This is a genomic window from Spirosoma litoris, assembly GCF_054776755.1.
Window position 1 is genome coordinate 115,343 of sequence record NZ_BAAHBI010000039.1, and the last position, 41,240, is coordinate 156,582.

39 protein-coding genes are annotated in these 41,240 nt (G+C 46.2%); 23 read left to right on the top strand and 16 right to left on the bottom strand.

Annotated elements, in window-relative coordinates; translation table 11 throughout:
• Window positions 1-194: 194 nt before the first annotated feature.
• Window positions 195-1,391 carry a class I SAM-dependent rRNA methyltransferase gene (locus ACYVGR_RS24390; protein ID WP_460961658.1) on the bottom strand — a complete coding sequence of 399 codons (1,197 nt, stop codon included), beginning with the start codon at window positions 1,389-1,391 and terminating at the stop codon, window positions 195-197.
• A gap of 128 nt (window positions 1,392-1,519) precedes the next feature.
• Between ACYVGR_RS24390 and ACYVGR_RS24395 the strand changes: the two genes are divergently transcribed.
• The gene (locus tag ACYVGR_RS24395; RefSeq protein ID WP_460961660.1) at window positions 1,520-2,389 is read left to right on the top strand and encodes a sugar phosphate isomerase/epimerase family protein; all 870 of its coding nucleotides are present in this window, start codon (window positions 1,520-1,522) and stop codon (window positions 2,387-2,389) included.
• 106 nt (window positions 2,390-2,495) lie between these two features.
• Here the strand turns inward: ACYVGR_RS24395 and ACYVGR_RS24400 are convergent, their stop codons facing one another.
• A complete protein-coding gene (locus tag ACYVGR_RS24400; protein ID WP_460961662.1) occupies window positions 2,496-3,539 on the bottom strand; it encodes a zinc dependent phospholipase C family protein in 1,044 nt (347 codons plus the stop codon).
• A 103-nt stretch (window positions 3,540-3,642) separates the two neighbouring features.
• Here ACYVGR_RS24400 and ACYVGR_RS24405 point away from each other — a divergent pair, with 103 nt between their 5' ends.
• The 3 genes from ACYVGR_RS24405 to radC all read left to right on the top strand — a co-directional run bounded on the left by ACYVGR_RS24405 (window position 3,643) and on the right by radC (window position 5,281).
• Window positions 3,643-4,041, top strand: a complete 399-nt coding sequence (locus tag ACYVGR_RS24405) for a Dabb family protein (RefSeq protein ID WP_460961664.1) — start codon at window positions 3,643-3,645, stop codon at window positions 4,039-4,041.
• A 103-nt stretch (window positions 4,042-4,144) separates the two neighbouring features.
• Window positions 4,145-4,411: a 30S ribosomal protein S20 gene (gene rpsT / locus ACYVGR_RS24410; RefSeq protein WP_182461032.1), complete on the top strand. Its 267-nt coding sequence runs from the start codon at window positions 4,145-4,147 to the stop codon at window positions 4,409-4,411.
• Window positions 4,412-4,585: 174 nt separating this feature from the next.
• Window positions 4,586-5,281, top strand: a complete 696-nt coding sequence (radC, locus tag ACYVGR_RS24415) for a RadC family protein (protein ID WP_460961667.1) — start codon at window positions 4,586-4,588, stop codon at window positions 5,279-5,281.
• A gap of 99 nt (window positions 5,282-5,380) precedes the next feature.
• Here the strand turns inward: radC and ACYVGR_RS24420 are convergent, their stop codons facing one another.
• The 4 genes from ACYVGR_RS24420 to ACYVGR_RS24435 form a co-directional block, all read right to left on the bottom strand.
• Window positions 5,381-5,959 (bottom strand): pseudouridine synthase, encoded by a 579-nt coding sequence (locus ACYVGR_RS24420; protein ID WP_460961669.1) that lies wholly within the window; start codon window positions 5,957-5,959, stop codon window positions 5,381-5,383.
• A gap of 48 nt (window positions 5,960-6,007) precedes the next feature.
• Window positions 6,008-6,799 carry an exodeoxyribonuclease III gene (locus ACYVGR_RS24425; protein ID WP_460961671.1) on the bottom strand — a complete coding sequence of 264 codons (792 nt, stop codon included), beginning with the start codon at window positions 6,797-6,799 and terminating at the stop codon, window positions 6,008-6,010.
• Window positions 6,800-7,300: a DUF6036 family nucleotidyltransferase gene (locus ACYVGR_RS24430; protein WP_460961673.1), complete on the bottom strand. Its 501-nt coding sequence runs from the start codon at window positions 7,298-7,300 to the stop codon at window positions 6,800-6,802.
• A gap of 251 nt (window positions 7,301-7,551) precedes the next feature.
• Window positions 7,552-8,775 carry a nucleoside permease gene (locus ACYVGR_RS24435; RefSeq protein WP_460961675.1) on the bottom strand — a complete coding sequence of 408 codons (1,224 nt, stop codon included), beginning with the start codon at window positions 8,773-8,775 and terminating at the stop codon, window positions 7,552-7,554.
• Window positions 8,776-8,990: 215 nt separating this feature from the next.
• On the opposite strand from ACYVGR_RS24435, the gene ACYVGR_RS24440 reads away from it, so the two are divergent.
• The 3 genes from ACYVGR_RS24440 to ACYVGR_RS24450 all read left to right on the top strand — a co-directional run bounded on the left by ACYVGR_RS24440 (window position 8,991) and on the right by ACYVGR_RS24450 (window position 13,667).
• Window positions 8,991-9,710 carry a DUF4292 domain-containing protein gene (locus ACYVGR_RS24440; RefSeq protein WP_460961677.1) on the top strand — a complete coding sequence of 240 codons (720 nt, stop codon included), beginning with the start codon at window positions 8,991-8,993 and terminating at the stop codon, window positions 9,708-9,710.
• Window positions 9,711-9,845: 135 nt separating this feature from the next.
• Window positions 9,846-12,050 (top strand): M28 family peptidase, encoded by a 2,205-nt coding sequence (locus tag ACYVGR_RS24445; protein WP_460961679.1) that lies wholly within the window; start codon window positions 9,846-9,848, stop codon window positions 12,048-12,050.
• 198 nt (window positions 12,051-12,248) lie between these two features.
• Window positions 12,249-13,667, top strand: a complete 1,419-nt coding sequence (locus ACYVGR_RS24450; RefSeq protein ID WP_460961681.1) for a vanadium-dependent haloperoxidase — start codon at window positions 12,249-12,251, stop codon at window positions 13,665-13,667.
• Window positions 13,668-13,755: 88 nt separating this feature from the next.
• Here the strand turns inward: ACYVGR_RS24450 and ACYVGR_RS24455 are convergent, their stop codons facing one another.
• Both ACYVGR_RS24455 and mutS read right to left on the bottom strand, forming a co-directional pair.
• Window positions 13,756-14,259: a Rad52/Rad22 family DNA repair protein gene (locus ACYVGR_RS24455; RefSeq protein ID WP_460961683.1), complete on the bottom strand. Its 504-nt coding sequence runs from the start codon at window positions 14,257-14,259 to the stop codon at window positions 13,756-13,758.
• Window positions 14,260-14,282: 23 nt separating this feature from the next.
• Window positions 14,283-16,928 (bottom strand): DNA mismatch repair protein MutS, encoded by a 2,646-nt coding sequence (mutS, locus tag ACYVGR_RS24460; protein WP_460961735.1) that lies wholly within the window; start codon window positions 16,926-16,928, stop codon window positions 14,283-14,285.
• Window positions 16,929-17,031: 103 nt separating this feature from the next.
• Here mutS and ACYVGR_RS24465 point away from each other — a divergent pair, with 103 nt between their 5' ends.
• Together ACYVGR_RS24465 and ACYVGR_RS24470 are read left to right on the top strand one after the other, a co-directional pair.
• Entirely contained in the window at window positions 17,032-17,586 is a 555-nt protein-coding gene (locus ACYVGR_RS24465) for a PH domain-containing protein (RefSeq protein WP_460961685.1), read from the top strand.
• A 100-nt stretch (window positions 17,587-17,686) separates the two neighbouring features.
• Window positions 17,687-18,442, top strand: a complete 756-nt coding sequence (locus ACYVGR_RS24470) for a DUF7003 family protein (protein ID WP_460961687.1) — start codon at window positions 17,687-17,689, stop codon at window positions 18,440-18,442.
• Between the two features lie 53 nt (window positions 18,443-18,495).
• Here the strand turns inward: ACYVGR_RS24470 and ACYVGR_RS24475 are convergent, their stop codons facing one another.
• On the bottom strand, window positions 18,496-18,684 hold the full coding sequence (locus ACYVGR_RS24475; RefSeq protein WP_460961689.1) for a hypothetical protein: 189 nt from the start codon (window positions 18,682-18,684) through the stop codon (window positions 18,496-18,498).
• A gap of 67 nt (window positions 18,685-18,751) precedes the next feature.
• Between ACYVGR_RS24475 and ACYVGR_RS24480 the strand changes: the two genes are divergently transcribed.
• The 3 genes from ACYVGR_RS24480 (at window position 18,752) to ACYVGR_RS24490 (ending at window position 20,892) form a co-directional block, all read left to right on the top strand.
• Window positions 18,752-19,282 (top strand): RNA methyltransferase, encoded by a 531-nt coding sequence (locus ACYVGR_RS24480; RefSeq protein ID WP_460961691.1) that lies wholly within the window; start codon window positions 18,752-18,754, stop codon window positions 19,280-19,282.
• A gap of 74 nt (window positions 19,283-19,356) precedes the next feature.
• A complete protein-coding gene (locus tag ACYVGR_RS24485) occupies window positions 19,357-19,830 on the top strand; it encodes a hypothetical protein (protein WP_460961693.1) in 474 nt (157 codons plus the stop codon).
• Between the two features lie 153 nt (window positions 19,831-19,983).
• Window positions 19,984-20,892 (top strand): sensor histidine kinase, encoded by a 909-nt coding sequence (locus tag ACYVGR_RS24490; protein WP_460961695.1) that lies wholly within the window; start codon window positions 19,984-19,986, stop codon window positions 20,890-20,892.
• Window positions 20,893-21,200: 308 nt separating this feature from the next.
• Here the strand turns inward: ACYVGR_RS24490 and ACYVGR_RS24495 are convergent, their stop codons facing one another.
• The 3 genes from ACYVGR_RS24495 to ACYVGR_RS24505 all read right to left on the bottom strand — a co-directional run bounded on the left by ACYVGR_RS24495 (window position 21,201) and on the right by ACYVGR_RS24505 (window position 27,137).
• Window positions 21,201-24,998 carry a PVC-type heme-binding CxxCH protein gene (locus tag ACYVGR_RS24495; RefSeq protein ID WP_460961697.1) on the bottom strand — a complete coding sequence of 1,266 codons (3,798 nt, stop codon included), beginning with the start codon at window positions 24,996-24,998 and terminating at the stop codon, window positions 21,201-21,203.
• Between the two features lie 89 nt (window positions 24,999-25,087).
• Window positions 25,088-26,203: a Gfo/Idh/MocA family protein gene (locus tag ACYVGR_RS24500; RefSeq protein ID WP_460961699.1), complete on the bottom strand. Its 1,116-nt coding sequence runs from the start codon at window positions 26,201-26,203 to the stop codon at window positions 25,088-25,090.
• Between the two features lie 55 nt (window positions 26,204-26,258).
• Window positions 26,259-27,137 carry a sugar phosphate isomerase/epimerase family protein gene (locus tag ACYVGR_RS24505; protein WP_460961701.1) on the bottom strand — a complete coding sequence of 293 codons (879 nt, stop codon included), beginning with the start codon at window positions 27,135-27,137 and terminating at the stop codon, window positions 26,259-26,261.
• A 136-nt stretch (window positions 27,138-27,273) separates the two neighbouring features.
• Here ACYVGR_RS24505 and ACYVGR_RS24510 point away from each other — a divergent pair, with 136 nt between their 5' ends.
• Window positions 27,274-28,146 (top strand): AraC family transcriptional regulator, encoded by an 873-nt coding sequence (locus ACYVGR_RS24510; protein ID WP_460961703.1) that lies wholly within the window; start codon window positions 27,274-27,276, stop codon window positions 28,144-28,146.
• Between the two features lie 44 nt (window positions 28,147-28,190).
• Window positions 28,191-29,039 (top strand): RpnC/YadD family protein, encoded by an 849-nt coding sequence (locus ACYVGR_RS24515; protein ID WP_460961705.1) that lies wholly within the window; start codon window positions 28,191-28,193, stop codon window positions 29,037-29,039.
• Between the two features lie 42 nt (window positions 29,040-29,081).
• On the opposite strand, the gene ACYVGR_RS24520 is transcribed toward ACYVGR_RS24515, so the two are convergent.
• Window positions 29,082-29,960, bottom strand: coding sequence for an alpha/beta fold hydrolase (locus ACYVGR_RS24520; protein WP_460961707.1), 879 nt, complete (start codon window positions 29,958-29,960; stop codon window positions 29,082-29,084).
• A gap of 215 nt (window positions 29,961-30,175) precedes the next feature.
• Between ACYVGR_RS24520 and ACYVGR_RS24525 the strand changes: the two genes are divergently transcribed.
• Window positions 30,176-30,370, top strand: a complete 195-nt coding sequence (locus ACYVGR_RS24525; protein WP_460961709.1) for a DUF1572 family protein — start codon at window positions 30,176-30,178, stop codon at window positions 30,368-30,370.
• 82 nt (window positions 30,371-30,452) lie between these two features.
• Here ACYVGR_RS24525 and radA read toward each other — a convergent pair whose 3' ends face one another.
• Window positions 30,453-31,838, bottom strand: a complete 1,386-nt coding sequence (radA, locus tag ACYVGR_RS24530) for a DNA repair protein RadA (RefSeq protein WP_460961711.1) — start codon at window positions 31,836-31,838, stop codon at window positions 30,453-30,455.
• A gap of 227 nt (window positions 31,839-32,065) precedes the next feature.
• On the opposite strand from radA, the gene ACYVGR_RS24535 reads away from it, so the two are divergent.
• Window positions 32,066-32,737 (top strand): porin family protein, encoded by a 672-nt coding sequence (locus tag ACYVGR_RS24535; protein ID WP_460961713.1) that lies wholly within the window; start codon window positions 32,066-32,068, stop codon window positions 32,735-32,737.
• A 128-nt stretch (window positions 32,738-32,865) separates the two neighbouring features.
• Here ACYVGR_RS24535 and ACYVGR_RS24540 read toward each other — a convergent pair whose 3' ends face one another.
• The gene (locus ACYVGR_RS24540; protein WP_182461007.1) at window positions 32,866-33,285 is read right to left on the bottom strand and encodes a LytR/AlgR family response regulator transcription factor; all 420 of its coding nucleotides are present in this window, start codon (window positions 33,283-33,285) and stop codon (window positions 32,866-32,868) included.
• A 252-nt stretch (window positions 33,286-33,537) separates the two neighbouring features.
• On the bottom strand, window positions 33,538-33,969 hold the full coding sequence (locus ACYVGR_RS24545; protein WP_182461006.1) for a LytR/AlgR family response regulator transcription factor: 432 nt from the start codon (window positions 33,967-33,969) through the stop codon (window positions 33,538-33,540).
• 356 nt (window positions 33,970-34,325) lie between these two features.
• On the opposite strand from ACYVGR_RS24545, the gene pheS reads away from it, so the two are divergent.
• The 7 genes from pheS to tnpA form a co-directional block, all read left to right on the top strand.
• Entirely contained in the window at window positions 34,326-35,369 is a 1,044-nt protein-coding gene (pheS, locus tag ACYVGR_RS24550) for a phenylalanine--tRNA ligase subunit alpha (protein WP_460961716.1), read from the top strand.
• Between the two features lie 92 nt (window positions 35,370-35,461).
• Complete coding sequence (locus ACYVGR_RS24555) at window positions 35,462-36,664, top strand: exodeoxyribonuclease VII large subunit (RefSeq protein WP_460961718.1); 1,203 nt, start codon at window positions 35,462-35,464, stop codon at window positions 36,662-36,664.
• A gap of 81 nt (window positions 36,665-36,745) precedes the next feature.
• Entirely contained in the window at window positions 36,746-36,934 is a 189-nt protein-coding gene (gene xseB, locus ACYVGR_RS24560; RefSeq protein ID WP_182461003.1) for an exodeoxyribonuclease VII small subunit, read from the top strand.
• A gap of 153 nt (window positions 36,935-37,087) precedes the next feature.
• Window positions 37,088-38,413: a DUF937 domain-containing protein gene (locus ACYVGR_RS24565; RefSeq protein ID WP_460961720.1), complete on the top strand. Its 1,326-nt coding sequence runs from the start codon at window positions 37,088-37,090 to the stop codon at window positions 38,411-38,413.
• Window positions 38,414-38,594: 181 nt separating this feature from the next.
• Window positions 38,595-39,677, top strand: coding sequence for an SDR family NAD(P)-dependent oxidoreductase (locus tag ACYVGR_RS24570; RefSeq protein ID WP_460961722.1), 1,083 nt, complete (start codon window positions 38,595-38,597; stop codon window positions 39,675-39,677).
• Between the two features lie 13 nt (window positions 39,678-39,690).
• Entirely contained in the window at window positions 39,691-40,641 is a 951-nt protein-coding gene (locus tag ACYVGR_RS24575; RefSeq protein ID WP_460961724.1) for a tryptophan-rich sensory protein, read from the top strand.
• Between the two features lie 309 nt (window positions 40,642-40,950).
• The coding region (tnpA, locus tag ACYVGR_RS24580; RefSeq protein ID WP_460961726.1) for an IS200/IS605 family transposase at window positions 40,951-41,240 on the top strand (290 nt) is incomplete at its 3' end.

Sequence of the window (41,240 nt, forward strand, 5' to 3'; positions counted from 1 at the left end):
TCGGGTTATACGAAAGGACTGACCGGGTCACCAAAGTATCAGACCGTCGAGGTGCCAGACCGGTTGAGACCCAAAATTAGCGGAAAGCAATTAATGTTAATCTATCAGACCAATAAAGGTTGCACTTTAATTGCTTCTACAGATTAACAGCAAACCTATCTATTTCGTTAAGCTACCACCAACAAACCTAAAAATTACTCTACCCAAAGTACTAGCCCTTTCAGGTAGCCACCTTCTGGATGGAATAAACTAACAGGGTGGTCGGCAGGTTGACTTAAATGATGTAGCACACGAACCTGGCGTCCGGCCTCAATCGCTGCGGCTACAATTGTATTATAAAACAACTCCCGGTCTACCACCTGCGAGCACGAAAAGGTAAATAAAATTCCCCCCTTCGCTACCCGGCGAAACCCTTCGGCATTCAATCGTTTGTATCCTTGCACAGCCCGGTGCCGCGCCGAAAGGCTTTTGGCAAAAGCAGGTGGATCTAGCACAACCACATCATAGTTATGATCGTGGGCTTTAAGGTAATGCATCACATCTTCTGCATAAGCCTCATGGCGCGTGTCCTCCTCCCCAAAGTTAGCTTCGATATTCTGATTCGTCAGGCCAATTGCCTTCTGAGAAACATCGACCGAATGAACCAGATTTGCGCCCGCTTTGAGGGCATACACCGAAAACCCACCCGAATAACAGAACGCATTCAGGACATCCTTGCCCTGAGCGTACTGAGCCAAGAGTGCCCGATTATCGCGTTGATCGAGAAAAAATCCGGTTTTCTGTCCCGTAATCCAGTCAACCAGAAACGTATTGCCATTTTCCTGGACTGGATGTGGCACGGGTGTACGGCCAAACAGGTAGCCATTGGTAACAGTCGCTCCGTATTCGTCGGGCAATGTATCGGCACTTTTGTCGTAAACGGCAATCAGTTCATTCCCGAAAACGGCTTTGAGGGCATCGGCAATAATGTCTCGTTCGCGGTGCATCCCTATGGAGTGCGCCTGCACAACCGCCACCCCATTATACATGTCTATAATAAGGCCTGTGCAGCCGTCGCCCTCACCGTGCACGAGTCGGTAACAGTTTGTTTCACCGGTAACGATCACTTGCCGAATGCTGCGAATATGGGCTAGTTTCTTCGTCCAATAGGCTAAATCGGGAATAACAGGCCCGCCTGCCGTTGCTCCGAACGAGAAAATACGCACGGCAATACTCCCGTCGTGATAGTGCCCAGTAGCGAGATATCGGTTTTTATTGTCAAAGACCTCTACTACATCACCATCGCTCAGGTTACCCTCGTAGCGGCTGATGGCTCTGGAAAACACCCAGGGATGGAAACGCCGAACAGCTTCGTCGCGTCCTGCCTGCAGATATAATTTGGAAAATGTCATTCGTATTCAATAAAGCGTACAAAAGTAGTGAAGAGTGTAGAATGAAAAATGAAGAATACGCTAGAGAAAATATTCTTCACTCTTCATTCTGCACTCTTCACTACTTTTACACAAACTTTTTTCTACATATGCAACGACGTAGTTTTCTTAAACAATCCGGTCTGCTCACAGCCGGAGCCTTTGCCCTGAGTCAGTCGGATTTATTAGCGAATGCTTTTGCGAAGCCTATCAATCCATTTGGCGCTCAGTTGTACAGTGTTCGGGATGTGATTCCCAAAGATCCTAAGGGTGTTATGACCCAATTGGCCCAGATGGGGTATAAGCAATTTGAGAGTTACGGTGGTCCACAAGGTTTTTTGTGGGGTATGGAACCAAAGGAAATCAAATCATTCCTCGATGGCCTGGGCGTGAAGATGGTTAGTACGCACTTCAATTATCGGGGTGAAGTCGATAAGCCGGATCAACTCAAGAAAAGTATCGAAATGGCGCATGATGCGGGTTTAACTTACCTACTCTGCCCTTACTACGGTGCACAAAAAACGTTAGATGATTGGAAGAAAGTGGCCGATCAATTCAACAAAGTTGGTGAAGAGGTTAAGAAGGCCGGGCTGAAGTTTGGTTATCACAACCACGACTATTCGTTCCGTCTCCTCGATGGCAAGCTGCCTCAGGAAGTCCTGCTAGAGAACACGGATCCTAAGTATGTCATGTTTGAGCTAGATCTATGCTGGATTGATGTGGCGGGTGTAAACACCGAAGAACACCTCAAAAAATACGGCAAACGCTACGAGCTTTGCCACGTAAAAGACTATACCGTGAAAGATGGCAAACCCGTTCAGAACGACCTTGGTAAAGGTAACGTGGACTTCAAAAAGACGTTACGCATAGCTAAGGACAGCGGTATCAAGTATTTTCTGGTAGAGCAGGAACAATATCCTGAGTCATCACTGATCAGCATGAAAAACGATGCTGAGTACATGAAGGTATTGTCGGTATAATTCAGAACCGGGATTTTTATGATTTGATTGACCGACTATGATTGTACTTCCAGGGGAAGTGAAAAAAGAAAATCATAGTCGGTCAATCAAATCATAAAAATCCCGGTTACTCTTCCCGCGCCGAAAACAATCGCTTCAACCAACTCTTCTTTTCTTCGGCTTCTTCTTTTTGCTCTTCTTCCGTAAGCTGATATTTCGCCAAGGCCCGCAAATCGGGTTGACCGGCATCTACCCAACAGGTATACCAAAAATCACCGACCATTTTTACTGAAGCCCGCATCTGGCGCTCGACTTGCCCTTTCAATTGATCGTGATAGCGTTGTGAGAAATCGGCCGAATAAACTTTGGTTGTAATCCCATTACGCTCCTCAAAGCCGAACTTCCGCGTCTCTCCCACCTCTTCTGTCAGTTTCTGTTCAAAACGCAAGACCGAGTCAAGTGCTGCATTTGCCTTAAATACTGCTTGCCAGGCTACTTTCTGGGGCGAATAAATATATTCGGCCTGCCCGGTCAGAAAATCATAGTCTGTACTGAATAACTCCGGCAACCTCGACTCCCAAAAACCGTGAATTCCCTGTTGGCCGGTCAACTGACCATTGTAATTGCGTGTTGTGTGTAGTGGTACGTTGGCATCAGCAATATAATGGCCTAAATCAGCAGCCACACGCAGGATACGCCGGACGTTTCGCTGCTTAAACGCTTCGGTCAATTGATACTTTGTCAGCTGAATTTGCCAGGGAACCAGCCCATGCAAGGCTAATGTATCGGCCCCATACCGGTCGGTGGCCTCTTTATAGTAACGAGGTAGCGTAGTTGTCAGGGTATCCGGATAGGCATCAAGGTCAATGAAATGCCGTGGTGCCTCGCCCACAACAGCATACCGCCGTTTGTCGGGATTAACAGCATTATCGGCTAAAAAACCAATGTGCTTTTTGAAAAAAGGCATCATCTCCACGGGTAATGTAAAGACGGCTAACCGATTAATTTGCTGGTGTGCATAAAACCCCCAGACAGGGCGCCCACACTTCGCTAAAAAGCGCCAATGTTGAGGTTTTTCTAATCGATTTTCAGCTATAGAAGAGGTGCCGCTCGCTAAACTTCCGAAAAAAATAGCAGTCGAAACGATCAACCAAATAAAACAATTGTACATTTAACAAAACATGGTACTTTAAGCGGAAAATAATTAACTATTCAATTAAACAACCATGTTATTCAGAATAATATTTCGATAAACGATTCAAACTCAAATAATCATGAATGCCAAGTCAAAAGGATATACCCTTGTTATTGTGTTAATGTGCTCTTTTGCTTTAACAATCTACGGCGCCTACTCACCCGCTAGAAAAGCTCAGAAACAGCAAGTTGTGTGTATTAAATTCAAAAAAGGGGTCGAAAGTGCAGCAGTTGAGCAGCATATGAACGGTTTTGCGTCACTAAAGCACGAAATTCCACAGGTCGTCAATTACACCTCTGGCAAGACAATTTTGCCAAATCAGGCTGTTGCTGACTATGACGTAGTACATTACCTGACGTTTCAGAGTGAAGCCGATATAAAAACTTTTGAGAACAGTGCAGCTTACAAGCAATTCGTTGCACAGAACAAAGGAATCTGGGAAAAAACTCTGATTGTCAACGCTGATATCCGTCCTTAAGATGGGCTAGCAGAAAGAATTTCGGTTGGAACTATTTGTTATTCCAACCGAAATTCGTATTTTTGCGCCCTCATATCGCGACAACGATCTCATTTATATACCAATGGCAAATCATAAGTCATCAAAAAAAGCAATTCGGTCGAGTGCCAAAAAGCGTCTGTTGAACCGTTACCAGCATGTTACAACTCGGAACATGGTGAAAAAACTTCGTACCACTACCGATCACGCAATGGCAGTTGAACTGTTCAAGACTGTTTCGTCGGCATTGGACAAACTTGCTAAACGCAACATTATTCACAAGAACAAAGCATCGAATAACAAATCGAAACTGGCTCGTTTGGTGAATAGCCTTAAAGTTGCTACTGCTTAAGCAGTTAGTCATTTGTTATTGGTTTATAAGTTATTGATGGTCATGCCGCGAATAGTAACTTGCTAATCAATAACTGATTTTCACTGACAATACATATAGAACCTTACCTGTTTGCGGGTAAGGTTTTTTTGTGCATTTTGTCAACGAAAATTACGCCGTAACTTACTTAAGCAAATGTCTTATCAGAACTCAGGCACGATTCAGAGTTGGGCCGAAGAAGATCGCCCACGCGAAAAACTTATACTTAAGGGGAAAGCCGCCCTATCTGAAGCTGAGCTAATTGCGATCTTGATTAACTCGGGCACTGTCGACCTGACAGCTGTTGATGTGGCCAAAATTATTCTTAAAAGCGTCAATAATAACCTCAACGACCTGGCCAAACTGAGCATAAAAGACCTTTCAAAATTTCGAGGTATTGGCGAGGCAAAGGCGATAAGTGTCATAGCGGCTCTGGAGTTAGGTCGAAGACGGAAAGAGCAGGATCGACCGCAACGCGCTAAAGTAACCTGCTCGCGCGATGCTTATAACGAAATGATTCCGCATCTGATCGACAAGCCACACGAAGAGTTCTGGATTTTATTGATGAACCGAGCCAACGAAATTTTACGGCCGGTTCAAATCAGTACGGGTGGCGTTTCGGGAACCGTAGCCGACCCTAAGCTTATCTTCAAGCAGGCTATTGAGCATTTGGCCTCGTCGATGATCTTATTCCATAATCATCCGTCGGGTAATCTCCTGCCATCACAAGCGGATAAAGATTTGACAAAGAAGCTCAAAGATGCCGGACGACTTCTCGATATTCCGGTACTTGATCACCTGATTTTTACGGATAAAGCCTATTACAGCTTTGCTGATGAGGGGATTTTGTAAGAAGTCAGATAATTTTTTTCGACAGGATTTATCGAAAATTTAAAATCCTGTCTAATCCTGTAATCCTGTCGAAAAAAATTATCGGTGACATAGCCTAACTCAAAGTCTTAACCCTCGCACCACCTCTGCCCTACTCAACTCACGAACCTGCCCCGGAACCATGCCTTCCGCAGTGAGGCTTTCAATGGCCCAGCGTACCAATCGGAGAGTTGGGAAACCGACAGCGGCAGTCATTTTACGCACCTGGCGATTTTTACCTTCGTGCAGTGAAATGGACAGCCAGGACGTTGGAATGGTAGCCCGGTATCGAATCGGCGGATTCCGTTCGGGCAAACCCGGTTCGGCTATAATTCGGGCATCGGCGGGTAATGTCCGATAGGCTTTACCATCTACTGAAATAGTAACCCCTTGCCTTAGTTGTTGGCAGGCCACTTCCGTCAATGCGCCATCCACCTGAACATAATACGTGCGATTATGCCGAAACTTCGGGTTGAGCAGGCGATGATTTAATTGCTTATCGTTCGTTAGTAGTAATAACCCCTCGCTATCGGCATCAAGCCGCCCGACTGGGTACACATCCGTCGGAAAGTCAAAATCCAGATCAGCCAATGTCTGTTTGTCTCCTTCCCGCGAAAACTGCGAGAGCATGAGGTAGGGTTTGTAGATGAGGAAATACATAATGAAAGAGCGAATGAGTGAAAGAGCGGAGAACGGTTATGCGCTCTTTCACTCATTCGCTCCGTTCCGGCGCTCCGGTTCACTCATTGATAACCACACCGGGCAATGATCGGCATGCACGGCATCGGGTAGCATCTGGCAATCAATGATTTGGTCGCGAAGATTATCGGTGACCGAAGCATAATCGATACGCCAGCCTTTGTTATTACCACGTGCGCCAGCCCGGTAACTCCACCAGCTATAAGCAACTTCATCGGGATGTTTGTAGCGAAACGAATCGGTAATGCCCGAGTCGAACCATTGATCCATCCACGCTCGCTCTTCGGGTAAGAAACCGGTTGAGTTTTTGTTTCGTATGGGGTCGTGAATATCGATGGCATTGTGAGCAATGTTATAATCGCCCACAACGATCAACTTAGGACGGGTCTTTTTCAGATTTTCGATATAGTCGTAAAAATCACGCAGAAACTCCATTTTTACACCTTGCCGTAATTCGCCCGATGTTCCAGAAGGGAAATAGCAATTCAACAGGGTCAGGTCGCCGAAATCAGTGCGTAGGATGCGTCCTTCACAATCATAAACAGGCAAACCACAACCCAGAACTACATTGGTGGGTGCGATTTTAGAAAACGTCGCTACCCCAGAGTAGCCTTTCTTTTCAGCAGCATGCCAATGGTATTGGTAACCAAGTTGCTCCAACAAAGTCAGATCCACCACATCGGCAGTAGCTTTGACCTCCTGAAAGCAAATAATATCGAAGTTCTTGTCGGATAGCCAGTCGATCAGCCCATTTCGAATAGCTGCCCGAATGCCATTAATGTTGTAGGAAATGAGTTGCACTTAGGAATTATTTATATCTGAATCACTATTTTTCTTGACCTCATCAATAATTTCATCAATCATCACGATGTCGTTTAAGTCTTTCGTACGGCGAGCCAATACTTTGGTTTCACGTAGATCATTAATGTGTAGAAAATAGATGACTTGGCCTTCTTTGGCAGTAAATGCTCTAGCTCGTTTACGACAAGCAAAATAATCCAAACGATGATGAACACTTGTCAGAACATCCATCGGAATGTCGTGAATACGAATCATTTGCGGTCGAGTAAAGTCCGTTTCTCGCATACGTTGGACTTGATCTTCCTCATAACCAAATGCTAAAAGTGATTTAATGAAACGATCCCTATTTTCGTTAGTCGGTTCAAGCCAAAGATCAGCGTCCTGCGTAAAGCGTACTGCGCCATTGAGGATCATCGCTAAACCACCAATAAGAATGTATTCTAACTGATTCGCATCAGCAGCCGCTACGAACTCTAGAAATTCCGAATTTTCTACATCCATGGCGGCCGCGTGATTGTAATATCTTTGGACAGTTTCGGAGGATCACCTACTAAGCCATAGTACATTCGACGCAATTTGATAAATACCTGCCATCTCTCCTCTGGAGTCATTGTAATTTGCTCCCTTACCTGATCAGCATGGGGGCCATTCAGATCATCATAGAAAGTAATTTGCCGTTTCCTTCTCATAACTATGTATAGTTAATGGGCAATGCGCTATAAATTCCTATGCATTGCCCATTATACCGCTCATTATAACTGTCCCGAAACTAACTCCTCTTTCGCGGCCGATTTCCGTGTATTATCCGTAAACAATAGAACGAATACAATCAATACCGCAGCGGCAATACCCGCTGGAACAAGCCAAACGGCCAGCCAATCTTTAGTGCCATCAGAACGGGTGTACATATCCAGCACCATACCCGACAACTTAGAGCCGATACCCATTCCAATACCATAGGTAGCCAGCGAAATCAGCCCCTGCGCCGACGATTTGATTTTCTCGCCCGCTTTATTGTCAGTATAGATCTGGCCTGTTACGAAGAAGAAATCGTAACATACACCGTGCAAAACAATAGCCAGATAAAGCATCCATTCGCCCGATCCACCGTCACCGTAGCCGAAGCATATAAAGCGTACAATCCAGGCTACCAGACCAACGATCAGCATTTTCTTTACGCCAAGCCGTGTGTAGGCTAATGGAATCAATAGCATGAAAATTACTTCTGACGCTTGTCCCAGCGACATTTTGTTCTCCACATTAAGCATACCGCCATCCGTCAGTGATGGATTAGCCATCGCGTAATAGAATGACAGGGGAATACAGATTAGTACAGACGATAAGAAGAAAATAGCAAACGAACGATCTTTGAATAATTTGAAAGCATCAAGCCCCAGAATCTGCGAGAACGAAGTCGATGTGGTGGCTTTAGGAGGTGTATTGGGTAAGAAAAACGAAAATACACCCAGCGTAGCGGCTGCGTACATCGACAATTGGAAGATGGTCACCTTATCGCCAAAACCATAGAAACCAACAATATTCGTTACGATAATCCAGGAAACGGTACCCAGCACACGAATACCCGGAAACTCTTTTTCAGGACTTGTCATCTGCTGCATGGCAATAGATGACGTCAGGGCCAGGGTTGGCGCAAACGTGATGCAATAAGCCAGAATCAGATAAAAAAAGTTATCAGCATCTGTATTTTGGGTAATAAAGTACAAAACAACGGCTCCCAACAGGTTCAGAACACCCAGCACTTTTTGAGCGGCAAAGTAACGGTCGGCAATCATTCCGACGAAAAATGGAGCAATGATCATAGCCAGTGAGAAAGCAGCATAAGCATTACCAACCTGATCACCAGTTGAATGAAGTTGCGTTAAGAGGTATTTACTCATCTGGCCATACCAGGCTCCCCACACAAAAAACTGGAGAAACATCATGGCAGAAAGTTTAACGCGGGTTGTTGATAGCATCGTAGGTTTGCGATTTAAAGTTTAAGCCGATGAAGGTAGAAAACACTCGTCAGGCTTGCAAGCCGACTAGCCCCGAAAGTTGCCGATGGTGCAGGAATAAGCATAAAATCCGTACACTTATTCGGATTATTGCCTCGCTGATCAGACGGTAGCCTGGTGTAGTAAACACCTGCTCAATTTCTTATCTTTGACACAGTTTCTTACTAAACTAATTCATGAAAAAACAACTGATTGCACTTGTTGCCCTGGTGGCAATTCCGGCTATCTCCTTTGCCCAAACAGCCGACGAAATCATCAATAAGAATATTACAGCTCTGGGTGGTGCCGATAAAATAGCTGCCGTCAAAACGGTTCAGTACGATCAGAGCATGAGCATTATGGGTATGGATATGACCGCCAAATCGACCATTGTGGTTGGTCAGTCTTTACGCAACGATATGTCGGTGATGGGTCAACAGATTACGCAGGTCGTTGATGGCGACAAAGGTTGGGCCATCAACCCAATGCAGGGTGGCTCTACTCCGCAGGCGCTTCCCGAAGATCAGGTAAAAATGCAGAAAGGAAACACCTATTTAGTTGGTACTGATCTAGCGACAGCTAAAGCCCAAAAGTATCCCGTTGAGCTGGTTGGCAAGGAAAAAGTGAATGATAAGGATGTTTACAATCTTAAAGTAACCCGACCCGAAGGTGTGGCGAACTACTATGTAGATGCGACTACTTATCAAGTAACAGGAATGAAAGCAACGGTCAATATGCAGGGGCAATCGGGCGAAGTTAAAATGCAGTATGGCGGTTATAAAACCATTGAAGGTTTAACGATTCCTTCGACCATCGAACTCAACAGTCCAGCTATGCCTGGCTCCATTAATATGACCATCACCAACATGGTATTTAATCCCAAAGTAGATCCGTCTATTTTTGCCATGCCCAAATAACAGTTCTGAACGCTAGTCGTAAAAGGAGATGCTCTCAAAAGGCATCTCCTTTTTTGTTGACCAAATATTCATCTGCAATTTTTCGTCTTTACCACAGCAAATACCGATATTTGAGAATTATACAACCTAGCTTTCATGAAATTCTCCCCTCTACTCAGAATCACAGCCTTGCCTGCTACGGTTGCACTGAGCACCGTAGTTGCACTAGCTCAGTCGACCACGAGTCCAACACTCAGCGGTTTCGTTCCGGCTCGGCAGGCCGCGCAGGTAAAACTCGAAACCGAGTTCAAAACCAAACAGTCGTCAGCAGCCTTTAAAAACCACCTCGAAAAGCTGAGCAGCGTGCCTCACATTACCGGCACGAAAGAAAATGAGCAGGTGCGCGACTACATCGCTGAAACCATGCGGAAAGCGGGCTGGCAAGTGGACATATATCCGCACGATGTACTCCTACCCAAAGGCCCTGGCGAGATTGCCGTTGAGTTGGTTGAACCCATTCGTCAGCCGCTGAACATCAGAGAATTTTTGTTCAAAGAAGATAAATATAGCAGTGATCCCCGGCTGACACCTGGTTATAATGCCTGGTCGGGTTCGGGCGATGTGACCGCTGAAGTGGTCTATGCCAATTACGGACGGAAAGAAGATTTTGAGCAATTAAAATCGATGGGCATCTCGGTAAAAGGCAAAATCGTGCTGGCTCGTTATGGCGGCAATTTTCGGGGATATAAAGCGCAATGGGCACAGGCAGATGGCGCTATTGGCGTTATCATTTTTACCGATCCCGCCGACAGCGGTTATATGCGCGGGTTGACCTTTCCCGAAGGCCCTTATTATAGCGAAAGCGTCATCCAACGGGGTTCGCTATTAACAACTCCCTACACCGGAGACCCGCTCACACCTGGCGAAGCAGCCCTGCCAATGGATGCTAAAAACACACCCAAACGGCTCGATCAAAATGCCGTTGGCTTGCATAAAATTCCGGTAACTCCGCTTCCCTATGGATCTGCAACCGAAATTCTGAAACGCATGGCGGGTACCAAGGCTGTTCCCTCAGGCTGGCAGGGTGGCTTACCGTACACCTATCGGCTCGAAGGTGGTAAAGACTTGAAAGTACGTTTGATGGTAAAACAGGAAAAAACCATTCAGCGGATTTACCAGGTAGTGGGTACATTAACTGGCGCTGAGTTTCCTGACGAATGGATCATTGCCGGTTGTCACTACGATGCCTGGTCTTACGGAGCCACCGACCCCAACTCAGGCACAGCTATGTTGCTGAGTATGACGGAGTCTTTAGGCAAATTAGCGAAAGCCGGACAGCGGCCCCGACGTACGATCAAGGTTTGTCATTGGGATGCCGAAGAACCCGGTGTCATTGGTTCGGCAGAATGGAGTGAGCAGTTTCGCGATGAGTTGACCCAGAAAGCAGTTGCTTATATGAATTACGACGCGGCTGTGTCAGGCCGAACATTTGGCGCCAGTGCGTCGCCATCGATGAAAAAGCTGATTATCGAAGCAACCCAGTCGGTTCAGTATCCAGATTCTAACCAAACTGTTTTTCAACATTGGATGGGCAAAAAAGCGGCTGGTAACCCGACTCGCGTAACGGGTTCTTCTGCCCCAGCCATGGTAGTTGGCGAACCAACTATTGGGAATCTGGGAGGTGGCTCTGATCACATTGCTCCCTACATGCACATCGGTATTCCAGCGTTGAGCGCTGGTATGGAAGGCCCAACGCTCTACCACTCACAATACGACGACCTGTATTTCTACGACAAATTCGCTGATCCGACGTATAAAATGGGCCCAATGATGGAACAAGTGGTGGGTACCATGACGCTTCGCTTGGCTAATGCAGACCTCGTTCCGTACGATATAGCCCGTTACCCAACCGATTTGGAAGTTCATTTGAAAGCAGCCGAAAAAGCAATTCAGGCTTATGCGCCCACTTATTCGATTTCTCCCCTGCTTAGTGCTGTAGCCGACATGAAAAAGAACGCCGACGCCTGCGAAATGGCCCGGCAGAATTATTTAAAATCGGGTCGTACCGATAAACTGGTTGAGTTGAATAAAGAGTTGCGTTTACTGGAGCGTTCGTTTATTGATCCGAAAGGAAATGCCTTTGGTGGCTGGTACAAATCGCTCTACGCATCCTCCGACCCAAACAGCGGCTATGCCTCCTGGATGCTGCCGGGCTTGCTTTATGAAGCCTCTCTAAAATCGACCGCTAATCTACCCGATCTGGAAGTCCGTTATAAAAAGGCCATTCAAACGCTGAGCGATAAACTATTAGTGCTTTCACAGGGGATGGGAACACCAGCTTCGGTAGGGAGCGGGAAATAGGTTTAGTTATGTATGATATAGGGTATATGATGTATATCAGGAACATACATCATGTACCCTATATCATACATAATCATCTCGAATAGCTATTAACCCGTAAACTCTAACGCAACTTTAATTGCTATACACTTACTTATTTACCAGTGATTGGCAAACTTTTTGTGAAGCTACTTTTCGTAATCGAAACCGTAGCAAGACATGCTAAAACAGGTAATCAAGTTTACTATTTTTTTAGTCTGGGGTTATGGTTACTCCGGGTTAGCCCAATCAGCAAGTACACAATCGCCCATCGAACCCATTGCCACTACCTGGGCTGATATGACGGTCCGGATCATGACGAAAGCTCCGAAAAATACTCCTACTTATGGGTCTCGGGCTATCGGTTATCTGGGGTTGACTATGTACGAAACGGTGGTCTATTCATCCCCAAAATATCGATCGGTGATTCAAAAAATAGCCGATACGTTTTCGTTACCAAAACCTGACCTTAAGAAAACCTATTGCTGGGAATTGGCCCTCAACGCCGGACAGGCTTATATGCTCAAAGCCTTGTATGCGTATACCGAAAAAACGCAGCCAATCGACTCGCTGGCAGAGGCTATACACCAACGCTATGCGGCTCAACTTAGCCCAGACATTGTTGAACGTTCTGAGCAATTTGGTAAATCAATAGCCGAGAAAATTTACGCATGGTCGAAGACCGATGGGGGCCACGAAGGCTATGATCGAAATTTCCCTAAAGACTATGTGCGGCCAATAGGTACCGGTCTATGGGTTCCTCCAATTGTTGGGCAGTCCAATACCAAAATACCCATGCATCCAACCTGGGGACAGAATCGAACGTTTTCTGAGCGTAATAGCAAATTACCGCTGCCCAAACCACTGGAGTATTCTACCGATACAACCAGTAAATACTTTATTCACTATAAAGAAGTATTTGAGCGCAAAAAATCCCTTACCGAAGCTGAGCACGCTACTGTCATGTGGTGGGGAGATGATCCAACCGAAACCTGTTCTCCTCCTGGGCACTCGTATAACCTGGCAACAATTGCCATTCGCAATAGTAAGGCCGATTTAGTAAAAGCCGCAGAAACCTACGCCCGCGTAGGCATGGCTGTAGCCGATGCGTTTATCTGTTGCTGGAAAGTAAAATTTACCTACAATGTAGAGCGCCCCTCTTCCTTTATCAGGGCTAAAATCAGTGAGAATGAGTTAAGAGGTCCCTGGCTTCCTTTCTTTCTAGAGCCGCCTTTCCCTTCTTTTTATTCGGGCCATGCTGTTCAATCGGCAGCTACTGCCACCGTCTTAACCGAACTGTATGGTAAGAGCTTTTCATTTACCGATGATACCCATGTGAACCGGCCCGATCTGGTTTATCATGTTGAGGGGAAAGTGCCCCTTAAGCCTAACCCCTCCCGGTATGAAGACTACTACCCCGTTGCTGTTAAACATGTGCTTACCTATAAGGCTCGGCACTACAGGTCATTTTGGGAAGCGGCACAGGAATGTGCCGAATCGCGATTAATGGGCGGCATTCACACGCGCCACGATAATGAAGTTGGATTAGTCGAAGGCACTAAAATAGGGCGCAACATCAACGCGCTTAAGTGGCACTAAGCCGTTTTTCTGTCAATTTGTTTCGAGTTACAGGTTCCAAGTTCCAATCAGCGAATACTAGAACTTGAAACCTGTAACTCAAAACAAATTAAGCCGCCTTAACTGCCGGCTTTGCGTGTTCAGGCTTTAGTACAACTACGTCGCGCACCGCTCCACCAGCATTGAGCTTTTCTACCATTTTATCCAGCAAAGGAGTAGCCCAGTCGGGAATGTATTTGTCGGTGGTTTGAATCAGTACTTTTGGGAAATCATACAAAGCACGACCCAGACCAAATTGCACGGCGCAACGCTTCATGGCATCGCTGATACCACCCTTGACTGGCTCGACACTCGTACGGCTGGCTCCATCCGTTTTCCGAACGATTTCGCCACCCGGCAAAATGGCGGTGATGGTACACAAAAATCCTCCCTCAATTTCTTTTATTTCGTTCTGCCAGCCCGCCCAGCCAAACTGATCATCGAACCGCTGCATAACGCAACGATTAGTGATGTACGGCACTACAATAATCTTCTGACCATCTTTGGTCTGGCTTTGCACCCGCCACTCAATTTCCTGCACAGTGAGCGGGGCGGTTAATACATTTAGGTCCATTTTCGTTGTTGTTTACTACTTGATTACTCCATCATTTTCAGCAGCTCATTCAGCTTCAGTAAGGCTTCGATGGGTGTTAGACGGTTCACGTCGATGGTTCGTAACTTTTCTTTGATTGCTTCTGATTTTGGGTCACCGGATTCGATAATACGTAATGCCAGCTCACGTTCCTGCGGTACGGCCTGCCGGATATTTTCTTTGTTCGTTTCCCGATTGTGCGACGACTCCAGTTGTTTCAGAATTTCATTGGCACGGCTCACAATCTGGGCGGGCATACCGGCCATTTGCGCTACGTGAATTCCGAAACTATGCTCTGAGCCACCTTCCTTCAGTTTCCGAAGGAAAATCACTTTGTTGCCCAACTCCTTTACCGCTACGTTGTAATTTTTGATACGATGGTTATCCGTAGCCAGATCATTCAACTCGTGATAGTGCGTGGCAAAGAGCGTTTTGGGGCGACAATCCGTTTTGTTGTGTAGGTATTCGGTAATCGACCAGGCAATCGATACGCCATCATAGGTGCTGGTTCCCCGACCAATTTCGTCCATCAGGACTAAACTCCGTTCGCTGAGATTGTTTAGAATACTGGCCGTTTCGGTCATCTCGACCATAAACGTGCTTTCGCCCCGAGAGAGGTTATCGCTAGCGCCAACCCGCGTAAAAATTTTATCGACAATCCCGATTTCTGCCGACGACGCAGGCACGAAGCTCCCCGACTGAGCCATTAGTACAATCAGGGCCGTTTGCCGCAGCAGCGCCGATTTACCCGCCATATTAGGCCCGGTGATGATGATGATCTGCTGGGTTTGGTCGTCCAGAAAAATATCGTTGGGAATGTAGTGTTCGCCAGGAGGCAATTGCTGCTCGATCACTGCGTGTCGTCCATCTTTAATATTCAGCACTTTGCTTTCATTAATTAGCGGTCGAACGTATTTGTTCTTCACCGCCACACGCGCAAACGACGACAATACATCGAGTACCGACAACACGCGGGCATTCTGTTGAATAGCTCCAACATATTCGCCAGCCGCCAGAACCAGCTCATTAAACATTCGAGCTTCGATCTGAAAAATCTGCTCTTCGGCATTCAGGATTTTTTCTTCGTATTCTTTCAGCTCAGGCGTAATGTAACGCTCGGCGTTTACCAACGTTTGCTTCCGAATCCAATCTTCAGGAACACGATTTTTGTGCGCATGCGTAACTTCCAGATAGTAGCCAAACACTTTGTTGTAGGCCACTTTGAGCGAGCTGATACCCGTCCGCTGTACTTCACGCTCCTGCAATTGAAGGAGATAATCCTTACCCGAGTAAGCAATAGCCGTTAGTTCATCCAACTCGGCATTAATACCTGGCTTAATCATACCACCCTGATTCGAAAGGGTTGGTGGATCTTCACGCAGTTCAGTTTCGATACGATCGAGCAGGAACGAGACCGGATTGAGCTGGTCAGCATATTTCTTCAGGGAGCTCGATTCATTCTGACTCAAAGCCGTAATGAGTAACTCCTTGATCGGTAACACATGCTGCAATGATCGCTTAAGCTGCAACAATTCGCGCGGGCTAATCCGCCGGACGGCCACCTTCGAAACCAGTCGTTCGAGATCACCAATCTGTCGCAAATGACCAACCATTGTATCAGCCAGATCAATATCTGAAACGAGTAAGTCAACCATATTGAGTCGCTCGTCGATCAGGGCTTTTTCCTTAAGGGGCAGACTCAACCATTTACGGAGCAGTCGGGCACCCATCGGCGTAACCGTCTGGTCAAGAATCTGAATCAGCGGAACACCTCCCTCCTGTTGGGCGGCTGTCAGTTCGAGGTTGCGAATCGTGAAGCGATCCAACCAAACGTATCGGTCTTCTTCGAGTCGGGTGACACGGGTAATATGCTGAAGATCTTTGTGTTCGGTTTCGTTCAGGTAATGCAGAATTACGCCAGCAGCAATGATGCCGTCGGGCAGGCCTTCAATACCAAATCCTTTGAGCGAGGTGGTCTGAAAATGCTGTTTCAGAAAGTTATAACCGAAGTCGTAGGTAAAGGCCCAGTCCTCAAGGGTGTAGGTATGAAATTTATCGCCAAACAAACTCCCAAATTCCTGCCGATTACGCTTGCAATAAAGCACTTCCGACGGATTGAAGCTCTGCAACAGCTTATCGACATAAGCCGAATTTCCCTGCGATGCCAGAAACTCACCCGTCGAGATATCCAGAAATGAGACCCCGAATGTGTCATCTGTTTTACCAAAATGCACCGCTGCGAGGTAGTTATTGCGTCGGGTATCGAGTACGTTATCGTTAAACGAAACACCAGGCGTCACCAATTCGGTAACTCCTCTTCGAACAATACCTTTGGCCAGTGCAGGGTCTTCTAACTGATCGCAGATAGCCACGCGTTCCCCTGCCCGAACTAATTTGGGCAGGTGCGTATCAAGCGAGTGATGCGGGAATCCAGCCAGTTCTTCGTTCGATCCACCATTGTTCCGTTTTGTCAGCGTGATACCCAGAATCTTGCTGGCCCGAACGGCATCTTCACCAAACGTTTCGTAGAAATCGCCAACGCGAAAGAGCAGCAACGCACCTGGATATTTGGCTTTAATCTGGTTATATTGGCGGTTAAGAGGAGTTTCTGTTTTCTTCGCTTGTGGCTTTGCTGCGGTGGCTGATTTCACTGATTTCTGTTGGATTGTCGTAAACAAAAATAGTGATTTTTGACGAGAAAGTGGCTACTTTTCACCGCGATTATAGCCTGCCTGACTAAACAAACCGCCCTTTATGGAAACCCAAATCGAGCCTACGCTTCCGATAAAAGTTAGTTTTAATCCAATCATTCGAACCTACCTGCTCTTGTATATAGCCTTCTTCATGACCATAACGGTTGTTGGCATTTTGCTACTTCCAATCTGGTTTTTAGGCGTAGGCCAATGGTGGAGTCGTCACTACTTCCATAACCTCGAATGTGAATTATCGGAACGGTCGTTACGCTTTAAAAAGGGCATCCTGGTACAGGTCGAGAAAACGATTCCACTCGAAAACATTCAGGACGTTACCTTTGTAGCTGGTCCGCTACTCCGGTATTTCGATCTATGTATTTTGAAATTTGAAACAGCCGGACAAAGCCCTAATCAGGCACACGATATGGAATTGATCGGGATCATCGACGCTCAGAATTTTCGAACCCATATCATTGAGCAACGTCAACGGTTAATCGCTACCCGAAGCAACCAGAAACCTGCTGATACAGATCAGACCCTTCTTACCGAAATACGCGACACCTTACGTGACATTCAGCAATTGTTACAGAATAATTTGAAACAGAATAATGCGTAAACTTTCCTACAGAGAGAAGTAAGATGCACTCATTTATCAATAGACTACTGCCTGTATTTTTATATTTTTCAGTTAAGCTCACTAATCAGTCTCAACTCCAATGCTCCAAAGTCATTATACAGACTCTGATATTCTGGTAGCTCTAGACGAAGCGGATAAACATGATACTTACAACAACTTTCTTGATTTAGAGCACCCTTATGTTTATACGGCTGGTAGTGCGATGAATCTGTTTGCCGACAGCACAAGATGGGCAATCGTTTTTGAAAAGTCAGGTTTTTCACCACGCGGAGGCTATCCAGGTATTGACTTATATTATTTTGGAAATTGTCTTCATAACCTTGACAAGCAAGGAGCGTACAATCAGTTTACTTCTAATATGAAGCTTTTGCCACTAATTGCGCCCGAATTGATGGAGGATATAACTGAAGAAAATGATCTTATAAAAAGATCGATTAGCCATCTGACTATTCGCGAAAATTCAGTTTCAATAAGTCAGAATCCAGACGCTTACGAAAAGCGTGGCATTAGCATCAGTACGTTTGAAAACCCCAAACGTTTAATTGACTACTGTAGTCTAATCCGTTATTTGGCTGATACACAACCAGAAAGCCTGCGTGCAACCAGCTCCGAATTACGAACATGTTTGCCTCAAGATTTACCTTGTATTATGAGCATTGATCAGTGGCATCATAAAAGCTACTCAGCAGAATATAACTATGGAGTTAAACCAAGCGAATATGAAACTTACCGCATGGTTGCTCAAATTCTTGCAACACAAGATCCAACTCGTTGGAAACCAACCTTAGAGCCAAACAATGATTGGCGTAATTGGCCCGAAGCAGGTAGTCTTTGAGTTATCAACTACTCTCAAGGGCTATATTTCAATAATATACCAAGTATTGGATTCTACTGAGAATTGGATTTAGCCAATTTATCTTCTTCTTTCAACATTTCGGCGATCATAAACGCACGAGCTTCCTGATCAAACTGATCACGCTTAAAAGTCCCCTGAGGACCATACTGAGCAGTAAAATGCTCATCAATACTGGTTAAATAAGAATTACTTAGTGCGGCTATCTGAATTGGTGATTCCATCGCTAAAACTAACTATTCCGGACCTTAATTCCGTTCTTTGTATCTTAATTTCCATTTATTTTTACCTATGCTTCCTCGTAAACTCTCTCTTGACGAACTTAATCGACTCTCCGTTGATGAATTTAAAGACGTAGATAAATTTCCATACTGCCTGATTTTAGACGATATCCGAAGCCTGAATAACGTGGGTTCTGTGTTTAGGACGGCCGATGCTTTCAGAGCATCTAAATTGTATTTATGCGGCATTACAGGCCAGCCCCCTCATCGCGATATTACGAAAACAGCCCTTGGGGCTACCGAGTCTGTAAACTGGGAACACACCTCCGATGTAGTTGCCTTAGTACAAGCGTTACAGACCGATGGCTGGGTTGTAGCTGCCGTTGAACAGGCCGAAGGAAGTACTTCACTCAGCAATTTTTCGCCTGAACCAAACAAACGCTACGCATTCGTGTTGGGTAACGAAGTGACAGGTGTTCGGGATGAGGTTGTGCAGTTGGCTGATGTGGTGCTTGAGATTCCTCAGTTTGGCACAAAGCACTCGCTCAATATTGCCGTTACAGCAGGCATTGTCTGTTGGGATTTCCTCCAAAAAAGATAACGAAAACTTAACATTGGGCTTTTGATTGTCATTTAAAATTCGTATTTCTTTGTAAATTTTTTCATACAGAACAAATGGCCAACAAAACCCTAAAAACCAAGCAGAAGTCGCTTAGCTCGGAAATTCTTAGTTCAATTGAAAGTAAGCTCAGCGAAGCTGGTGCCGCCACAAAAAAAATGAAGAAGTCCATCGCAAAATCGGCGGACAAGCTGGCGAAAAAACTGGCGAAATTGATGCATAAGGCTGAAACAAAAGCCGCCAAGCCTGCTAAAGCAGCAGAAAAGAAGGTCAAAAAGGAGGCTGCCAAAGCGAAGAAAAACGCTGATAAAGCCGCTAAAAATGCCAAACGCACAGCGAAAAAAGCAGCGACTGCCGTAAAAGAAGTGGTATCTGATGCAACGCCAGCACCTGCAACTACTCCTCGTGCTACTCGCAAGCCAGCTCCTACATCTAAACCAGCCGCTCCAAAAACGGCACGCGCTCCACGTCCTAAAGCAACTACGCCGGCCGCATCAACTCCAGCAGAAACAACAACTGAAGCTGCCTAAAAGCGTCAATTAATACCAAATTTTACTATAAGCCCGTAAAACGGGCTTTTTTTGTTATCAATTATTGCGTTTTAGTCTATACATTTACACATGCGTTCATGTCGTCTAGTTGTTGGCTTTTGGTTGCCTACTAACCCATAAAAAGACAGCGTTATGCTGCGTCGTTCTATTGTCTATCCGCTGTCTGCTGTTACATTTCTGTTAGTCATTATCATTGGTATAGTGTTCTACGGAAACTGGACATCGGTAACCCCTTCCCCTATATCATCTTCATTCCGATGGTTGGGTCTACTTGGATTGATCCTGATCACGCAGATATTGATAGGTTATCTGATCTGGTGGTTTCTTCGGCGACAACAGCAACCAGTTGTTCAGACCGAGGTACTTCACTCCATTGTTCATGAGTTTCAGTCGCCCATCACGGCGATTCGGATGGCAGCGGATATTCTTGACTCCCCTATTGCCCGCAATCAGCCTGAACGCACAGAGAAATATGTTCGTATTATCCGGGAAGAGACCGAGCGGCTCCAGCACCAGGTCGAAACTATGTTGACGCTGGCCCGTGCCGATCGTAATACGCTCATTTTAAACCCAGAGCCCATTCAGGTTCATCAACTCCTCCGATCAGTAGCCGAACGGCATGGCGACTACCTAACGCTAAATTTAGCGGGTAATGATACCCATATCCTGGCCGATCGTCTGCATTTCACCAACGTATTGTATAACCTTCTGGATAATGCCATAAAATATAGCTCAGAAGAGCCCCAGATTACGTTACTCACCCAAACCAATACTGATGGTCTTACGATTACGGTGCGCGATCGGGGCGTGGGGATTCCTCCTAAATTAGTGGCTCAGATTTTCCAGCCTTTTTTCCGGGTGCATGACCGGAATCAACCTAGTGTAAAGGGATTTGGCCTAGGCTTGAGCTACGTCCAGCGAATCATTCAATCGCATAAGTGGACAATCTGGGTAAAAAGTGAAGTGGGCAAAGGCAGCGACTTTATGATTCAGGTGCCACCTTCCGCGCTTTTATCGCCCGATGATTCATCGGGTAAATAATGTGAATTATGGAGGATTTACGAATAGATTATATTAGCTTTTTGTCATCCCGACGCCAGGAGGGATCTTCGGTAAATAACCAGTTGCCGAAGATCCCTCCTGGCGTCGGGATGACAAAAAATAACTTTATAAATAACTGACAATCAGTCGACAACTTCAGGTTTTATCCATTATTCACGTTAAATAAGTTGTTCAGCAATAGCTTTTATTTATAAAAAACGGTCGCTATCAGGCAAAGTGTGCTGATAGCGACCGTTTGATTTTTCAAACCTATAAGGTCTTAGAAACCTTATAGGTTTACTGAAGTTCTACTTTGCATTCATGCTCTGCGCTGCTTTCGTAACCCTCATAACACCATTCATAATCCGCCAGTGACCGGGGAATGTGCAAACGAATGGATAATCGCCGGGAGTTGTTGGGGCCGTGAATTTGAGCCGATACGTCTGATCAGGATTAACTAATGGCGTGGCTGCAATCACCTGTGCAATTGACGGTACGTAATTCTTCTCCGCTCCGTCTTTAGCCGTGATCATTTTATCGGCAGCTGCGCCAATGATCTCCATGCTTTTAGGCTTACCAATTACCAGATTGTGCTGCATGGCATCGGGGTTTTCCAGTACAATCTCAACTTGTTTTCCTGCCGTAACGGTAAACTCTTTTTTATCGTAACGCATTTCTTCACGTACCGTTTTCATCCGTACCACTTCCACATTCGGATCGACTGGGGCTTCTTTTGTAATACCCCAAGCTTCATAAAGGCGACTCAGGCGTTCCCGATTTTCGTTCGAAACAGAATTGCTTAAACTAGCCAGGAACGACTTATCGGCATCTTGAACAGTAGCTTTTTGTTTCAAATTCCAGCCTTCCGATGCGCCTTTTACAATGGCTTCTCCCTGTGCTGGTGCTACTTTCTGACTCTGTCGGAGTAAAGCAATAACAGAATCGGCTGGAGCAACCGACGCATAACTACGAGTAGCCCGTTCGAGCGCGTAGGCGCTCAGGCTTTGGGGGGCCCGGTAGATGAGCGTATGGGTAGCGTTGTTATTTTGCTCGTTGCCTTCCACAATTTTGTTCTCGCGGTCGAGCATAACTGTAATGGTATATTGTCCAGCCCGCTCAAAGTTTACACCCATATCACCAACCCAGGGGCCATTGTTCGACTTGCTGATCGTGACGGTTTCGCCGGGTTTGATGCCCGTATTGTGCGTCACGCTCACAAAGTCAATTTTTGCTCCTTCAGCAGCGCCTTTCGGCCCTTCAATTCGAAGCGACAAGGGAATAACCGTTCCTTCAGGGATGGCGACTCCACCATTGTTTTTTACATCCACAAATAGGCGAACACCTTCCCGAACAAAAGGCGACTCTGGCGTAGTCCGAATGGCGGCCACCACAAGGTCAGGCAGATTTGGTGAGGAGACCGCCTGTGTTGCCGAAGAAGCCGTAGCAGCTGCGGGTGCTTTTTCCATAGCAGCATGATTATGAGCGGTCATATCACGAGCTGCGGGTGCGTTCGTCGTAATCTGCTTCATGTAAGCCTTCAGCAATCTACCATCCTGGCTGGTCAGAACGGCAGCAAATGCTTCGGGCAACCAACGGTCATTAACCTCTGTTGCTTTTTCCAGTCGGGCCAGAATAGCCTGTTGCGTAGCCTGGCTTTGTGGTATTTCAGACAATTTCAACAGCGTATTTAGCACAACTAATGGCTCTGCATCAGTTAAAGAATTAGAGGCTAATAACGCATTCGCCACTTCCGGAGTAGCTGGCATTACCTGAATAGCCGTTTTCCGAACAGCTGCTGCCGGATGTTTTAGTGCTTTACCAACCGCAACGGTAGCATTTTGATCAGAACCATCCAATGCATTTAAGCCTTTCAATGTCCATAGGGCGTGAATTGCCGCCGGATTATTGCCAATTTCATCGAGAGACTGGTCATTGACCAATGCAATCAGTTGTGGCACTACATCTTTATTGTTCCGCTCAATGAGCAACCGCTGAGCCGTCATCCGCCAGAACATATTCGTGTTTTTCAATGCAGCAACCAATTCCGCTGGCCGATCCTTGCTCAACGTCATTGATGTATAAGCGGGCGCATTTTTGTAACCAACCCGGTAAATCCGTCCGTGGGTGAAATCGCGGAGGGGCGTTTCGTAAGCATTACCTGATCCGTTAGTTGCGCCTTTAGGCGTTGGGTTGTGCTGGATAATGTAACTGTACCAGTCAACTACCCAAACGGCTCCGTCGGGCCCGACTTCGGCAAATACGGGTGCAAACCATTCGTCGGCTCCGGCCATCAGGTTAAACCCTTCCGCATCTTCGAAATTGGTGCCGTTTTTCTGCATCACGTTCTGGTGCAAAATGTGCCCTGTTGGCTCGGCGACGAAAGCGATATTGTTCCAGTATTTTTTCGGGAAAGCACGGGCGGTGTAAAAATTATGTCCCGCTGCGGCTGTGAATCCACCAAACACGTCGACCTGCCGCACTTTTACCGTAATGGGCTTCATGTCTTTGTGCGTATCGGTGCTGCGGCTACCATTTTCGCGGAGATGCGGAGCCCCATGAAAATACTGATTAGGAATAGCCATGTACCAGCCGTGCGAGTTGTTAGCTGTCGAACCGAAAATATCACCGGTTTCCTGTAGGCCTAATCCCCAGGTGTTGTTCGAGGTACTAGTCATGTATTCAAGCTTCGATCCATCGGGCTTGAATCGGAAGAAACCCTGACTAAACTTCACGCTATCAGCACCAACTTTCCCTTTGAAACCAGAATAGCCTACGCTTCCCCAAATCCAGTTATCGAAACCGTAATGCAGGTTGCTTGGTCCAGCATGTGTATCGAAGGTACCAAAACCAGTGAAAACAATCTTTTTCACATCGGCTTTGTCATCGCCGTTCGTGTCCTGTAAAAACAGCATATGCGGAGCCTGAGAAACGTACAGACCGCCGTTAGCAAACGCCATACCCGTCGGAATACTCAGTCCTTCAGCGAAGTTGGTAAACTTATCGGCCTTGCCGTCTTTGTCGGTGTCTTCGCAAATAACGATGTAATCAGAACCGCCTTCGGGCTTGCGCTCGTTGGGATAATCTTTGGTAATAAGAGCATAAAGCCGTCCCCGTTCATCCCAGGCCATCGCAATGGGGTGCATCACGTTGGGTTCATGCGCAAACAGGTCGAGGGTAAAATCGACCGGCACCTGAATGTGCTTCATCGACTCTTCAGGCGAGAGTGGATTTTGCTCCATCTGAGCCCCAGGGCGCTTTTCGTAGTTCGGCAAGTTCGCTTCGTGATACGTAAATGCCTGCGGTTTTAGGTCGTCATGCAGCTTTTTAACCTCATCGCCCACAGCCCAAAGAATACCTCGTTCCAGCAATTGCTGAAAACCAGGCTGGAGCCAGGTACGTTCATCGTGACCATAGGCCGTATAAAACACGCGGCCTTTTCCATATTGTCGCGTCCAGGTATAGGGTTCTTCCTTAACGCCTGGCTTATCTTTTTCCTGGTCGGCTTTAATTTCCCGAACCGCCAACACGTTGTTGTCGGCTTGTAAATGGCTGTGCAAGTACGTTTCGTCGTAGGCCTTAAACGATGGTAAACCCGCTACAATTGGGTTGTTTGGTTGCGTGAACCTCGTTTGGATAGTGTCCATCCGATGCCGCCAGAATTGACCGCCCACTACTTTATCAACGTATTCCGTCGAATTCCGGAAACACCACGACGCGCAATGCACTGGAATTATTCCTTTCCCAGATGCGACATAATCCAGCATTGCTTTTTCCTGTGGCTTCGGAATACTATCCCAGTTGGCATAAATAAGCAAGCCGTCATATTTATTTAGATTCTCCGTATTCAGGTCCTCTAACTTATCGGTGTAGGTGAAATTGATGCCTTTGTCACCCAATGCGGCCATAATTTCCGGCACACGCTCGATCGGTTTATGATGGCCGTTATCACCCAGAAACAAAATTTCTATTCGGCGAGGGGTGGCTTTGCCCAGTTTGGCCCCGCGTGGATTCGCCGATTCTTGTCGGACACTCGTGTTAGGAGCCGACTGGCGGGCGCATTGGGCAAAGACAGTTGCCAGCCCAATCAGAATAAGTAGTTTTTTCATTTTAACACAGAGGGACGGAGGTAAACACAGAGATTACGGAGAAACGCCGTGCGCTCCGTGTTTACCTCCGTTACCTCCGTGTTTAAATTTTATACGTTTTTAAAATCTGGCAATTGAATCAACTTTCCTCCTTGTAGCGCCGATTCGTGCGCCAGGATACCCACACTCGTCCAGTTGGCCGATTGAGCGGCATTGGGGAACGGTTCACGATCTTCGACAATAGCCGATAAAAACTCATGTACCATATGCGGGTGCGACCCACCGTGGCCTCCACCCTGCGTAAACGACAGGTGCTGCTGCTCATTGGCATCGTAAACGCCCTTTGTGGTGAAGCGCTGGATCGGTTCGGGCAACAGGTGCGCGTAATCAGGCACGGTTACTTTTTCGGGAATTTCCGGCTCAGGCTTTTTGGCAGTATGAATCACAGGCTGCTCTTCTTCAATGAGTTGCCATTCAAACGATTTTTTATCGCCATATACTTCAAAACTCTCCCGATACTGACGTGCTACGTCGAACAGTGAACGGTAGACATACGCAGAAAGGTCGCTATCCTTAAACTTGATATGCGCTGATTCAACAGCAAAAGGCGAATTGTGAATTTTAGCCAGTTCTTCCCGAATCGTTCCTGAGCCAAAGCACGATACGTAATCGGCTTCGAGTTTGAGTAAGCCAGCTACCGGGCCAACGCAGTGCGTAGCATAGTGCATTGGGGGCAAACCAGGCCAATAATCCGGCCAGCCGTCCATATCCTGCTGGTGACTTGCTTTCAGAAATTGCACTTTACCTAACTCCCCTGTTTCATACAACTCCTTAACAAACAGAAACTCCCGGCTATACACCACAGTTTCCATCATCATGTATTTCTTGCCTGATTCTTTGGTCGCTTTCACGATTTCCAGACATTCTTCAACCGTTGTCGCCATAGGAACCGTACAGGCAACGTGCTTACCAGCCCGCAGGGCTTTCAGGCTTTGCTCGGCATGATTTGGAATGGGCGAATTGATGTGAACTGCGTCGACATTCGGATCGGCCAGTAATTCATCGTAACTGCTGTAGCGTTTCTCGATGCCATAGGCATCCCCGATTTCGTTCAGTTTTTCAACATTACGCTGACAAATAGCGTACATGTTCGCGTTCGGATGCCGCTGATAAATAGGAATGAATTCGGCCCCAAAGCCCAGGCCAACGATAGCTATGTTGATCATTTTAAAAGAGAGAAAGAGTGAATGAGTGAAAGAGCGGTTAATAAACGAAAGAAGACTAGGATGTGAGCATTTCGCCCTTTCGCTCTTTCACTCTTTCATTCTTTAATTTAATAAAGGCCAGTCCATCAACAGCCAGTTGTTCGGGCGAGTCGAACATAGGCCGGAAAATATGCGTAGCCGCTGCGAGTTCAGGCGGATTTGGTCCAAATGCTTCAATGGCAATCGGCCCTTCGTAGCCAACTTCCTGTAGGGCACCAAATACTTCATCGAAATTGATATGGCCCCGGCCCGGCGTAGAGCGGTCATTCTCGGAAATCTGAACATGAGCCAGATAAGGGGCCACTTTCCGGATAGCATCGGCAATGTTTTTCTCCTCCATATTCGCATGGAACGTATCAAATGCAGCCCGGCAATTGGGGTGATTAACGTCTTCCACGTAACGTACAAGCTCATCTACACAGGTGAGCAGGTAGGTTTCAAAGCGGTTCAGGTATTCTATGGCCAGCACAACACCCTTCTCTTGAGCATATTCGGCTACCTCGCGCATACCCGTTACTGACCAATTCCATTCTTCGGCTGTGGCTGGCTTACCCGTAAAGGTTTTGAAACCCGCATACATGGGGCCCATCAAAATAGTAGACCCAACCGCCTGTGAGCAATCGACAACCTTTTTCAGAAAGTCGATACCTTCCCGACGCACGCGCTCATCAGGGCTTATCAAGCTATATTCATGTCCGCAGATGGTGCAGGTCTGAACACCCAGGCCCAGGCCTTTCAGTTGTTGACCAAGGCTTTGCCACTTCACCAGGTTTACATCGTTGATGGGCGTTTCAACAAAATCAAATCCGCTCGTTTTTAGAAATGACAGAGTATCAGAGAGATCCTCATCCATTGTCATTGTCCAAACGAACATATTCATTCCTATCTTATTCATATTGCATCTGCATAAAATTACACAAATCTAAGCAGTAGTAAAATTACAGATGTAGCTTTTATTGGCCAATGTCGACTATATTTTTACGCGATTAAAAGGAATTGTCCGTTATTTGCGTTAAAAAAGAAGTAATTCAATGAAACAACCCCTCCGGAAAGACCTTGAACCCGTTGCTGCTTCGTTCACGGTGAAAGAATTGATGGAGTCTCACTTTGACCCAAACTGGCACTTCCATCCACACTATCAGTTATTCCTGGTAGAAGAAGGGACGGGAACACGTTTTATTGGCGATTCAATCAAGCCTTTTGGACCGGGCGATCTGGTTTTTCTCGGCCCAAACCTGCCGCACCTTTGGCGCAGTGATCAGGCCTATTTTGATAAGCAGTCAGGTCTTAAAACAAAAGGGATTGTTGTGTACTTCACTGGAGATTTCCTGGGAGCTACCTTTTTCGAGCAACAAGAAATGGCACCATTGCGCCAACTGCTTGGTCATGCCCGACAAGGGTTAGAATGGACCGGCCTTACCCGCAATCGAGCCGCTGCCACTCTTCGTCAACTAGCACAACAGCCTATTACCTTCGAACGGATTCTGAATCTGCTGACGTTATTGAATGAACTTTCTCACGCCACCGATTATCAATATTTGACCAGTGCAGGCTATACGAATACCGTTAAGCCCACGGAAACGGATCGGATGCAACTTGTACACGATTATGTACTAGGGCACTTTCCTGACGATCTTAGTCTGGATAAAGTCGCTGATCTGGCGGGTATGACATCACCAGCTTTCTGCCGATATTTCAAAGCTCGTGCGAATAAAACCTTCTCAGAGTTTGTGTCTGAAGTTCGGATTGGTCATGCCTGTAAATTGCTGATGAACGGGAAGCTGTCTATTACGCAAATCAGCTTCGAGAGCGGGTTCCGAACGCTCTCCAACTTCAATCGACAATTTAAAGATATTACGGGCCAAACCCCTTCGACGTATGTGAAGACGTATCGGCAATTCTAAGGCAAGTAAACTTTTGCAGATTTTTTAGTTACCTTTATGGAACTATGAAGTCTCGCCGTAAAACTTTTTCGATTAGTCAATACGATAAGATTGTTAAAGAGAACTTAGAAGCCGCTATTCCTGCTCTACTTAAGCGTCTTTTACACATTTATCCAGTCGAATCAGAAGAACTACCCGACGATCTTCAACATACTAAAGAGCGTAAACCTGACGCCTTAAAACGTATACGCGACGCAGATGGAAAAACATTTATTCTTCATCTGGAATTTCAGGTAGCTGATGATCCTGATATGGTATACCGAATGGGAGATTATTGTGTCATGCTTGCCAGAGCCTATCGACTTCCTATTCGACAATATGTGCTATTTATGGGAGCTAAACTCCCTAAAATGCCCACCGAGCTCAACATGGGCGATTCTATTATCCGCTATAATCTGGTATCTTTCCATCAGTTTAATTCTGAGTTATTCCTAACCTCTGATAAGCCAGAAGAAATCTTATTCGCTCTATTAGCGGATTATGGAACAAAGTCCCCTGAAGCCATTCTGGAACATATAGTCAATCGAATTTATGAAACGACAACAGGATCGTTAGCGTTTGAAAGGTATATAAGTCAATTGCGGGTATTGGTTCAGCTACGTAAACTACAACCAGTTTTAGAAACAGTCATGGAAAAATTAACCCAATATTTTAAAGAGCAGGAAGATCCTTTCTATAAAAAAGGGGAGCGATTAGGGTTTAGCGTGGGCCTTGAAAACGGCAGAAAACAGGGAATTGAATTGGTAGTCTCGAACCTACTTAGAGAAACAGCTTTATCAATCAGTGAAATTGCTCGATTGGCGGAGGTCCCTATTAGCTTTGTTGAGGCACTAAAAAAAGAGTTGTCGGCATAATAATTTTATACCGACAACTCTTAGCCTTGAGAAACTCCTACTCTAATACAAGGTTGTTGTTCCAACTGATTGACGCACCGACACGCCCTCTAAAATAAACGAAAGCAAATCCTCATTCAGGCGATCTTTCTGGGTTACAAAAAGGCCGTGTGGCTCCCCTTCATAGACGATATACTGAGCCGTTGGCAGTGCGTTAGCTGTACGCTCGCCCGATGCTTCAATGGGCACCGTTTTATCCGAATCGCCGTGAATAACTAGGGCAGGAACCTGAATTTCAGCCAGATCATCGCGGAAATCGGTTGATGAGAATGACTTGGCGCATTCAATTGTGGCCTTGTGCGAAGCCACGTAGGCGCGGGCAAAATCACCGTCAAGGTGCGCCTGACTAACAGGCTGACTGACCAGATTTACGCCATAAAACTGTTTGCCAAACGTTTTAAGGAAATCAGCACGATCTTTCTGTAAATTAGTCAGTATATCGTCAAAAACGTCCTGATCAACACCATCCGGATTATTATCGGTTTTCAATAAATAAGGCGTTACGGCACTGATAAACGCTACTTTAGCTACCCGCGCTCCGCCATGACGACTCATATATCGGGCTACTTCGCCCCCGCCCATCGAAAAACCAACCAGCGTCACATTTTGCAGGTCTAACTCATCGAGTACAGCTTTCAGGTCGTCGGCCAGTGTGTCATAATCATAACCATCCCAGGGTTGCGACGATTTACCAAACCCCCGACGGTCATACGTAACAACACGAATGCCGTGAGCGGGCAATTCGGCCAGTTGATAATCCCACATTTCGTGACTCAACGGCCATCCATGAATTAATACGACTGGCGCACCAGTACCCAAATCCTGATAAAAAAGCTTGATGTCGTTGCCAGACGCATCCGTACCTGCTTTAATGTAGCTCATAACGTGTTAAAATTTGTTCTGTTGAGTTATTCTATTTGCATAGTAGAACTATGACTACAAGTAATGGTTTTCGAGAGATTTCCCGTTAGATCAGTTTTAATGATCATTGTATCATTCTTGTATAAAGCAGTTGCTACTTGCCATTTAGTAAGAATTATAGGACTAGAGCACACCGTTCGGCTTGCTGATTGCTGTAAACCCAAACCAGTTAAAACATGTTGTCGACTGCCTATTTAGACAGTATAAAAAAGCAGTTTGCCTATTATAAACTGCTTGGAGAGAAGACGTTCGATCAGGTTTCTGATGATAAACTATTCTGGCAATTCAACCGAGAAAGTAATAGCATAGCACCAATGAAGAAAAGTTTGCACAGCCCAAACACAAAGAACATTTTACGGACGAATATCTAGCAAAATAATCAGGTTGTGTTTTTACCAGTAGATAAACTGATAAAAATACAACCTGATTACTTCTCTTAAAGACAAGCTCCTATTACATCAATACCCCCTGAAACACCTCGTCTAACCGCGATACAGGCTTGATACTGATTTTATAATCCTTCGTGTCCAGCCCTTTCATATTATACTTGGAGATAAACATCTTCTTGAAGCCCAACTTTTCAGCTTCAGCAATGCGCGACTCAATTCGGCTAACGGCTCGCACTTCGCCCCCCAAACCGACTTCGGCAGCAAAGGCTACTGAGGGCGCAATAGCAATGTCTTCGTAGCTCGACACAATTGCTGCACAAACGGCCAAATCAATAGCCGGATCTTCGACACGCAGGCCACCGGCAATATTCAGGAATACGTCCTGCTGACCAAGCCGGAATCCGCCCCGTTTTTCCAGCACAGCCAGAAGCATATTCAGTCGTTTGGCATCGAAACCTGTGCTGCTTCGTTGCGGAGTACCGTAATTGGCCACGCTGACTAAGGCTTGTGTTTCGATCATAAGTGGCCGGTTTCCTTCCAGCATCGACCCGATTGTCACCCCGCTTAAGGCTTCGTCACGCTGCGAAATCAGGATTTCTGATGGATTCGTTACTTGCCGCAACCCACTCCCCAACATTTCATAAATACCTAGCTCGTCGGTACTGCCGAAGCGATTTTTGGTAGTCCTCAAAATCCGATAGGTGGTGTGTCGATCGCCTTCAAACGTCAATACGGTATCGACCATATGTTCCAGCACTTTCGGACCAGCCAACGAACCTTCTTTAGTGATATGGCCAATCATAAACACGGGCACGCCACTTTCTTTGGCATACTTCATGAACTCAGTTGTGCATTCGCGCACCTGCGAAACGCTCCCTGCCCCAGACTCGACCAGCGATGATTGCATCGTCTGGATTGAGTCGATGATCAAGACTTCCGGCTCAAAATGTTCTACTGTCCGAAAAATATTCTGAGTAGACGTCTCGGTCATAACGTGACAATCGCTGGTAGGTGCATCAAGTCGCTCGGCGCGCATTTTTATCTGCTGTTCGCTTTCTTCTCCCGACACATATAACACACGCATACCAGCCAGACTGAGTGCAATTTGCAGAAGTAGTGTAGACTTGCCGATGCCCGGTTCTCCGCCAATAAGTACCAATGAACCCGCTACAATGCCACCACCCAGTACACGATTCAGTTCGGCATCGGTAGTTCGAACACGGGGTTGTTCTTCATAATTAATGGCATGAATTGCTTTAGGTTTAGCCGCAATTTTGAGTCCTCCCGGTCCTGATGATGGACTTCGCCAGCCACCCTTTTCGGGTTCGTCTTTCTGAACGAGTTCTTCAACAATTGTATTCCATTCGCCACACGAGGGACAACGCCCCATCCACTTAGCAGACTGATGTCCGCAACTCTGACAGAAATAGGTAGTTTTTAGTTTGGCCATTCGGGGTTAAATGAAGAATGTATAGTGGATAATGAATAATGAATTTATAGGCTGGTTAAACCCCAAAAGCATTTGTGAATCAAAGCTTCCGAAGCGCTTCAATTATGCATTATTCATTGGGCACTATACATTAACTATAACGCCGTTTACTCGAAATAAGTTGACTTTCTGTACCGTATTACCCCGATTCACGTTTAACAAACAGCACTATTATTTTACAGCCAGCTATGAAAAAAATCCTGCTTTTTACTTCCCTAATTTGTTTGCCTGCATTCACATTTGCTCAAGGCTTCCAGATTGGTATTAAGGGAGGGATAAATCTCTCCAAGCTTACCTTCGGCGATTTTGTCTCTACCGGAACAAACGCCAACGGCTCGCCCAACGTAAGTGTTGATGGTCAGACTTTCCGCAATAATTTACAGGCCAGTCTGGACAGCAAAATGGGAACGTCCTTCGGAATATATGCGCGATTTGGGCGTAACCTGTTCATACAACCTGAGTTGTTATATTCTACACGCTCAGGCTCGTTCAGTGTTATTCGAAATGGTCAGACCGAGACGTCAACCATAAAAACAACCAGCTTCGATGTACCGCTGCTCCTCGGGATTAAAGGTGGCCCCATACGCATAGTAGCCGGTCCGGTAGCTTCCTTCCGAATCAATGATAACCAGAGTTTGGGCGATGCGCTTAATCAATACACCAAAGGTTCTTTAAACGACGCCTGGGCGCAGGCTTATTACGGCTATCAGGTAGGCGGTGGTCTGGATATTGGTTCTTTTGGACTCGATGTTCGCTATCAGGGCAACATTTCGGATATTGCCGAAATTAAAGATAGCGGTGCCAAATTCAGTCAGGGTATGAAATCCTGGCAAATTACGCTGGCTTACCGTCTGTTCTAAGTCGTAAGTCACTTCCTTACATAAACAAACCGTTGCTGTCCGCTCCTTAAAGGAGTTTGCAGCAACGGTTGTTTCTTTCAAATTAACCCGTTAAATCTTAGAATCGATTTACATCAACGAATTTCATCTTAATTGTATAGCCGTTGCCAATATTGCGACAATTGGAACGAGATATCTTTCATTCGACGACGAGATATGGCTACTTCACGACCATCAGCTAAGCGTACCTGACGATCCCGTGTAAAGATGCTTTTTTGTACGTAAGCCAGATTGACAATATATGATTTGTGAATGCGTAAAAACATCGATCCATCTAATGTTTTTTCAAATTCTTTAAGCGTTTTTGACACTAAAAATCGTTTCCGATCTCGGGTGTGCAGAAACGTATAATTCCCCTCTCCTTGTAAACACAAAATATCATCCACCGAAATAAAAATTGTCCGATTCAGATAAGGTAATGCAATGCGTTGGGCACTACGCTGATAAGAAGAAGGAAAATGAGGGACAACGGAAAGTGGTTGGGCAGATGAAAATAATTTAGCTTCCATAGTAGAGAGTAGTTTTGGTTCGTTTTTTAGTTCCTGATTAGCGAAACAAAACTACTTGAAGCGTGCTGGTTGAAAAAAAACGACCTGATCAATAAGGGCCCTCACGTAGAGGTAACCAGTTATTAATCAGGTCGTTACAGATAAAATCTGTGTATTATTTGGGTGGATTTACCCACCCTATTGCGTAAAACTACGTAGTAAAGCAGGCTGTGAATTTGCGCTATAGTTTTCGGAAAAACCCCGCTAATTCAACTAGCTTAGAGCCACAGGCTGAAAAGTCCGAATACGATCGATAAACATTTGCGCACGCCGACGTGATATTTTTACTTGCTGTCCATCAGTCAACTCAAGTTCGCCTTCTTTCTTCACGAAAAACTTCCGTACAAAACCAAGATTTACAATGCAGGATTTATGCACCCGGACAAATGCCTGACCATCAAGCAAAATTTCGTATTCTTTTAGCGTACGGGATACCAACATTTTGGTACCATCTTTCAGAAAAAATTTGGTATAGTTACCGCATCCTTCTAATCGTACAATCTCATCGACAGATACTGTGCGTTTGCGGTCATAAAATGGAATGAGCAATTTCTGCAAACAGGTCGAATCGGCAATTTTTTCCACACTATTGTGGAAAGGCATGGACAGTGTGTCGAAAATAGAGTCGTTAGCGAATGCGTTCATAATCGTCTGGTTATATGTATGATTAGTACTACTTATGAGTTGATAGTCAGCCGATTAGTTTGCAGATTTAAATGCCGAATTAACTAGCTATCACTCATTCTCTATGGAATCAATCTACAAGAATCAGTCCTACTTAGTAAATCGCAGTCATATAATTACACATATTATTATAACTTATTAATAGTCAGCATTGATTTACCACTTAATCAACAAATAGCTAATTTCACTGACCAGTACAATTTTTCCCGTTTTTTACGCGAACTGGCCTGACTCACTCAGAGTCTTCTTCAACTCATTCGTACGCTCTTCCCAGTTTTGCCTACCTTTGTGAAAGCGAATAGCGAAACGAGTAGCGTATGCTGGATAAAGTAAAAGATCTCCACCTCGAGATTGATCAATATAACATTACATCGCCGGAACAATTAGAGCAGTTCCGCATGCGGTTTATCAGCCGTAAAGGCGTCATTACGGAGTTGTTCGAACAACTCAAAAGTGTTCCACAAGCCGATCGTCGGGCTGTTGGGCAAGAGCTGAATGGCCTGAAAAACCTGGCCCAGGAGCGCTTTGACAACTTCAGTCAACTCATTGACGAACAGCGGGCATCGGCCAATAGCGCTCCCCCTGTCGATCTGACTCTCCCTACGATTCCGAATCTAACGGGTACGCAACATCCGCTCACTCTGGTCCGCCAACGGATCATTCAGATTTTTGAACGGATCGGGTTTAACGTTGCCGATGGGCCCGAGATCGAGTCGGATTGGTACAACTTTGGGGCGCTCAACTTCCCCGACAATCACCCGGCCCGCGATATGCAGGATACGTTTTTTGTCGAAAAAGCCACTTCAGGCGAGACTTCGGCCGACATGCTGCTGCGGACGCATACTTCCAATGTACAGATTCGGCTGATGGAACGGCAGAAACCTCCAATCAGGTCTATTATGCCGGGACGTGTTTATCGAAATGAAACCATTTCGGCGCGGGCGCATTGTATGTTCCACCAGGTTGAGGGTATCTACATTGATCGAAATGTAGGATTCAAAGACCTGAAAGACACGCTCTATCATTTCGTAAAGGAGATGTTTGAACCCGGAACCCAAATTCGTTTCCGTCCATCGTACTTCCCCTTTACAGAGCCCAGCGCAGAAATTGACATTTCCTGTCAGATTTGTGGCGGTAAGGGTTGCAACATCTGTAAACATTCGGGTTGGGTCGAAATTGCCGGATCGGGCATGGTTGACCCACAGGTGATTGCTAACTGCGGCATCGACCCTGAAGAATACACAGGCTTTGCTTTTGGCATGGGCATTGAGCGCATCACCCAGCTAAAATATGTGGTAAACGACCTGCGCCTATACACCGAAAACGACGTGCGTTTCCTCCGTCAGTTTGAAGGACTTTAACCAATTGCGAATGAGTGAATGAGTGATTGAGTGAATAGCTGACGCACATTTTTATTCACTCAATCACTCATTCGCTCATTCACTCATTAACCATGTCTCCCATCCGCCTTTCTGATTTAGCGTTTACGCTCGAAGCCGTCATTGACGAAGCTTTCGGACAGAAGGCTGTGTGGGTCGTGGCCGAAACGAGCGATATTAAGAATTATCCAGATCGAGGCTATTGCTTTTTAACACTCGTAGAACGTGAATCTGCCGGACGCGAAACCTTGGCTAAACTCGATGCCTGTATCTGGCGACGAAATTATCATACCATTAGTGCCTTTGAACAGGCCACTGGGGTAGCTTTTGCCCGAAACATCCAGCTCTTACTGCTGGTATCGGTGAGCTTTAGCCCAGTATATGGGTTACGTCTGGAAATTTTAAAAATTGACCCATCCTATACGCTGGGCAATCTGGAACGAGAACGGCAGGCGGTTCTCGATTCACTGGTCAAGAATCACCCCGACCTTATCTGGGTCGAAGCCGGCCAATACATTACAGCCAATCAGTTGTTAGCACGGCCCGTTGTCTTTCAGCGAGTGGCATTGATTACAGCTCCGAATTCGGATGGCTGGCGTGATTTTCGACACGAGCTGGCACAAAACCCATTCGGCTACGATTTTGTAGTCGATGAGTTTTTAACCCAGGTACAGGGACAAGGGGCCGAACGGGCAATTTGTGGCCAATTAGAGCGCATTCGAACGAGTGAAGTAGCTTATGATGCTGTTGTCATCGTGCGTGGTGGTGGTTCACGATTAGATTTCGGTTCGTTCGATACGTATTTGATGGGCGAAACAGTAGCTGGGTTCCCGATTCCCATTCTGGCGGGCATTGGTCACGAGCGAAACGTGAGCATTACCGATTTACTATGCCATCAGAGTGTAAAAACGCCTACTAAAGCAGCCGCTTTTTTGATTGAGCACAATCGGCAGTTTGAAGCAGCCTTTCTCCAGTTACACGAACGAGTACGAATGGTTGCTCGCGAAGCACTACAAACGGCTCGGGAGAATTTAGATCGGGAAACAGAACGGTTACGCTTCGTAGGCCATACCTACTTTCGCGAACGCCATACCGACTTAACCGAAAAAGCCGTTACGTTGCGTCACCTCGACCCAGCGAACGTGCTTCGCCGGGGATACGCTTTATTGCTTCGCAACGGTCGGATACTCACCCAAACAGCTACCATCCAACCCAATGAAACGCTCCAGGTGCAAATGCACGATGGCAGTATTGGTATTAAAGTTATAGAGTTATAAAGTCATACAGGTATTGCAACGGCAACGGTATATAAACTTTATAACCATACAACTGTATGACTATTCAACTTTACAGAAAGAATGACTTATCAGGAAGCTTATGACCAACTGACTACGCTGGTCGACGAAATAGAGAATGACGAGGTGCCGCTTGATGAATTACCGGGCAAAATCAGGCTGGCTTCCGACCTAATTACCTTCTGTCAGGAACGGCTTCGGGCTGTGGAGACGGAGTATCAGGAAGTTATAGAAAGGTTACCCAAACGATAAATCGGTATTTTATTATTCTGGCATGCGCGACCTTTGCTAAACCTTGCCTAATTTTATCCCCAATGTAAACTTCGATGGTGCTTAGAGACCCGGTTTTGGTTGTGATGTAAGCGATAAGCACCTATTTTCTGCCTGATTGAGTCTGTTGATTATATGAATTTATTTGCCAATCTAACGAATGTATTAAACTCGGACGTTCTGTCGCGTATCGCTACATACATCGACGAACCCACCGAAAAAACCACTAAAGCCGTTAACGGGCTTGTCTATACCATTATAGGTGGACTGATGAAACGCACAACCAGCGAAATTGGCGTTAATCAGCTCTACAATCATATACAGAAAGGACGGTATGACGGCAGCCTGACTGAAAATCTGCCGGCTGTATTAAAAGACGCTGCCCTCACAAACACGCTTATTACTCAGGGGAATGATGTGATCAGCCATCTGTTGCCCGCCATGAAAAGCTCAATTGGCAGTATGATTTCGGGCTATGCTGGCATTCGCAATTCATCGTCCATTGGCTTGTTAGGGTTAACGACAACGATCGTACTGCATGTGCTGGGGAAGCAAGTTAAAGACCAGAAATTAGATGCCGACGGGTTGGCAGCGTCCTTATTCAGCGAGCGTGACGCGTTTGTTAATGCTGTACCAGAGGACTTTATGCCTCAACTCGTCGAAAAAGTAGGATTGCATCAGGTGGTAGCTGGCTTAGCTATGCCCGCTCGTCGGACAACAGCCGAATCGTCGGGACGAACGACAACCACAGTTACTCGCCCCGCCATCAGCTACGAGCCTGCCGATGACTCTGACTCAGAAAACGAAACCTTAACAAAGTGGGGTGTTGGTGCCTTAATCGCTGTAGCGCTGGCTGTGGGTGGTTATTACCTGTATCAGAACACGCAAAAGTATTCGAATGGCGAAGAAGCTATAGATGTCACATCAATGGCGGATACGCTTCAGACCGATACCGTTGCGCGATCGTTGGCTGTTCCTAAAGACTCAACAGCGAAAACGGCCTCTAAGCCCACACCAGCCACAGCAACAACTACACTGGGAGCGGCTACATCGGCAGTTGCAGCGGGTGGCCTAACGCAGCAACTAGCGCCTTATCTTGGCAATGCGGCTTTGCCCAAAGGACGCGTATTTCCGTTAACCGGAATAACCTTTCAACCCGGTTCGCTATCCATGGCGGCTGGTGCTCAGGCTACTGTCAATGAATTGGCAACGATTCTGAAAACGTATCCTCAGCTCCAGATACAACTTGTTGGGTACGCCAATGACGCTACAGGCGAGTTTACTAACAAAAGTTTGTCGTTTAAGCGGGTAAATCAGATCAAGCAGCAATTGATGGCGTCGGGTATTAATTTTATGCGAATTGATGCCATTGGGCGTGGCACAGGAGTGGCCAAAGGCGATACCTCCCGCATTCCCAAACCAACCCTCAAAAAGATTGATTTGAAAGTAGTTGTAAAATAAGTATCTGTTTTCATCAATAGATTTTAATCATAAAAAAGCCATTCCTGTGCACAGGAACGGCTTTTTTATGACCCACTCTTTTAGCCAATTCAGTCAGGCATGTTTAGAAATCTATCTATTTTCTCAAAACAACTTCTGGCGGTCACAGTTCATAACGGGTAGTAACGAACAACTAACGGTTATGAACACAGGAACAGGAAAAACTGCTCTGATCACCGGTGCCTCTAGTGGCATTGGCCAGGAACTCGCTAAACTGTTTGCTCAGGATGGCTATAACTTAATATTGGTGGCCCGAAGCGACGATAAGTTGGATCGGTTAGCCGATGTGTTTAAAAGCAACTACGGAACCCAGGAGATTACGGTCATCGGTAAAGATCTGGCGACTGAAGACGCTGCACAGGATGTCTACAATCAGGTAAAAGCCAAAGGTCTTGCCGTCGATGTGCTGGTCAACGATGCGGGCGTAGGTTTATACGGTCTCTTTGCGACTGATACTGATTGGGAACGAGAGAAAGCGATGATTCACCTCAACGTCCTGACACTGACGCAGATGACGAAGCTTTTTCTGTATGACATGCTTGCGCGCAACGAGGGCAAAATACTCAACCTGGCTTCTTTACTATCCATCACGCCTACCCCACTGATGGCCGTTTATGCAGGCACGAAGGCGTATGTCTACAACTTCACCCAGTCGCTTATCAACGAAGTAAAAGATACTAACGTAACCATCACGGCGCTTTTACCAAACGCGACCGACACCGACTTCTTCTTTAAAGCGGGTGCCGAGAATACCAAAGTAACCGATGAGGTGCAAGACCCGGTTATGGTTGCCAAAGCTGGTTATGATGCGCTTATGGCGGGCAAGTCCAAAGCTATTCCGGGTGGTTTGAAGAATAAATCGTACGAGGTGTTGTCCTATGTAGCGCCACAAGAAACCCTGGCGGCCGTTATGCGCGATAAGATGAAGCAAAAACCAGAGCCCGACGAAAACGAACCCAAAATTTCATTAGCCTGGGGAATTGGTTTCGGTATTGCGGTGATTGCCGGAATCGCATTAACAATTGGCTACAAGAATACAAGCGATTTCAAAAAGGCAAAGTACAAGTACAAAGCGAAATCGGCGGGCGCTACATTGTCTGACACGTTCTCGTCCCTATTGGATACCGTAGTCGATTCGGTAGTTGATGCCTACCAGAACACGAAGGCCAAAGCTGAAAAGGTTGTGTCGAAAGCAGAAGATGTGGAAGAGGAAGTAGCTGCCTAATTGACTATACCGCATGAAAAACTCTTCATTCTGGCGAATTGCGACAGCCGCCTTCGCCGTTGGCAGTATTATTTACACAACCGTATCGAGCAGTCGGGCACGACAGGAAAGTAAGGCTCGAAAAGAAGCCGAAAAAGGCGGACTGGCCTACGAATACGATGTACCAGTAGAATATGAGCAAGTGTTTGAAAAGAACATGATCGTTCCGGCAGGATGGACCTTTGGTGCTGTGTGGTCTACTATTTACTCCGGTTTGACGGCTCTATTAGTACACCAGGCATTGCCTTCGCAGGAGCATAATCCCCGCTACGAAAAGGCGTTGCCCTGGTGGTGGGCTAGCTGGTCGCTCAACGCCATTTTTGGGCGCTTCTTTTCGGAGAATGATCCACGGAGTATCGTTATTTCCGACCTCACTACGAAGTTTAATCTACCCGCAGCGTTGGCGTTACACCAGAGCCTGGAAATCGGTAAAACCGATGTGCCCTCGCCTGAAAAATACCTTCGCATTCCGGTCAGCCTTTATGCAGGCTGGCTCACGGCCGCTACCGTTGTGGGCACGCCCAACACAATACTAACGCTGAATGCCTGGAAACCCGATGAAGAACGCGATGAGCCTATATCAGCAGGTATTCTGGCCACTACAGCACTGGCAGGCTATTTCATTGCCCGACGGCTGAATGATCCGTGGTACATGCTCCCATTTGTAGCTGGTTTTGCCGGAATAGCCAGCCGACAGTGGTCGAAAGAGCCTATTGTTGGACAAACAGCTGGTGCACTGGCAACGGCTTATGCCGCTTTACTGGCTTACTGGCTCCCCAAAGGCAAATTTCACGACTACGACAACTTTGTTGTGTACGATGCTGAAGCCGAAGTACTGGCAGGCCCCGTTGAAACCAGAGAGCCTCATCAGGCCGAAATCGCCCGCGAGCGCATGAAACCTATAGAAGCTGAAGGGTTGGATTAAGGGACGTTACATTCATTACAAAGTGCATCCTGACTACGGTGAGGGTGCGCTTTTTTGTGGTTTAGGGCTTTTGCTTATAAGGCCTCGTTGACTAATGAGCATTCAACCCCGCTAGGGGTGGCCAGTCAATAGAATCTCGTTCAAGTTGCACACAATTAAAGCCCCTTTAGGGGCGACCGAATTACTACTATGATTGGGGTCGCTCCTAACGGAGCTAGCTATTGAATATGATCGACTTTACAATTGAGTAAGGACAATTGTGATGCTTTCGCTTACCTCAACCGTCTAAGGATTATAAATCCTTGAACTATGCCTAACACTTATACCCAGCTTTATGTCCAAATTGTCTTTGCTGTTAAAGGGCGTCAAAATCTTATTTCCAGTGAACACAAGAATGACCTGCATAGCTACATAACCGCCATTGTCCAAAACCGCGGAGCTAAGTTATTAGCCATCCATTGCATGCCTGATCATGCTCATTTATTCATTGGTTTTAGGCCCACGCTTACCATATCTGATTTAGTGCGAGATGTAAAGGCTGATATGGTCCTAAAAATCCGGACACGAAACTTTTTTAACTTCGTGTACCATGAACCAAT

Coding starts and splice junctions, on each gene's coding strand:
- ACYVGR_RS24390 (WP_460961658.1), bottom strand. CDS start 1,391: ATGACATTTTCCAAATTATATCTGCAGGCAGGACGCGACGAAGCTGTT.
- ACYVGR_RS24395 (WP_460961660.1), top strand. CDS start 1,520: ATGCAACGACGTAGTTTTCTTAAACAATCCGGTCTGCTCACAGCCGGA.
- ACYVGR_RS24400 (WP_460961662.1), bottom strand. CDS start 3,539: ATGTACAATTGTTTTATTTGGTTGATCGTTTCGACTGCTATTTTTTTC.
- ACYVGR_RS24405 (WP_460961664.1), top strand. CDS start 3,643: ATGAATGCCAAGTCAAAAGGATATACCCTTGTTATTGTGTTAATGTGC.
- rpsT (WP_182461032.1), top strand. CDS start 4,145: ATGGCAAATCATAAGTCATCAAAAAAAGCAATTCGGTCGAGTGCCAAA.
- radC (WP_460961667.1), top strand. CDS start 4,586: ATGTCTTATCAGAACTCAGGCACGATTCAGAGTTGGGCCGAAGAAGAT.
- ACYVGR_RS24420 (WP_460961669.1), bottom strand. CDS start 5,959: ATGTATTTCCTCATCTACAAACCCTACCTCATGCTCTCGCAGTTTTCG.
- ACYVGR_RS24430 (WP_460961673.1), bottom strand. CDS start 7,300: ATGGATGTAGAAAATTCGGAATTTCTAGAGTTCGTAGCGGCTGCTGAT.
- ACYVGR_RS24435 (WP_460961675.1), bottom strand. CDS start 8,775: ATGCTATCAACAACCCGCGTTAAACTTTCTGCCATGATGTTTCTCCAG.
- ACYVGR_RS24440 (WP_460961677.1), top strand. CDS start 8,991: ATGAAAAAACAACTGATTGCACTTGTTGCCCTGGTGGCAATTCCGGCT.
- ACYVGR_RS24445 (WP_460961679.1), top strand. CDS start 9,846: ATGAAATTCTCCCCTCTACTCAGAATCACAGCCTTGCCTGCTACGGTT.
- ACYVGR_RS24450 (WP_460961681.1), top strand. CDS start 12,249: ATGCTAAAACAGGTAATCAAGTTTACTATTTTTTTAGTCTGGGGTTAT.
- ACYVGR_RS24455 (WP_460961683.1), bottom strand. CDS start 14,259: ATGGACCTAAATGTATTAACCGCCCCGCTCACTGTGCAGGAAATTGAG.
- ACYVGR_RS24465 (WP_460961685.1), top strand. CDS start 17,032: ATGGAAACCCAAATCGAGCCTACGCTTCCGATAAAAGTTAGTTTTAAT.
- ACYVGR_RS24470 (WP_460961687.1), top strand. CDS start 17,687: ATGCTCCAAAGTCATTATACAGACTCTGATATTCTGGTAGCTCTAGAC.
- ACYVGR_RS24475 (WP_460961689.1), bottom strand. CDS start 18,684: ATGGAATCACCAATTCAGATAGCCGCACTAAGTAATTCTTATTTAACC.
- ACYVGR_RS24480 (WP_460961691.1), top strand. CDS start 18,752: ATGCTTCCTCGTAAACTCTCTCTTGACGAACTTAATCGACTCTCCGTT.
- ACYVGR_RS24485 (WP_460961693.1), top strand. CDS start 19,357: ATGGCCAACAAAACCCTAAAAACCAAGCAGAAGTCGCTTAGCTCGGAA.
- ACYVGR_RS24490 (WP_460961695.1), top strand. CDS start 19,984: ATGCTGCGTCGTTCTATTGTCTATCCGCTGTCTGCTGTTACATTTCTG.
- ACYVGR_RS24495 (WP_460961697.1), bottom strand. CDS start 24,998: ATGAAAAAACTACTTATTCTGATTGGGCTGGCAACTGTCTTTGCCCAA.
- ACYVGR_RS24500 (WP_460961699.1), bottom strand. CDS start 26,203: ATGATCAACATAGCTATCGTTGGCCTGGGCTTTGGGGCCGAATTCATT.
- ACYVGR_RS24505 (WP_460961701.1), bottom strand. CDS start 27,137: ATGAATAAGATAGGAATGAATATGTTCGTTTGGACAATGACAATGGAT.
- ACYVGR_RS24510 (WP_460961703.1), top strand. CDS start 27,274: ATGAAACAACCCCTCCGGAAAGACCTTGAACCCGTTGCTGCTTCGTTC.
- ACYVGR_RS24515 (WP_460961705.1), top strand. CDS start 28,191: ATGAAGTCTCGCCGTAAAACTTTTTCGATTAGTCAATACGATAAGATT.
- ACYVGR_RS24520 (WP_460961707.1), bottom strand. CDS start 29,960: ATGAGCTACATTAAAGCAGGTACGGATGCGTCTGGCAACGACATCAAG.
- ACYVGR_RS24525 (WP_460961709.1), top strand. CDS start 30,176: ATGTTGTCGACTGCCTATTTAGACAGTATAAAAAAGCAGTTTGCCTAT.
- radA (WP_460961711.1), bottom strand. CDS start 31,838: ATGGCCAAACTAAAAACTACCTATTTCTGTCAGAGTTGCGGACATCAG.
- ACYVGR_RS24535 (WP_460961713.1), top strand. CDS start 32,066: ATGAAAAAAATCCTGCTTTTTACTTCCCTAATTTGTTTGCCTGCATTC.
- ACYVGR_RS24540 (WP_182461007.1), bottom strand. CDS start 33,285: ATGGAAGCTAAATTATTTTCATCTGCCCAACCACTTTCCGTTGTCCCT.
- ACYVGR_RS24545 (WP_182461006.1), bottom strand. CDS start 33,969: ATGAACGCATTCGCTAACGACTCTATTTTCGACACACTGTCCATGCCT.
- pheS (WP_460961716.1), top strand. CDS start 34,326: ATGCTGGATAAAGTAAAAGATCTCCACCTCGAGATTGATCAATATAAC.
- ACYVGR_RS24555 (WP_460961718.1), top strand. CDS start 35,462: ATGTCTCCCATCCGCCTTTCTGATTTAGCGTTTACGCTCGAAGCCGTC.
- xseB (WP_182461003.1), top strand. CDS start 36,746: ATGACTTATCAGGAAGCTTATGACCAACTGACTACGCTGGTCGACGAA.
- ACYVGR_RS24565 (WP_460961720.1), top strand. CDS start 37,088: ATGAATTTATTTGCCAATCTAACGAATGTATTAAACTCGGACGTTCTG.
- ACYVGR_RS24570 (WP_460961722.1), top strand. CDS start 38,595: ATGAACACAGGAACAGGAAAAACTGCTCTGATCACCGGTGCCTCTAGT.
- ACYVGR_RS24575 (WP_460961724.1), top strand. CDS start 39,691: ATGAAAAACTCTTCATTCTGGCGAATTGCGACAGCCGCCTTCGCCGTT.